The sequence below is a fragment of the Limosilactobacillus panis DSM 6035 genome, from assembly GCF_001435935.1.
Classification (GTDB): domain Bacteria; phylum Bacillota; class Bacilli; order Lactobacillales; family Lactobacillaceae; genus Limosilactobacillus; species Limosilactobacillus panis.
The window spans coordinates 1-57,671 of sequence record NZ_AZGM01000064.1 but is presented as its reverse complement, the minus strand read 5'-3'; the positions used below and the strand labels follow the sequence as shown (position 1 = coordinate 57,671).

The window sequence follows — 57,671 nt, the reverse complement described above, 5'->3', positions numbered from 1 at the left end:
ATAATCACAGCCGTCAAGAAGACCGTACTTAGCGAGGGCCGTTGGGGCGGCACACATTGCCGCGTCCCACTTGCCGGCAGCGTTACGCTTTTGCATCAGGTCAGCCAGCTGCTGGTTAGCACCGAGCTTCTCGGCACCACCACGGCCGCCAGGGAAGGCAACGATATCATAGTCCAGCAGGTGGTCATCAAGGGTCGTATCGCAGGTCAGCTCAATTCCGTGGGCTCCCGGAACTTGCTTGTTTTCCAGGCCCACCATCGTGGTATCAACACCCATCCGGCGTAAAACATCGACGACACTCAATCCTTCAACTTCTTCACAACCGGGTGCAAAGACAACTGCTACTCTACTCACAAAAATCACCTCATGAATTTATTGATTAACAACTTTAACAACTTTTGCCATTACTTCCTCCGCCTCAGGAACCTGGTACAGGGGGTAGATGTGAAACAGACGCCGACCAACGTGATAATCAACAGGGATCCGGGCGTTTCGTAGTTTTTTAACCAGGGTGTTGACATCTGGATACATGATCTCTCGGGTTCCTACAAAGACAGTTACGTCCCGGAGCTGATCAATATCACCATATATGGGACTTACCCGAAAGTCACGGTGGTCAACGTTACCGGCCCAGAGGTTCCCAATCTTTCTCAGGCCCCAGCAGGCAAGGGTAACGTCCTTGTCCTCATATTTCTTAATCAATGGATTTTTTAAATCAAGGTCAAGCCATGGTGAAAATAGGATCAGGTGCCCTGGCTGAGGAAGGCCACGTTGGCCTAAGTATTCGCTAAAGCCCAGGGCCAACCCTGCACCAGCGGAATCTCCCATTAAGGTGATATCACTGGCCGGGGCACTTCCGTACAAGCGGGCATAGAGTTGGCCAATCTGCTGGTAGGCACAACGGACGGTGTTGTTAGGGGCCAAGGAATAGAGGGGAACAACCACCTTGGCGCCCGTTCGTTGGGCAAGACGGTTCAGGTATTCCCAGTGGGTCTTGTCTGGCTGTTGGATGTAGGCACCCCCGCACAGGTAAACAATGACCCGCTGATTACTTCCTTGTTCATTCAGGACGTAAATCGGCATCTCCGTCTGCACAAACTGCTGTACCCTAACCCCCATTGCGACGTCCGGCATCACGTAAGGCTCTTCGTTTTCCTTGGCGGCCGTCGTAAGCAGCTTATCAAAGGCCTGGGTATCCGATAATGAGTGTTTAAAGCCGCTGAGCTGAATGCCCATCTCTACAAAGGTGGACTTATTGGAACGGCTCTGCCCGCAACGGTGCAACTCTTTAATGCTGGATTCAAAGTTGTCCGCTACCCGGGTCGCAATCCCAGTACGAAATAGTTTTAATCGATCCATGCCCAGTTCTCCTTTATTTGTAAATTCCACCTTTATCGTAACACGCTTATCGATTCAATTTTGTTAAGATTTAATTTAGAATAATAGAGAAGGAAGTGTTCACATGTATCAAGAATCACTCTTTGCCCAGGGAAACCCCCAGGCGACCCCGCTGGCGAACCGTGTTCGGCCGACCAGTCTCGATGAGTTCGTTGGCCAGCAGCACCTGATTGGTCCCGGCAAGGTCTTGCGTGAATTAATTGATAACGACCAGCTCTCATCTTTGATCTTTTGGGGACCACCCGGCGTGGGCAAAACCACCCTCGCCCGAATCATTGCCCACCGGACGAAGGCCCACTTTATTACCTTCTCCGCGGTAACAAGCAGCATTAAAGACATCCGCAAGATTATGCAGGAAGCCGAGCAAAACCGCGAATACGGGGAACGGACGATTTGCTTCATTGATGAGATCCACCGTTTTAATAAGGCTCAGCAAGACGCCTTCCTTCCCTTCGTTGAGCGGGGGAGCATTATCCTGATTGGGGCCACCACCGAAAACCCATCATTTGAGATCAACTCCGCCCTCCTTAGTCGCTGCCGGGTCTTCGTCCTAAAGTCGCTAACAACAGCGGACATTGAAGAGGTCCTTAAGCGGGCCATCCACCACCCTGCCGGCTTTCCAGGCCTGCAAGTTGACTGCCAGCCGGACGCCATCCACTTGATTGCTCAGTTTGCTAATGGCGATGCCCGGGTGGCGTTAAACACCCTCGAAATGGCGGTATTAAATGGTCAGCGGGACAGCCAGAAGGTTACCATCACCGAAGATGACCTTAGCCAACTGATCAACACCCGATCACTCCGCTACGACAAGCATGATGAAGAGCACTACAACATCATTTCGGCCCTCCACAAGTCAATGCGCAACAGTGACGTTGATGCGGCAGTTTATTGGTGCTCACGGATGCTGGACGGTGGTGAAGATCCCCTATACATTGCCCGTCGGCTCGTCCGCTTCGCCAGCGAGGATATTGGCCTGGCAGATACCAACGCCCTAAACGTGGCTATCAACACCTTCTCCGCCTGTCAATTTTTGGGGATGCCCGAATGTGACGTCCACCTCACAGAATGTGTTATTTACCTGGCCTGCGCGCCGAAATCAAACGCCGTCTACACCGCTCGTCAGCGGGCGAAGAAGGTAATTAAAAAGACCGGTAACTTACCGGTCCCAATGCAGATTCGTAACGCTCCTACTAAGTTGATGGACAAGCTCGGCTACGGCAAAGGCTACCAGTATGCCCACGATAGTAAAGATAAATTAACAACCATGAAGACAATTCCACCAGAGATTGCTGATGAACACTTCTACCTGCCAACCGACCAGGGGCGCGAACCTCGTTTTAAAGCCCGGCTTGAACAAATTAAGCATTGGCACGAAAACCACCCTAGCAAATAAAAAGGATATGGTGCCTCACCCTAGTTGTGAGCATCATACCCTTTTTTTACTGCTTAAGAACGGTGTCGCAACGACAGTGGCACCACAATAATTAGTGAAATGACAATTAAAACAATCGCCGCAATGACAATGTTTCTGTAACCCAGGTAGAGAATCCGCCGCATTTCGGGAATCAACTCGCGCGGCAAACGACTCGCGGTCTCAGCATTTGATAATTTGTTTAGCATCTGCATCGTAATGTCACCATGGGCCATCCTAACACCTCTAAACAGTTCCTGGTTCAAGATTACCCCGTAAACCGCCGCCATAATGGTCTGGCTGAGGATCCGCAATAGGTAACCCAGGGAAGTGGCAATCGGCACATCCCGCAACTCAGCATCCGTTTGCACGCTAATCTGCAGGATGTTGAAAACAAGGCCAACCCCGAAGCCTTCAAAAGCACCCATCAAAAGAAGCATCCAGAACGGGGCGCCTTGACCGCAAACGAGGATACCGACAAAGGCAATGAAGATAGCGGCAGCCCCACAGGTTACCAGCCAGTACTTCCCCCACCGATCCTGGAGAAACGGCACCAATTCGGAACCAATAAAGTTAGTTACTGCGCCCGGGATCTGGGTCATCCCCCCAAGAAGAGCACTTAGGCCAAGAATCCCTTGGGCCCACATTGGAATGTAGGTAACAAAAGCGATGAAGGATCCCCAAATGATGATGAAGAGGAGGAAGTCAATCACCAGTTCCCGGTTCTTAAACAAGCGACTCGGAATAATTGGGTCCACTGCCCGGCTGTCAACGCGGACCATCCAGAAGAGCAGGGCCAGGCCAACTACAAAGAGGGTGCCAATCAACCAACCAGCTGCGCTCCCAATCAACTGCACCGCAACCAAAATAGTCACCAGGCTAACCACCAAGAGGGAAGCGCCTAGGTAGTCGAACGGTTTACCGGCCGCCTGCTTTTTAGGGCTCTTATAAAAGGTCCCTACCAGGGTAATCGCAACCAGGGCAATTGGGACATTGACATAAAAGACCCAGTGCCAGCTGAGGACATCAACAATCCACCCACCAAGTAGGGGCCCGATAATTGAAGCTGTCCCGAAACAGGCACTGGAAATACCCAGAACTTCTGCCCGCTTACGCAGGTTTTGGTAAATCTCTGCATAAACGATGAAGGGGATGGTGTTCATTCCCCCGGCACCGATTCCCATGACCGTCCGGGCAATGATAAACCATAGAATGTTGGGCGCGATTCCCTGAAAGACGGCCCCCACGAGGAAGAGCAGCGTGGCGGTGATGTACGCCCGCTTGTTCCCCTTGTGCTCACCCATCTTGCTCCACAGTGGGGTCGCCACGGCCATTCCCAATAGGAAAGTAGCTACAATCCAGCCCATGTATTGTAGGCCGTGCAAGTCGCTAGTGATGGCCGGCAGGGCAGTGTTGACGATTGTTGCATCCATCCCCGCCATGATATTGGAGAGGAGAAGCGCCCCCGTAACGAGTGTTCGTCGCTGATTTGCTTCCAAACGATTACCTCCTTTTTAACCAAAACAAAGGCTGGAAAGCAGTTTTCCAGCCTTTTCATACTAATTTTTTATTATAAACAAGCTAACGATAAAAGTATAATATTCCGGCTTACTTAGTGATAAAGTCAAGCAGCTTGAACATTACCTGCTTGTTTTCGTCTGGAACCCCATGGGCAATAATCTCCGCCGGCGTCTGGTGGAGGCCGTTATGGTCTAAGGGGTAGCCATTATCATTGACGGCCATTTCACGGACATTGTCAATCAAAGGTTCAAAGTGGAATTGCAAGCCAATAACGTTGTCACCCAGTAAAAAGCCCTGATTCTTTACCAAGTCACTACTGAAGATAAGCTGGGCCTGGTCTGGGACCGTAAACATTTCCTCATGCCAGTGTAGGGCAACCACCTTTTCTGGGATACCAGGAATGGCGTCACTTTGCCGGTAGACGGGTGCCCAACCGACTTCTTTATGGGGAGCCTTAGTGATTGGATAGCCTAATGTCTTAACAATCTGTTGGGCCCCGTAACAGGCCCCAAAGATTGGCTTATGCTGGTCCAGCAACTTCTGGATCAAAACCCGCTCCTGCTTGATCCAAGGGAGATCATCGTTAGGGCTCATGGGTCCGCCGAGAATAATCAGCAGGTCCGTTTCATCAGCCGTCGGGAGGTTACCAAACTGGTAAGGGTGGTAAACATAGAAATCATGGTAGTTAACGTGTGCCCAGTCCTGGATTGATCCCGGCCCTTCGTTAGGCGTGTGTTGCAAAACATTAACGCGCATCTGTTTTCCTTTCCATCGACGGCAAAGTTTGGTGTAGGTTTCGCCTGCAAATACCTAAGATAGACGCATTATAACACCGTCCATCACCCATTGACAACCAATACAAAAAGCAACTGACCACCAAAAATAATCAGTTGCTTTTAATAATCTTTCCTAGCTTTTGCCAGTCTTCCTCTACCGTGGACATCAGCCGCCGGGCGTACAGGACCGCGGCAGGATGGTACATGGGAACAAGCAGGTACTTTTTCTTCGTCCACTGGTAGCCCGTGTGGTCCGGGGTGGCCTGCTGAATGGGCTGGACAATTTTTTGCCCATGGAGGTCGCCAATGTTTGCGTGCGGGCCCAGCAAACGTTTCAAGGCAGTATTACCGAGCGGGACGATGATTTGCGGCTGAACCGTTGCCAGTTCCCAATCAAACAGTGGGGCAAAGGCCAGCACCTCCGCCTTGGTCGGGGTCCGGTTGGGCGTTTTCTCAACTACCTTACCAGTTTTTTTATCCCGGACCCGTTTGATTGAATATGGCCGCCGACGGACAACACTGGTGATATAGGTATTCGCCCGCGAATATCCGATTGAGGCTAAGAAGCGCATTAACTCCTGCCCTGAAGCACCAGAAAACGGGATGTTAACCTGCTCTTCATGGCGACCTGGGGCCTCACCGACGAGCATCAGGTCCGGGTGCATTGGCCCCTGCCCTGGTGTAAAGCCAGTAAGTTTCCGACCGGTTATCCGTTTGTCCGCCTCATCTAATAGTTCTTGGGGGTACTTAATTATCATTAAACCACCCCTAACCGTTATGACGCCACTTAACGTCGGTAAGGATCCGGGCCGTGATCAGACCGAGTGGCAAGAAGATGATAATCATCAGGGCCTTACTGAACCACAAAGCCCCCACACTGATAGAAGTTAAGCCAATGTTGTACATTGCCCGGTACATGTACAGCCCCGGAACCATGATGACGATCGATGGGACAGTGATTGAAATTTGTGGGTAGCGGACCTTCTTTTTAACCACCCAGGCAAGCAATCCGGCAATCACGGCACCGATGAAGGCGGCCGCCCCGGCGGGAATAACGGTTAAGTCAACCAGTTCTAAACGGGTGGTGTTGGCCACCGCCCCAATCAATCCAGCCAAAGCTGCCATCTTCGGGGTACTATTAAACATGATTGAAAAGCCAAAGACCCCGCAAAAACTGGCCGGCAGGCGCAGGAGCAAGTAGGCCAGCGGTGACAGGGCAATTGTTGGGAAGTTCTCGGGCCGCAAGTTTACCGCCATGGCGACTACCCAGCCAACCACGGTGGCCACAACCACGATCAGGGCCGCATAGGCCAAGCGTTCAAGGCCCGACCGCATGTCCAACTTAGAGAGGTCCAGACCACTGGTGATGAACGGGAATCCGGGGATGACAAAGAGCATTGCCCCGATGTAACCCGCTTCGTGGCGGGAGCTGACGTCAAAGCCCATCTGCAGGATGGTCAGTGAAAGCAGGTAGGACAAGCAGGCAACCGCCACGGCGACTCCAATCCCAGCAAACATTGTAATGTGACGATCACTCATCTTCCGCCGGACATAGTTACCTAGTCCCGCGCCAATGAAGCTGCAAAGCATTTCAACCGGGCCCCCACCGAGGAGGAAAACGAAGGCACTGCAGGCAAGCGCCGCTGCTAAACCGACTTGCCATGGAGCGTAGTTGCCCTTGGAGTGGGCAATGTTTTCCAAGCGGGCGTGAATGTCGCCGATTGTCATCGAATCCCCGTGAGTATCAAAGTCCCGAATAAACTGTTCCATGTGGGAGAGCTTCGTCGTATTGACCCCCGTTGTCGGTAGTGAAAGGGCCTGGGTGTAACTGTGGTGGGCATCCATACAGGTATACTCAAGGGAAACCAGACCAATATCAACCGAACAGGTCATCTTTAACTTCCGCGCAACAATGTTCATCGAGTCACGAACTCGCCACGCTCCGGTCCCGTAAGAGAGCATCATCAAGCCAATTCGGCCCACAATAGCTGCCCGCTCGATCAGGTTTGCTTCACTGGCCGGCGTAAAGTTATCATTCGTAAAGAAGTCATGCCACGGAATAGCCATGTGGTGCTTATTCGATAGATGAGGCGTTGGCTGAAATTTACCTGACAGCAATTCGTCGTCATTACTCATTACAATTTTCCTCCGCAAAATGTCACGTAATAATGTCAATCTAATTTCACAATTACCATTATACGTCCCCTGTCAACATTGCTTAGAAAATCACTTAATCCCCTTCAATTCCTCTACAAAAGCGGCCTCGTCGGGGGTCAAAACATAGCCCTCACGGGTGGCAACCGAGATTGTGAATTTTTCCGGAAGCGGGTCCTTAATCGCAATGGAGACAATCCCGGGTTCGTTTTGCAGGGCATCCTTGGCCATCAGGCTGATTCCGAGGTCCTGGCGGACAAGTTCCTTTACCCAGGAGATGTCGGGAACCTGGTAGTCACCCATCTGGGGATTGATTCCAGCATATGCGCAGTATGCTTGCAAGGCAGCATGGTGGACATACTGCTGATCATAATTGATGAAGTACTCGTTGGCCAGCTCCTTAAAGAAGACCGCCTTACGCTTAGCGAGGGGGTTCTGGTCACTGACAATGATGTTATAGGGCCGGGTCGTGATCAGGCTGGCAAAGATTCCTGGCTGGTTGATCAGGTGGTTGGACCCTAAAACAGCAATGTCAATCTTCCCCTCTTGCAGGCGGTTCAGTAGTTCGTGGGACCCGACTGATACAATTTTCAACCGCTGCATGATGTTTCCCGGAGTCTGCTGGACAATCTTTGAGATGTACATTTTACCGATGATGGGCGGGAGGCCGAAGCGAATCTGCCGCTGGTTGGCCCGGCTGATTTCCTGGTGCATTAACGAAATCTTCTTATTGATTACCTTGGCGTTTTCAAACAGCATCATCCCACTCCGGGTAACCATCTCATCCCGGTGGACTTTGTCTTTGCGAATGAGTTTCGTGTTAAATTCACGCTCCAGCCGCTGGATTGACTGGGTGATCGTCGGTTGTGACACCTTAAAGTGCTTTGCTACCTGGGTGTAATTCTTGTATTTCACCAGGGCCACAAAATATTGGAGGTCACGGGTATTCATGGTTCTCATCCCCTTTAAGTTAAATACTACGCTAAAACCGTCAAAAAGGAAAAGCTTATGATAAGACGAACTGGTACGATTCGCTATATAATAGTAGGTAAGGTAATAAAGGAGGAGAAGTGCTCATGGGTCTTTCAAAAGCAATCAGTTCTTATTTTGACCAACTTATTTACGCCATTGGTAACTACCACTACAACTGGCACCCCGCAATTGAGTTACTACTGGTGATTCAAGGACAGGTAATTGTCAACGTTGACGGCCACCAGTACCAGCTTGCCCCGGCTGACATGATCCTCATCAACGCCAACCAGGGCCACGCTACTCTGGCTGCCCACCCCAACACCTTAGCCATTCGGACCCACATCCAGCCCACCTTCTTTCAAGAACAAGGGATTCAACTGAACACCGGAAAATTCAATTTAAACGGTGCCCTGAACCGCCACCACCACAGCTACCCGGCCCTGCGCCGGGCGGTTGCCCAGCTCTACTTCGCAAAGAACCCCTTTGAAAAAAATAGTGCCTGCTTCCGCCTGACCAGCTTACTGTACGAGAACTTCTTTACTCCTACGGACCGCGCCCAGGCGCCCAAGCAACGTAACGTTTACTTTGCCCAGGTGGCTAAAGATATTCAAAGGGACTACCAACGCCCGCTCAGCCTGGACATGCTGGCAAAGAAGTACGGGTATTCAAAGCCCTACTTCTCAAAGCTGTTCAAGCAGCATTTTGGAATCGGCTTCTACGAGTTTCTGACCCGGGAACGGCTCCAGCACGCCTCCAGCGAACTCAATCAACGGCACGAAAAGATTAGTACCGTGGCCCTAAATAACGGCTTCACCGAGGTCAAGTCCTTCAACCTAGCCTTTAAGAAACACTTTGGCATTACCCCGTCCGCCTACCAGGAAAAGTATTCGCCCAAGGTGACCGCCGTGGACGCCCACTTCCAACAGGAAATCAGTCACCAGCAACTCGCGTGTGCCCGCCAGTGCCTCAAGAACTTCTGCTACCCCCAGAATGCGGCACGGCTTCTTGAAAACGACTGTCAAAACTGCGTCTATAAGAAAGATGGCCTCCGTTATCGCTTGCTCAAGAAAGAACTTGTTAAACTGCTCGATGATAAGAATTAGGATACCAACAATTTAACATTCTCCATCGCAATTTATAAATTAAAAGGACTGTCATGACGACCACTAGGCCAGTCTTGACAGTCCTTTTTTATATTCGGGAGGAATGCTAATGATAATTTTAACGGTTACGAGCAGCCCCTTTTTCGCAAAAAAGTGCTTAAAAATGACATAGAAAGTTTGCGTTTTAAATCACATAATAATTACAGAATCTAAAGGAGGAATGATCCGATGAAGTACGACTATACTGAACCAACCCTTAGTACTAAGGGTGCTAAACTGCGCGACCTGTTAGTCAAATACCTTGATATTTTTAGTCACCGTTTACCAGATGACGTTTCTAAGAAGTTAGTTGAATTCTCTAAAATTGAAGTTGACCCCCTGCAAAAGTTAGTTTACGACACAATGATGGAAAACCAGCGTTTAGCCGCTGAAGCCGACGTGCCAAGCTGTCAAGATACTGGGACATTACAATTCTTCGTTAAGATTGGGACCAATTTCCCATTGATCGATGAACTGAACGAAATCCTCGTTGACGCTACCTACCGGGCTACCCAAATTGCTCCACTGCGAACCAACGCGGTCCAAACCTTTGACGAATACAACACCAACATTAACATTGGTGACGGTATTCCAGGAATCTTTACCCAATTGATGCCGCACAGCTCCGACATTGAGATTTACCCTTACATGGCCGGTGGTGGCTGTACCCTGCCCGGTGTTGCCAAGGTCTTAATGCCTGGTGAAGGTTACGAAGGGGTTACCCGCTTCGTCATGGACCGGATGACCACATACGGTGTTAACGCCTGCCCACCACTCCTCGTCGGTGTTGGGATTGCAACCTCTGTTGAAACCGCGGCAATGAACTCCAAGCTCGCCCTGCTGCGGCGGGTTGACTCCTACAACTCAAACAAGCGGGCTGCTAAGATGGAGCACCTCCTTGAAGACGGGATCAACGCAATTGGCCTTGGCCCTCAAGGATTTGGTGGTAAGAAGTCTGTCATGGGTGTTAACATCATTAACACTGCCCGGCACCCATCAGTTATCGGGGTTGGGGTCAGCACCGGTTGCTGGTCTCACCGTCGGGGCCTGATTAAACTCGACCAAGATCTTAACTACGAATTACCAATGAACAAGGGGGTTGAATTATAAAATGAAGACTTATCATTTGACTACACCAATTTCCGCTGACGATATCAAGGACATCCGGATTGGGGACATTGTTTACCTGACCGGGACCATGGTAACCGCACGTGACGACGCCCACCGCCGGGTTGTAAAGGAAGGACTCAAACTGCCCGTTGACATCAAGGACAAGGCAATCCTTCACGCCGGCCCAATCATTAAGTACCTGCCAGACAACAAGTATAAGATGGTTGCCGTTGGCCCAACTACCAGTATGCGGATGGAAATGTTTGAAGAAGAATTTGTCCACAAAACCGGTGTCCGCTTGATTATTGGTAAGGGTAGCATGGGCCCTGGTACGGCTCGGGCCTGCAAGAATGACAAGGCTCTGCAATTAGTTTACCCTGCTGGGAACGCCGTTTACGCTGCCAAGCACGTGGAAAAGATCGTTGACGCCCAGTGGACTGACCTGGGGATGCCAGAAACCCTCTGGGTATGCAAGGTCAAGGACTTTGGCCCACTGGTTGTAACGATTGATACCAATGGTGACAACTTCTTCGACGCCAAGAAGGCCGAATTCAACAAGCGTAAGGAAGAACAAATTAAGAAGATCAGCGAACAGGTTCAATTTATCCAATAATTAAAACTTACTGTCAACATTTCACAAAAGGACGCAACCACGAAAATATGGTTGCGTCCTTTTGACACTAGTCTTAAGCGCTTCACTCGCTTAAGTTTCTTTTTTCATTCAGTGTGCGATCGAATAGAACGGTATCGACCGGGGCGTATCATCACTGAATTGAATCCCTGTAGGTTCATACCAGTCGTAGTGGCGGACCTGGTTGCCGTTCACCCATTCAGCCGGACAGTCGATTAGCTGCCAATCCTGGGGAGTAAAGTGACTGCTTTGTTGGGCATCCAGGGCAAGGCTTTTGTGGAGTTCTTGGCGCTGATCTGCGGTAAGGATTCCCGGAACAGCGGAGATGAACAGGACCGTTCCCGACTCGGCCACTAGCTGGGCCCACTGCCGGTTGTAGTGCCAGTCAATCTGTTCGGTAATTCCAACGCAGTCAGCATCAATGCTAAAGAATGCCTGATCCTGGGGCAACCGGAAGGCTAGTGAGTTGATTCCAATTTGCCGGGTTCGCTCCCAGACTTTACCGCTGGTATCGTCCCCTATCCGGGCCAATTGCATCAAACCGGCACCGAGGTGACCAATCGTGTTACAGCCCAGAATGACGGTGTGGTAATGAGCGGCCGTTGAGTAGATAGCCTGGTAAAGCTGTTTAACAACTTCCGCATTGGTTAGTGTTTTGTTAAAGAAGTGCCAACCACCTGTGGTTACAAAGGGCCGCATCTGAAAACCCCAGCGGCCAAAGAGGTCGAAGGTCGTAAAGTCATGCTTGATTAGCTGGTACCCCCACTTACATAGCTGGGCAACGTCACCCTTGACCCGGTCCAAGACTGCCGGCACGGTTGGGTCTAGGGCGCCATTCAAGGGGTTCCGCCAGCTATCTGGAATCCCTTCACGGTGGTCGAGCAGGGGGCGGAACCAGATTCCCGGCTTCACGTCCTGGTCAACAATTTTCTGCGCCAAAGCCCCCATGTCGGGAAAGGCAGCGTTGCCAGCCCGCCATGGTCCCCCGTTGTAGCCATCGATAACGTGGTCGACCTGCCAGCCGTCGTCGATCACCATGAAGGGCCGGTTGGCAATCCCGGCGGTCAGGCCCTTCAGGTAGGCAGTATCGCTAACAATCTCCTTTGCCGAACTGCGTCCATAGGCATAGTACCAGTTATTGCTCCCGTAAACCGGCTCCTTAGGCAGTACCGGGTGGGGACTCATCAGGTGGCAGAAACGCTGGGTGGCCACAAAGGAAGTCACGTGCACATACTTTTCACTGACCATCGTAGCCAACGTCAACTGGCGGTCACCAAGCTCAACACTGCTTCCCCCATTTCGGACATCCATGATCAGGGTGATCCCAGCCGGGTCGGCTTGCCAAAAACAGAAGGCGTTCGGCTGAGTCATCACTCCGTAGCCAGTGGTCGTGTCCCCATGATTTTCCATGAAGTACCAGGGCATGATTCGATTAGGCGTTAGCTTCTGCCAGCCCATTGTCCCATAGCCCCGCTCAACTTCATCAGCCAAAAATTGTGCCTGGGAATCAAAGTGGTGTTTCCAACGCAACCTTACAAAGCTAACTGGTACAACCGAACTGATCTTGACCGCCGCGCCCTGGGCCGTTAAATCATAGGCCACCTTTGTTTCGGCCACCGTAGTCTGTTGCCCCTGGCACCGTTTACTTGTCCGGCCATTGTCATTAACCACCGTCACTAATTGCGGTGTCTGAAGGAAAAATTGTTCGTTCATCATTATGCCCTCCTCGTTATTCGTTAGCCTTATTATAAAAGCGCTTTCACTATTTGGAATGATAAGCTAGCAATTATTAGAGAAAAAGGCGTGGTACAATCCTTGATAGAAAGGGAAACTAAACGTTTACTAACTTACCAAGGGAGGGACCATCATGGCCAGTATCAGGCAGATTGCTAAAGTCACGGGGTTTTCCCCGGCAACCGTCTCCCGGGTGCTCAACCACGACCCACAATTAGCCGTCAAGAATAGTACGCGACGGACCATCACCCAAGCAGCCCACCAACTGGGCTACCAGGCGGGGCACCTTTCACAGATTGCGGCAATGAACCTGCAGCAAAGTCAAATTCTCGTTCTCCAAGTACCACAGGATCCCACCCGCACCTACTTCTCTACCATCAACCAGGGGATTAAAGATGAGGCCGCATTGCACGGCCTGACCATCGGGAAGTGGCTAACCATCCCCGACCAGGCTTTCTCATACCGCAGCGCTCAAAAGTTCCAGGCCGTGGTCCTGATTGGCATCTTTGAACGGGCCTTTCTTGAGCAGCTTTACCAGTATAACCAGAATTTAATCATCATTGATGACTACCGTTACTTTGCCAGTTATGACCTGGTCCGTAATAACTACGAAGTCGCCACCGCGGTAGTCTTAAACCGGCTTTACCAGCTTGGCCACCGGCGAATTGCCTTTATTGGCGGCAGTGGGTACCCACTGAAGAAAGACGGCCACCACGGTGATAAAATTACTGATATCCGGACCAGTGCCTATCGAAGATGGATGCAGGCTCACCACCTAGCGGCCCATACTTATGAGACCGGTTGGCACGCTGAGGAAGCAGCCCGGGCCATGGATGAAATTCTGCAGAGTTCCCTCCGTTTCGACGCCGTCTTGACCGCTAGTGATATTTTAGCAACGGGCGTTTACCAGGCAGCCAAGCAGCACCAGGTTGTGATTCCAAAGTCTCTAACGGTGGCTAGCTTTGATGACAGCCAGCAGGCCACCCGCTTAACACCGGCACTTTCCTCTGTCCGTCCCCACAGCTATGAGATGGGGAAAATGGCGGTCCGGCTTGCCCTGGAACGCCTGCTCGAGCACCGAAATGTCCCTGTTCAGGCAATTCTACCGGCTAACTTTATTGAACGTCGCAGTATTTAAATAGCGTAGTATCCAAAGAGACCTTCAGCACGCGGAACACCCGAATGCTGAAGGCCTCTTTACTTAATTCGACTAATTTGGATTTGCTGCTTCTTCAAAAAGATATGGTCGACCTGGTAGCCATAGTCAAGCAGGTCCTTCTTATACCTCAGAAAAGAATGGTCGAGCGGAACACCCGCAATCTTTTCGACCGCACTAAATGGAATCATTAGGCGATTCTGGCCACAATCTGCAATGTATTTCCATAATTGATCGTACTTACTCATTTTTAACGCCTCTCAATTTCTGTAACTACCTGGCCAAATTCATGGCTGAAGGTCGCCTTCTGGAAGTGACTGCTAATGAAATACACGGTCGCGTGATCCTGGTCCACCGTAAACGCCAGCCGAGCAGAGCCAAGCTTCCCCAGGTTTAATCGAAACTCATAGATACTCTGACCAGCAACTCGCTTCTTGGTTGCCAGCTTGACCTTCGTCATCCCCGTCGCAACCTCCCTGGTGATGGCTGCCCTAATCATTGCCTCCACATCGTTTTGCTGACGACGGTGCTTCTTGAAGAAGGGTTTACAGCCACGCTCATAAAATTCAACCTGCATCCTAATCCTCCTTCGTCTGGCTCAAGTATACCTGGTGGCTCCGTGGGAATTCCCGCTTAAAGGCGGCCGTTACCGCATGCTTGGCTTCCCCACCAGCCAAACGGTAGGATTTTTTATCATCAATGTAGCCCTGCTCAATCAAGGCCAGGGCTTCATCTCCGATCGCCATTGTCAAAGAACGGTCCTTCTTCTTCGTCAACAGGCAGATTCGCTGGTTTGCGGTCCCCTTCAGTGCCCGTTTGAGAATCGCCTTGGCTTGTTTAATTGGTATTTCTCGCATCCAATCAGTCTTTTCCTACTCAATTCAATGATAATTTCCCGGGAAATCATTCTTAACCATTGCACTTTTATCCAATCCAGTATAGCACGGCCCGCTAACCCTGCTTATCTTTGTCAACCCGGCTGGCCGTTAGCGGAAACTTACGGTCAAGCTTGGGGTCAACCTTCTTGATTGTCAGCCACTTCTTCAGTGGCACCATTATGATCCAGGCACCAATCCAAAACACCCCCATTAAAGAAGAGTATATATCACTGTGGACCAGTGGAAATAATGCCCCCACGCCATCATCACGATGATGAAAATGGCATTATAGAGGTGCTTAAAGGTCCGGAACTCCTCATGGCGGGCCTGGAGCTGGTACTGTAATTGCTCATCGGCTGACTGAATCTTTTCCTCCTGCTCCTGGCTGGTGTCGGTGTGTAAGAAGAGGTCGCCTACTTCAACCCCCAGAGCACCAGCCACCAGGTTCAAAGTTGAGATACTGGCATCGTCCCCGGCCTCCAGTCGTTGAATTGTTCTCACTGACACCTGGGCCTTCTCTGCTAACTGCTCCTGAGACAAGTGGCAAGCAGTCCGCAACTCCTTAATCCTATTTTTTACCATCACTACCATCTCCTCCTTAATCTCCAGTCCTATGGTAACAGTTCAGGAGGTCGTTTAACACGACAATCACCCGCCAGTTAGCCGCCACTTACCTGACAGTTAACCGCCAAAGCTAAAAGGCCGCTAGCATACGGGATCAGGAATCCGTCCACTAGCGACCTTAAAGAAACGCCACCTACTTGTTTTCTTTTAAGAATTCGTCCATTACCTGGTTAAAGCTGCCTGCCTGCTCAGCCATCACCACGTGACCGGTCTGGTCAATTGCCTGGCGGGATACGTAATCAGGGTTGGCCGCCTGCATCACGTCCGCAAACCGCCCATCAAAGAACGGGCTCTGGTTAGCCGTGACCAGTAGTAATGGTATCCTTGCCCCTTCAATTGCCGACCGCCAGTCCTTTTTGGCGTGGTCATACAGTAGGGGAAGGTTTTCCGCCCGCACGAAGGGGAACATCGCCTTTTCCGGTGCCAGCTTATCCAGCACCTGTTTTGGTACCCCGTTCAAGGTTTCCCGGACATTGCCATGTTCCCTCAGTTTTAACCGGTAAGAGGCCCGGGTGATGTCCATGTAGCCATAGGGCCACTGCGGTGTGTTGAGCATCTTCGGTGACTGGTCGACCGCAATTGCCCCCCGGAGCGGACAATCAGGATACTGCTTTAGAAAGCCATAAATTTCTGCCGCCCCCATCGAGTGGCCAATTAGGAAGGGCCAATCAACCTTTAAGCCCACCAATAGTTCATGGAGGTCATCAATTAGCCGGTCAATTGAATCCAGGCCCGGCGTGTGCCCTGACGCCCCGTGGTTCCGCTGATCATAGCTAATCACCTGGTAGCCCTGCTTGACCAGTTCCGGGACCTGCAAGCACCAAATCTGTTGGTAGCCGCCAAAGCCGTGAATCAAGACCACTGGTTGCCCACTACCGGCAACTTGGTAGTTAAGTTGGACGCCATCACTCGTTTGATAGTCCATTAGCTAACTCCTCCTTTACTAGGGTTAGGAAGAACGTCAGAATGATCAGGTCGGCTGTCCCGCCCAGGCTCAGGTGGCGGCGACTGAACTCCTGCTCCAGGTCATTTAACAATGCCCGGCCCGCCGCGGTAGTAATTCCACCCGCGGCCAGGCATTCGTCAACCTGCTTATCCTTCCACTGCAAAATAGCGGGGTCACCGGCCCGCTTAATCAGGGTGGAGTCTTCGGTGTGGCGGGCAAGGGTCAGGAGGGTCTGCACAATCCGCGTATTCCAGCTTCCGACGGTCTCAAGCATCGTCGGCAAGCCATACTGAAAGACAGTTGGGTAACCAGCCTGGGCTTCCCCACGGATCCCCGTCAATCCGTACTTGCGGTATTGCAGCTCACCGGCGGTCTCGTCTGCCGCATTCGGCAGCTTCTTCAAATCATCCTTGACCAGGTCGACCAGCGCGGCCTTAACCACTACCTGAATATCGTCCAGGTCAACTCGGCCCAGCTTGCGCCAACTAGCTGCAGTCGCCATCACCAGGATGCCGAGGGAAAAGACGGCTCCTTTATGGGTATTGACCCCCCTAGTGGCCGCAAACATGTCCTGTTCGGCGACCTTGCCGAATTCGCGCAGTTCGTTAAACATCAGTGGGTAGTCGTCCGTATTGGCGCGCATCCCCACTTCCGCTGCCTGGTGGAGGTATCTACGGAGGGAAACGGCGCTATTGATGAAGGTAAAGGCGTCCATGTCGGGATGGGCACCGTGTTCGACCGGGTCAACTAATCCCGGTTTAGGCCAGGCCATCACCTCATACAAGAGGGCCCGCTGGGCAAACTGAACCAGGCGGTCACTGACCACGGACCGGTGCGCCGCCGTCAACGCCGCCACAATCAGCTTGTTAACTGCCTCCTGGAGTTCTGCCACTGAATGGCGACGGGACCGCCCACACTCCTTGGCCGGGCGCCCACAGACAAAACACCGCCGGGCCGACTGTCCGGAGTCTGCCCGAGAGAGGGGCCGGACCTGGCCGTTTTCCTTGACCAGTACGTCAAGGTCAAAGAGGCGGTTGCTGGCAGTCGCCTCCTCAAAGGCCGTCGTCGCTGCCTTAACAACGGGAGCAGCCGCCTTCACCAGATAAAAGCGCTCGGGCCCGGTTCCGGCATCAAGCCACTGGCCCTTCTGGTAAAAGAGGGTCCCAGCTTGTCGCCACTGGTGTTCGAGCTGGTTGAGCCCCACAATAAAGAACTCCTTGATGGCCGGGTTATTCTTGATGGGCCCAGGAATGTTAAGTTTTGCCGCCACCACGGTCATTTCTGGATAGTCAGCTACCAGGCGGCGTTGGACAGCTGCCCGGTGGTCCTTATTGGCCAAGACGGCCGGAATATCCTGTTTTTCACCGTTCGTAAAAATGTTCTTCATCATGGACTCCTTTGTTTCCTTTTGCTACCACTATTATTATATGTATAAAAAAGGTCGGGGAACACTTTCTCCAACCTCTTTTTTTATTTTATGTGTTGGCCTTAACTAGTCCTTGATTTGCTTTACTTCGTCAATCAAGGTCCCGTCACGGTATTCAACCAGGGCAACCGTCCGGTCAGTGTATTCGATTGGCTTTGGCTTACCAACGATGCCTTCAGCCCGCTTTTGCAGTTCTTCGATTGAAACCAGCGGAATGCTTGGGGCCTTCTTGAAGGCTTCAATTAAGTCCTTCCGGGCCGGGTTAACCGCAACCCCAACTTCCGTAACCAGGACATCAATGGATGAACCTGGGGTGGTGATGGAGTTAACAGCAGGAACAACTGTGGCAATCCGTCCACGGGTCAGTGGGGCAGAAATAATCGTCATCTTGGCAGTACCGGCGTCTTGGTGACCACCAACGGCACCCCGGATAACACCATTAGAACCGGTCAGCACGTTGACGTTAAAATCGGTATCGATTTCCAGTGCAGACAGGATGGCAATGTCCAGTTGGTCAACCATGGCACCCTTGTTGTCTGGATCTGCGTACCATGAACCGTCAATTTCGGTTTGACCAGGGTTGGACTTCATGCTGGAAGCAGCACCCTTGTCAAAGTCTTGTACATCCATAACCTTCTTGACCAGGCCTTCTTCAAGCAGCTTGACAATTGGTGAAGTCGTCCCACCACAAGTGAAGGAAGCTTTGATATCGTTGTCCAGCATGGATTGACGCAGAAAACGGGTAACGGCCAGCGAAGCACCACCAGTACCAGTCTGGAAGGAGAAGTTATTCTTGAAGTATGGTGAGTTGACGATGACGTCGTTAACCATCTTGGCAATCTTCAGTTCCTTCGGGTCCTTAGTGAACCGGGTAGCACCACTACCGATCCGGTCAGGGTCACCAACCTTGTCGACCTTAACAACGTAGTCGACTTGGGTCTGCTTGATGGAGGCCGGCGTGTTCGGGTAGTCAACGATGGTGTCAGTCAGCAGAACCACCTTGTTAGCGTATTGGGCGTCAACTAAGGCATAACCAAGGGAACCAAGGGCGGATTCACCGTTCATCCCGTTGGCGTTCCCCATCCGGTCAGAATTTGGCACACCGAGGAAGGCCACGTCAATCTTGATATTACCATTTTCAATTGAACGGGCACGGTTACCGTGAGAACGGAAGATAACCGGGTTCTTCAGTAAACCGTGAGAAACGGCTTCACCCAGGCTGCCCCGCATCCCGGAACTAGTGATGTTGGTGATGGTCCCGGCCTTGATGGCTTCGATTACCTTGTCGTTCATGACCCCGGTCAGAGAAGATGGAGCTAAGGTTAAGTCCTTGTAACCCATCTTGATGATCTTGTCCATCACCATGTTGAAGACATAGTCCCCGTTACGGAAGTGGTGGTGGAAGGAGATGGTCATGCCGTCCTTCAGGTTGTCCTTAATAACTTGGTCCAGGGAGTCAACCAGCTTATCGTCACCCTTTGTGACCCGAACATTGTGGCCCGTGTAGTGAACAGTTGGGTGGCCGATTTCAGTAGTTTCGAATGGCTTGTGGTTCGTTGAGTTTAAAATTTCGTCTGAGATTTCGCGACCGACATTATTTTTCAATGTATTCACCCTCCTCATTAATCAGGTTGGAAGCCTTGGCTAAGCGGATAACCCGTTGTGCACGCAATACAACTGGGCGGTCAACCATTTGACCGTTCATGGAAATAACACCAGAGCCCTTTTGGTGAGCTTCCTCAATGGCTGCTTCAACGTCCAGGGCGTTTTCAATTTCCTTCTTGGTTGGTTCGTAAACCTTGTTGACCCAGTCGATTTGCCTTGGGTTAACAAGGGACTTACCGTCAAAGCCAAGTTCGTGGATATGTTCAGTTTCCCGTTGGAAGCCTTCGATATCGTTCATATTGGTGAAGACAGTATCGAAAGCAGCAATCCCAGCGGCACGAGCAGCATGGAGGATCATGTTGCGGGCAAATTCAAGTTCAGCGCCATCTGGGTAACGGTGGGTCTTCATGTCGGTAGTGTAGTCTTCGGCAGAGAGGGCCAAACCAATCATCCGGTCGGTACTTGCGGCGATTTCAGGAGCGTTTAAAACCCCCTTGGCACTTTCAATAGCGGCCATAACGTGGGTGGAGCCTGGTTTACGGTCAAACTTCTTTTCAGCTTCTTCAACCACCTTAACCAGGTCGAGCATCATTTGGGCAGATTCAACCTTGGGCAGACGAACGACCTCGATGCCAGCCTTAACCATGGCATAAACATCGTTCTTGAAGTATGGGGTGTCGATCCCGTTAACCCGGACAACTAATTCAGAGTCACCATAATCTTGGGTTTGCAGAGCTTCGTAAACCAGCATCCGTGCAGCATCCTTTTCTGACATGGAAACAGAATCTTCCAGGTCAAACATAATGGAGTCAGCACCGTAGATACCAGCATCCTTAACCATTCCGGCGTTGTTCCCCGGAACAAACATCATGGTCCGACGTAAACGTTCTTCCATTATTAAAATACCTCCCAGTCTGGTTGATCAGTAGTTTCTAGGGCCCGTTGCGCAGCAGCCATGGTCCGTGCCTTAACGACACAGTCCAAGGCCCCCTTGTCAACGGCTTTTACATTGGCATTTTTAATCCCGTAGGCTGCCAAAGTATCAGTAATCACCTTGCGGATTTGATCGCCGTAGAGTTCTTCAACTGAGGAATCAAGGTCGATATTAACCCCATTATCACCCTTGCTCAGGGTGATTTGGATATCGGATGATTCCAGAGTTCCTGCTAATGCAGTCTTCTTAATATCCATTATTCTAAACTTCCTTCCTTAATGCGTGCTCTGAGATCAGACCAGTTATTTTGAACAAATGAGAGCGTAGATTGTGGAACGTATTTTTGCACCACCGCTAATTCATCATTAGCAATCGCTGCTCGTACCTTCGTTGCCGAAATTACATCATCGTTAGCGTTGCTAGCACGCTCGATGATCTTAACCTCAACATCAGGTGGTAGAACCCTAGTTAATTCTTGGTTATAAATATCGGTTGTTTTTGAGAAGGGCTCGCTGCCCACATAACGACGAGTAATATTTAGTGGACCGGCAACCTGCTGCTTGAACAGCTGGGCATCAAGGGCCGCCTGAAAGTGAGCGACGTCCTGGTTGTCCTTCAAGAAGTAGGCCGGGAAGGTAGTATAAGAAACCATGTAACTGTCCCCCGGTACCACCGTGACGTTTGCTAGGTCGCGACAACCTTCTTTGACCAGCTTAAAGCGCTCGGCAAAGGTAAAAAGTGACGCTTCCTGGCTAACCACGAAGACATAGACGTGATCGTTTTCTCGACTTGCCTGTTCCACCAGGTAACGGTGACCGTTAGTAAAGGGGTTAGCGTTCATGACCACTCCGGCAACCCGGCTGTTGTCCTGGTCAGCAAAGTGGGGCAAATTCTTGATGTAATCATGGACATCCGGGGTCCCTGCTTCTAAAATGGCTCCATCTTCCACCTGGGCCAGCACATGAAAGCCAACGTAGCCAAAGCTTTGCACGTACTGCGGCTTGGTGAAGACAAAAAGGTGGAAACGCCCCATCGTGGCGGCCTCGTTAACCAACTTGCTAACCAGTTGGTTGAAGGTCTCACCATGCCCCTTAACCTTGGAACAAACCGCAATGTACTTCAAGACGTTACCAGCAATTGAACCGGTCGCCATGATTTCACCGTCATCCTCCCAGACAAAGGTGCGTTCAACTTGGTCCGTTTCCTTTGGTGAGAAAGTGGTGATTCCCGTCTTCTTCAGAAACTTTTGCCACTTATTGAAATTTCGCTTGATATGGATGTTGATCTCGCGAATCTCCATCAACGTCCCTCCTCGTTTTAATTACTTACTTGCTGCGTAATCGCGAACGGCCTTGGCAACGGTGTCAACCACACCTTTGTCAAATACGCCCGGAACAAAGCGATCGGCGACTGGTTCGGGAACCAAACTGGCAATCCCCTCGGCAATCGCCGTTTCTAAGCCGTAGTCAACCTTGTGAAGGTCCGTTGCCAACAGGCCCTTGTAGAGGCCAGGGAAGGCCAGAATGTTGTTAACCTGGTTCGGGTACTGACTCGAACCGGTGGCCATGATTTTGACCCCGGCATCATAAGCCACTTGGGGGTCAATTTCCGGCTTCGGGTTAGCCAGGGCGAAGATAATTGGGTTATCTGCCATTGTCTTTACCTGGTCAGCGCTCAGGACGTCGGCGTCAGACAAGCCAATAAAGACGTCCCGATCCTTAACCGCTTCGTCCAGGCTTGCGTAAGCCGTTTGGTCGCTGCTTTGCTTTACCAGGTCCGTTTGGAAGTGGTTGTATTCCTTGCTGTCAGCGTGCACAGGACCATTGATATCAACAAAGGTGATGTCCTTAATGCCAGCAGCAAAGAGGAGGCGGGCAGTCGCAACCCCAGATGCCCCGACCCCGTTGATAACGACCTTTAAGTCGGTGAGCTTCTTACCAGCCACCTTTGCGGCATTGATCAAGCCGGCCAGAACAACGATTGCCGTTCCTTCTTGGTCGTCATGGTAAACCGGAATGTTGACCTCCTTGGCCAACTTCTCCTCAATTTCAAAGCAGCGCGGGGCGGCAATGTCTTCGAGGTGGAAGCCGGCAAAGGATTCCTGCATGTTCTTCAGGGTTGCCACAACTTCATCCGGCGAAACCTGTTCCACCGTCAGCGGAATGGCGTTCACACCAGAGAGGTCCTTGTAGAGCAAGGCCTTCCCTTCAACAATCGGTAATCCACCAGCAGGGCCGATGTTTCCTAGGCCCAGGACTGCAGAACCATCTGTCACCAGGGCCACTAATTTCCCGCTCATCGTGTACTTATCCTTTAATTCTGGATAACGCTCAATCAGCTTAGAAATTACGGCAACACCTGGTGTATAGGCTTCACCTAATTCTTTCTTGTTGTGAACCGCAAATCCTGGTGAAATAGCCAGGACACCGTGGTGTTTTGCGTGTAGTGACAGTAATTCTTCATCTTCCATTAGTAACATCCTCCAATCACTACTACCATCTTACAACGCTTTTTAAATATTGCAAATATCAAACTTAATTTTTAAATATTTAAAATATTTTAGACGGAGAAAATGATATAATCAAAGGCAAAGACTCTATAGTAAAGCGGGGAAAAACGATGGATGCAGAACACAACCAGCTCCTGGCCGACCTGGCTCAGGACTATTACCTGGGCAAGATGGCCATCAGTGACATTTCAAAGAAGTATCACCTCAGCCGCTACCTAATAATGAAATACCTTGATGAAGCATTGGCTTCCGGAATCGTTAGCATCAATATTCATACCAATTACGACCGTAACGATAAACTGGAGCGGACCTTAAAACGTCACTACCCGGTCAAGAACTTGGCCGTTATTAAGGACCCCAGCAACCCACTCGACCGGGACGAAATCATTGCGACCTTCGCTGCTAACCAGGTGCAATCGCTGATCAGAAACTGTCACATAGTCGGGCTCACCTGGGGGGAAACAATTTACACGATTCTTGACCACTTCAATAAACAGGCGGCCAAGCAGCTGACCTTCACCCAGTTCATGGGTGAGAATATGAAGTACCACTCCTCAGCGGCCTCCATGAGGATGGTCCAAAAGGCCGCCGCCCGTTATGACGCTCCCTATTGCACCATTCCGGGGCCCCTGTACGTGGTTAACGACCAGGCCCGGCAAGCCCTCTATCAAGAACCGGCCTTTACCGAAGCGTTTAACAAGGCCGCCCAAATGGACATGGTCGTCTGTGGACTTGGCACCCTCCAATCGGTAAGCAGTATCCCCGCCTGGCACGACCACATCAAGGAAATTTTCCCCGGGGTCAATACTAAGGGGGTTGCCGGGATGGCCTTTGGTCGCCCATTTGATATTGATGGCCACTTTTTGGTTGGGCCCGGCACCGACAAGACATTGTCAATTTCCTTAGCGGCGATTGAAAAGATTCCCCGCCGGATTGCCATTGTCCAGCGCAAGTCGAAGTATCAAGCGGCAATGGGCGCCCTGGCCGGGCAACTCTTCACCGATATGATTATGACTGAATCGGTCGCCATCAGAATTACCGAAGCACTAGATATTTAAGCAAAAGTGGCTCAGCATGATTTGCTAAGCCACTTTTCTTTTACTACTGGAAAGCAACTTACAAATTCAATCCTATTCAGTAGCAAACAAACTATTCAATTTCAAATTACCAGAGGCCGATAATCTTCATCCAGAGGGAACCAATGATTCCGTATACCAAGAGGTAGAAAATCCCCATTACGAAGTTCATCTTCCACCATTCGGACTGGGTAACGTAACCAGAGGACGAAAGGACGGAGGCTGGACCGTTGGCATAGTGAGTGGTTGAACTCATGAATGCAGATGTGAAGGCCAACAGCATGGCAGTCAGCATTGCTGGTGCACCCGCGGCAATCGCAACTGATACGAAGGCCGCGTACATTGCAGTAACGTGGGCCGTTGCACTGGCAAAGAAGTAGTGAGCGTAGAAGTAAACAATCATCAGTACTGCCAATACCCATACCCAGCTGATACCGTGTAAGGCGGACCCAATTGAGTTGGAGAACCACTTGATGAAGCCTAATTCAGCCAGTTGGTCAGCCATGTAAACCAGGATTGACAGCCAAATCAGAACGTTCCAAGCACCGGTTTCCTTCAAGATATCCTTGGTTTCCAGAACCCCGGTAATCAGTAAGAGGGCGATGGCCAAAAAGGCAACAAAGGTTGCATCAATAGCCGGAATGAAACTCGTCAGCATCCAAAGAATAAGGGTCAGGATGAAGATGGCAGCCATCAGCTTTTCAGAAAGCTTCATTGCTCCCATTTCCTTTAATTCCTTGTTTGCCCATTCCTTAGCGTTAGGGGTTTCCTTAACCTCAGGCGGGTACATCTTGTAGATGATGTACGGGGTCGCAATCAAACAGATAATACTTGGTACAACACCGGCAACGAACCAACCTAACCAGGTAATGTTGATGTGCAATGTCTTGGCCAAGGCAACGATAACCAGGTTAGGAGCCATGGCAGTCATGAACGTTGCAGAAGTAACCAGGTTACTGTGGAATTCAGAGAATACCAGGAAGGAACCAATCTTCTTCCGGGTCCCCTTCTTGGGATCAGACCCGTAAGTTTCTGCCAGTGACTTTACAATTGGGTAAACAACCCCACCGGCACGGGCGGTGTTACTTGGGATGGCTGGTGAAGTAACCAGGTCGATTCCCATGATTGAGTAGGCCAGGCCCAAGCTCCGGTGACCGAAGCTCCGCACAAAGACAAGGGCAATCCGCCGACCAAGGCCGGTCTTAATAAAGCCCCGTGAGAGCATGAAGGCCATTGCAATCAGCCAAGCAGATGAATTACTGAAGGCCGTTAATGCTTCCTTCATTGGTGCTAAGCCCACCAAAACCATGACCGTAAAACCAACTAAGGTTGTTCCGGCAATTGGCAGTGGTTGTGTGATACATCCAACAATTGTGGCAACGAAAATGGCAAACATATGCCAGGCAGCCATTGAAACGCCGGCAGGGCGAATTGGGCCACAGAACCACAGAATTAATCCAATAACAAGTGGCCAGGCCCACGCCTTAGCCTTGAATTTAGCTAATCCCATTATTATTTCTCTCCTTACTTACTTACCTAAAATCTAATCAATTACAGCTCTACCCCGTCCAAGACTTCCTTCATCTTAGCGGCAGAGTTGATCATCTTTTTGCTTTCTTCAGCAGAAAGGTCATGTTCAAGCACCTTGACAATTCCACTGGTGTTGATAACAGCTGGTACCCCTAAGTAGAGGTCCTTGACGCCATATTCACCATTAAGCGGTGCGGAAATTGGCAGGGTCACGTTACGGTTTTCCAAGATAGCCTTAACAATGTAAGCCAGGCACTTGGCAACCCCGTAGAAGGTTGCTCCCTTATGCGCAATGATTTCGCCACCACGCTTCTTAACGGCTTCTTCGAGGGCGGCGTAATCATCAGCGGTCAAGTCGGTAGCCGTCTTGAGTGGTTCACCATTAACGGTGGCTTCATCAAAGGCGGCAAACGAGGTATCACCGTGTTCGCCCATAATGTGGGCATCAATTTCACTTACGGGGACATCTAACTTTTCGGCCAGCAATACGTTCAATCGGGCACTATCAAGCGAAGTCCCGGTCCCAATAACCCGTTCCTTAGGGAAGCCCGACAGCTTTTGCGTCAAAGTGGTCAGGATATCAACCGGGTTGCTAGAAACGACGAAGATACCGTGGAAACCACTGTCAACGATTGGTTGAACGATGGTCTTCAATATCTTAACGTTCTTGTTAACCAGGTCCAAGCGGGTTTCGCCAGGTTTCCGGGGAACACCAGCGGTGATGACAGCAACGTCAGCATCACTAGCGTCGCTGTATTCACCGGAGCGAATGGTAGTTGGTGATTCTAATGGGGTAATGTCTTGTAAGTCTAAGGCATCACCGTATGACTTGTCCTTGTTGAGATCAACGATTACCACTTCATCGACTTCGGGGGTCGTTTGTAAAAGCGAGTATGCGAATGATGAACCAACCGCACCATCACCAACTAAGAGAACCTTGTGGCGACGTTTAATCATAAAGAATTCCTCCCATAATTGAGAATTAAATAATTGCTCGGGGCCAATTAAGCCCCAAATAAGGTCTTACTTCAGACCACGTGCGTACAGTGTAACCTGTTGACCCGCTTGGCGACCGAAGACAATCGTCTCGGCAATTGAGTTACCACCGACCCGGTTGTTACCATGCAGGCCACCCGCAACTTCACCAGCGGCATAGAGGCCCTTGATAATGTCACCATTACCGTCGAGTACCTGGGTCTTTGGTGTAATGTGGATACCACCCATCGTGTAGTGGATAGCGGGTGCAATGTGGATTGCAAAGAAGCCCGGCTTAGTGATGCCCCGGTCCATCCCGGTTGTCCGGTGGAACTGTTCATCGTCATGGCTTGAAACAGCCTGGTTCCAGGTGTTAACCGTTGCCTTCAGCGTTGTTGGATCCATGTTTAAGTTCTGGGCAAGGTCTTCAATGGTGTCCCCATGAACGACTAAGCCAGTCTTATCATAGAATTCAATGGCTTTGGCCCGGTCCCGGATTCCCTGGTCAAAAATCAGGTAGGCACTGTGTTCTGGTAATGCCGTGATGGCGTTAGAAACAATCTTCCGGGTATTCAGTTCGTTAACAAACCGTTCCCCCTGGGCATTAACCAGGATGGCCCCTTCACCACGAACCGCTTCACCAATTAGGTAAACGTGCGGGTGGTCCTGTTGAACTGTTGGGTGAACCTGAACCAGGTTCATCTGCATCAGCTCTGCGCCAACGTTTTCTGCCAGCTTTAATCCATCACCAGTTGCTCCCGGTTGGTTAGTGGTCTTGTAGTCCTTCAGGTCAGGACGGAAGCGTTCGATGTATTCCTTAGAGGCACCGAAGCCACCAGTTGCCAGGATTACCGCCTTGGCATCGACCTTCTTGGTAAGGTCACCTGACTTAACTTCAACCCCTTTGATCCGGCCATCAGCAGCTTGAAGGAGCTTCGTAACCTTGGTGTTGTTGAATACTGGGATGTTTTCCTTTGCAACCACACCCAGGAGGCTCTTTACCAAAAAGCCACCAATTGGGGCCATGCTTGCGGGACGGTGGGTCCGCTTCTTCGACATCCCCCCGGTGACGGTGATGTCATCCAGTTTGATGTCGTGGTCAGCTAACCAGTCAACGGCCGGGGCGGTGTGGTAAACAAAGTAACCGAGCATGTCCTTGTCGTTCAGCCGACCACCATCCTTGTAGGTTTCGTGGTAGAAGTCGGCAACGTTATCAATTACCCCGTGCTTCAGTTGGACGTTGGTTTCCGCCGCGTTCATTCCGGAAGAGGCTCGGTTAGTATTACCACCGAGTTCTTCTTCCTTTTCTAATACGGCCACCTTCATCCCCAATTCGTTAGCCTGAATTGCGGCCGCTAATCCGGTCCCACCGGAACCGATGATGACAACATCATAGCTGTCGTTTAACTTGCTAACTGATAATGGTTGAAAATTTTCTGCCATTATTAAGATCTTCCTTTCTCAATGACTAGTCCTTACGGTCTGCGTTAGTCATCTTGAGCATATCCATCCATTCGTCGTACTGTTCTTCAGTAACCTTGCCAGACTTCAATGCTGCTTCCTTCAGGGTACTACCGGCCTTATCAGCAGCTTGGGCAATCTTGGCACTGTCGTGGTAACCAATGTGTGGTGACAAAGCAGTGACGGTCATCAGTGAGTTGTCAACCAGTTCAGCCATCCGCTTTTCGTTGACGGTCAGGCCCTTGACACAACGGTCAGTAAACCCGGTGATTGTACCAGCCAGCAGGTCAGCGGATTCAAGGAAGGCGTCAATCATAACTGGCTTGTAAACGTTCATTTCGAAGTTCCCTTGTGAGGAAGCCATGGTAACAACGGTATCATTACCGAAGACCCGCAGTGCAGCCATCGTAACGGCTTCTGCTTGGGTTGGGTTAACCTTACCTGGCATGATTGAGGAGCCCGGTTCGTTAGCCGGAATGTTTAATTCGTCGTAACCAGCCCGGGGACCAGAAGCCAAGAAACGAATATCTTGGGCAATCTTGAACATGTCAGCGGCCAGGGTCTTCAAGGCGCCGTGGACAACGTCTAAACCGGAGTGGTTTGCCAGGCCGTAGAACTTGTTACTCTTGGCAGTCAGGTTCAGGCTGTAAACGGCAGAAAGCTTTTCCGCAATCTTTTCTGGCATACCCTCAGCAGCGTTCAGGCCAGTACCAACGGCCGTCCCACCGATAGCCAGTTCGTTTAAGGTTGGTTCCAAGGTCTTGATGTAGTCTAAGTCGTGTTCCAAAGCAGCCACGTAGCCGGAAACTTCTTGACCAAACGTCAACGGAACGGCATCTTGCAGGTGGGTCCGGCCGACCTTTACAGTCTTCCAGTACTTGTCTTGCTTAACCTTTAATTCGTCAATCAAGTGTTGAACAGCCGGCTTCAGCTTGTCGAGGGCTTCCAGGGCAACCACGTTCATGGCCGTTGGGAAGGTGTCATTGGAACTTTGCCCCTTGTTAACGTCGTCGTTAGGCAGGATTTCAATGTCCGGGTTAAGTTGATGGGCCTTGTGGGCAACAACTTCATTGGTGTTCATATTGGTTTGCGTACCAGACCCGGTTTGGTAAACCTTCAATGGGAAGTCCTTCCGCAAATCTTCATCACTTAATGCGAGCAATTCATCAATTGCCTTAACAATCAAGTTACCCTTCTCATCAGAGATGGCCTTGGTTTCCATGTTTGCTTGAGCAGCAGCCTTCTTAATGTTCAGTAGTGCATGGATAATTGCTAATGGCATGTACTGACCAGTAGGGAAATTGTTACGACTCCGTTCAGTCTGTGGTCCCCATAATGCGTCTGCAGGGATTTTTACTGGACCGAGAGTGTCTTCTTCTGTTCGGTAATCTGACATAATAAATACCTCCAATGTATTATCATGCAATAACAACTTGTGAAATGTTACACATCATTACGCCATTATCGTAACGCATTATAAATATGATAGTCAAATCTTTAAGATTCTATAAATTTCACTTATGGTCTTGACGAAGATCGGCGAAATGATAGCCTTTTCAGCCGGTGCAAGAATTTGTTTCACAAGTGCTTTTAAAATAAAAAATCGCTTGCAATTTTGAAAATAAATCACAAGCAATTATCATTTCACGGTTAATATCACAAGGCAATTATACATTTCTAATGTATAAAGTCTGATAAGTCGTTATCCGCTAATAAATTTCTCTCAACAGCCAAATTAATTTTGTCTTTTAGTATTTGGCCTCCCAGGTCATTTCCTCAACGGCTTTTTTGGCATCGTTAATACCTTCACCGGCCAGGCCCTGGTTAATTGCGGACTGGGCAACCGTGATGGCAACCTTCTTGGAGAACTCTGTCAGCTTATTAACTGGTGGCAAGACCGCTGCCCCCGGCTGGTCAGGGTCAACAATGCCACTCAGGGCGTGGGCTGCCGCCGCAATCATGTCGTTGTTCAATACCTTGGCTTGGGCAGCAAGAGCCCCGAAGCCAACGCCAGGATAGATTAACGCATTGTTGGCCTGACCAATGTCATAGGAAACACCGTTGTAGTCGATCGTGCCGGCAGGAATCCCGGTTGCTACCAGTGCCCGACCATCTGTCCACTTCAACAGGTCCGCGGCCTTGGCCTCAGCCAGCTTGGTTGGGTTGGAGAGTGGGAAGATCACCGGCCGCTTCGTGTGGCTGGCCATCTCCTTGACAACGGCTTCGTTGAATGCCCCCGGCTGGGTCGATGTCCCAATCATTACCGTTGGGTGCACTGCCTTTACCACGGCGAGCAAGTCGGTCAACTCATCGGGGTTATCGAATTCCACCCGCTGGCGGGTAAACGGCTTCTGCTTTGGCGTCAAGCCTTCCGTATCATCGAAGAGTAGCCCCTGCTTATCTACCAGGTAGAAACGCTTCTTGGCTTCTTCTGGGGAGAGGCCTTGCCGGACCAACTCTTCAAAGAGCATCTTGGCAATTCCCATTCCAGCGGTACCGGCACCAAAGGTCAGGAAGGTCTGGTCGGTGATCTTTTCCTTGGAGATGTTCATCGCACCGAGGACCCCGGCCAGGGATATGATTCCGGTTCCCTGAATATCATCGTTGAAGGTCAGAATCTTATCCTGGTACTTATCGAGGATCTTAGCGGCGGTTCCCCGTCCGAAGTCCTCAAAGTGGAGCAGGCTCCTAGGGAAGAGGCCTTCAACTTCGGTAACGAAGCGGTCAATGAAGGCAAAGTATTGGTCACCCCGGACCCGTTTCTCTCGGTTACCTAGGTAGTTAGGATCGTTAAGTAACTTTTCGTTGTCGGTCCCGACATCAATAGAAACTGGCAGGACCTGGGCCGGATTAATTCCGGCAGCTGCGGTATAAACCATCAGCTTGCCGACTGAAATGTCAACACCGTTAACCCCCCAGTCACCAATACCGAGGATTCCTTCCGCATCAGTAACCACAATCAGGCGGATATCCCGGCCGTCAGCAGCATCCGCTAATTCTTCTTTAATATCTTCGGGGTGGTTGATGTCCAAGTAGGCAGCATCCTGGGGCCGGAGGTAGCGTTCGTCATACTGTTCGATTGATTCGGCAATTACCGGGTCGTAAACCACCGGCATGAATTCCGTGATGTGCTCCTTCATCAGGTAGAAGAAGAGGGTCCGGTTGGTATTAAAGATCTCCATTAAAAGGTGGCGCTTCTCAATCCCACTATCCTTTGATTCGTAGAGGGCGTAGGTTTCTGCCGCCTGCTCTTCAATCGTCCGGACATGGTTAGGAAGTAAGCCCAATAGGCCGAGTTCTTTTCGTTCCGCCATCGTAAAGGCCGTTCCCTTATTCTTAAATGGATCGTTTAAAATTTGCATTCCCTTGCGCATCACTTAGTCACTTTCCTTTGCTTAATGATTGTCCCTATCATAGTCGGCCCGTAAAATTATAGTCAAATTTATGCTATGCTATAAATATAATTAATATACCCGATTGCTATCACTGATACAGAAGGAATCAATTATGAAGATCAAAGATTTAGAATATTATCAAAAATTAATTCAGGAGAAAAATTTTTCGAAAGTTGCGGCTGATTTTAAAGTCAGCCAGCCCACAATCACGATGTCGATTAAACGCCTGGAAAGTGACTTTGCGACGACCTTCTTTATCCGGGACCATGCCCACAAGGAACTCCACGTTACCCCGGCGGGCCAGCAGTTTGCCAACCATGTCAATGTCATCCTGAACGAGCTCACCATTGCCCGCCAGGAAATTGACCGGACTAAGTCCACCCGGATTCGCTTTGGCTTGCCGCCAATCATTGGTAACTATTACTTTCCACCGCTGACGCCCATGCTGATGCGGGCCAATTTGATGCCCCTTCTCGACACCTTCGAGCACGGGTCACGGGAGCTGCTAAAGATGCTTTAGCATGGCCAACTCGACATTGCCCTCCTCGGTTCACTCGAGTCACTTGACCAGCCCTGCCTAAAAACGGAGGAGTTTGCCCACTACCCCTTCAAGGTGATCGTTAGTAAGGACCATCCCCTGGCGAACAAGACAGCGGTAACCTTCCGCGAGCTTAAAGACGAACAGTTCATTATCCCTGGTAGTGAGTTTTTCCATGAGCAGGCCTTCAAGCAGATGTGCCACGGCGCCCACTTCCGTCCCCACGTCCTGTTCCGGACCCCCGACATCCACGTCATTAAGGCAATGGTGGCAGAAAACCTCGGTATTTCCTTTTTGACCAGCCTGGCAATTTCACCGGCCGATCAGGTGACCACCTTAGATATTACTGATGATGACCAGCCCCACTTTCGCTTATCCCTGGCCCGGCGGGAAACCACGCTTTTATCAAGTAATGAAGAGAAGCTCTGGCAGCTGCTGGTGAAGCAGGGTAAGTAAATATTTAAAAAGCCGCTGACGTTCAAGATTGAGCGCCAACGGCTTTTTTGTTCTGGTTGCTTTTTATATTACTTTTCAATCGTAACCTTTTCCATTACCACGTCGTCTTTTGGCTTGTCCATCTGATCACGGGCAACCTTACTGATCTTTTGGACAACATCCATCCCGGAAATCACCTGGCCAAAGACGGTGTGACGGTGGTCAAGCCACGGTGTTCCACCGTTCTCCTTGTAATTGTCAATCACCTCTTGGGGGTAACCGACCGCCTTCATTTCATCCAGCATGTTTTTTGGCACCCGGGTTGCCGAAACGATAAAGAACTGGCTGCCATTCGTGTTGGGACCCGCATTAGCCATCGAAAGGGCCCCGTTAAAGTTAAAGAGTTCCGTTGAGAACTCATCTTCAAACGCCCGGCCGTAAATGCTTTCGCCACCCCGGCCAGTTCCAGTCGGGTCACCGCCCTGGATCATGAAGTCGGGGATAACCCGGTGGAAGATGACCCCGTCGTAGTAGCCCTTTTCAGCCAGCTTAGTGAAGTTTTCAACTGTCTTGGGAGCTTGCTTTGGGAAAAGTTGGACCTTGATCTCACCCTGGTTAATCTTGATGGTTGCCTTTGGACCAGTTATCTGGTCTAAGTTTAACTGTGGATAGTTCATAACATTTCCTCATTTCTTATTGCCTTTATCAGTCCTTATTAATCCGCAGGACACACGCACCCTTAATATTACCACCCTTGACGTGACGGAGGGCCATATCCGCCTTTTCAAACGGGTATTCAGTAACGGCCGGTTCAATCTTGAGCCGGTCTGCAAGGGTCAAAAACTCTTCACCATCACGACGGGTATTACTCTCAACGCTGGTTAGGACCTTTTCGTGGAAAATATCGTCCTGGTAGTTCATGGTTGGGATATCCGACATGTGAATTCCGGCCAGGGCCAGAGTTCCCCCTGGAGTCAGGCTCTTTAAGGCTGGCAGGACCATGTCACCAACCGGGGCGAACATAATAGAAGAGTCCAACGGTACGGGCGATGGGTCGTAAGCGCCCTGAGCAGAAGCGCACCCCAACTGGAGGGCAAATTTCTGAGCATCCTTTCCCCGAGTAAAGACGTGTACTTCAATCCCTTGGGCTAAGGCAATTTGGGCGGTAATGTGAGCTGAACCACCAAAGCCGTACAGACCGAGACGACCACCGGCGGGGACATTAGCTCGCTCAAATGCCCGGTAACCGATAATGCCGGCACACAGCAGGGGTGCCGCCGTCAGATCGTCAAAGCGGTCGGGAATCCGGTATGCAAATCCTTCAGGGACAGTAACATATTCGGCGTAGCCACCATCGTGGTCCCAACCCGTATAGATTGAGTGGGGACAGAGGTTTTCATGACCGGATCGGCAGAATTTGCATACCCCACAGGCGTGACGGAACCACGGAATTCCAATCCGTTCACCCAGCTTGAAGCGCTGTGTTTCGGGGCCCTGGGCAAACACCTTACCGACAATTTCGTGACCGGGGGTAACATGTTCGTGGTGGACTGGCAGGTCACCCTCCGTTACGTGCAGGTCAGTGTGACAAACTCCACAGGTCAGAACCTTGACAAGTACTTCGCCCCGCTGCGGCTGGGGTACTGGCTTTTCGACCAGTTTAATGGGTGCCTTTTCCCCATCAATTGGTCCTGGAGTAGTAACCGCCCATGCTCGCATTGTTTCTGGAATGTTTTCACTTTCACCTGACATCTTAAGTCCTCGCTTTCCTGATTTTATTTCCTATTGTAACGCTAAGCCGGAATTTGTGAATAACATCACCTTATTCATAGCGGTGCTGGAGACAGGCAATCTGCCCGCCCCACTGGTTCTGCTTTGCCTTGAGATCAATCTCATGATTGATTGTTGGGTCATCCTCAGCCGCCTGCATTAAGCCCGCTGTTCCTCCAATGTTCTCAATAATGCCGCTACCATAGCCATCTAATAGGTAAGCGTGACGGGTATTCTGCAGAGGACGTGTGGTAGTCACCTTTTCAATTGTAATGGTAAATACCCACGAATCCCCAAAATCATATTCCAGGAGAAATTCATCCCCCGGGTTAAATTCTCCTAACCAGTGGGCCGTCAATGCTTCCCCGGTTTGCTTGCCCCGGTTAAGGACTGGCAGTTGATAAACGTTTTTCCCAACATGAAGTTCGAAGAGGTGGTCTCCGGTGGCCCCAAAGCTGGCAAGAACTTGAAAGCAGAGTTTATCAAGCCGGGTGTCCCCACCGACCTCAAATTCCCGCCACATGGTTGGTCGGTAACCTTTCAAAACTGCCCGTACTTTTAACCGCTTTTTGACCATCGACCGTGAGCGCCCCAGGTTCTGCCGTTGCCGGGTCAATTCCTCCTGCATATTATGTAAAAGCTGCTGGAGGCGGAACAGGTACTGTGGTGAGTGCCGATCCTCCAGACCCTGGCCGGCCGCCTGGATAAAGTTATCAAAGTCCTCATCAGTAAAAAAGTACTGGTAGTGCATAAAGTGACCAAAATCATTGAGGGCCGCTACAATTGCCTTGGCTTCCGCATCAGAGATGTTTCCCTCCGTGATTTCCTCATAGTGGAGGAGGTAGTAATACGGTAGGGTCAGATCATCCAACGGTGAAAGGCCCCGGGCCTCACAGTAGGAACAGTATTCCGTTGCGATGTCCTTGTCCCGGTCGATCACCTGGTCATTTTTTTGCCGTTCTCCCAGGTACTTTTGGTAATCCGTCAGGAAAAGCTGGCTCACGGCGACAGCACTGGTAATGTCAACTAGTGATTCATCATGGTAAAGATAGCGACGATTTTGTTCATTAAAGGTCGGGTGGGCCGGTAGGTGAAAACTATCGAGGGAATACTTCTCAAACATGTCCATAACGGGAATTGTATCCTCCAGCTCGGGATCTATTACCCGGAGTTTATCCGCCAGTTGGAGTGCAATCTCCGTATTGTTAGGTTGTTCATCCCAGTCGATCAAGGCCCCCGTTCCCGTGAGCATTTCCTCACACTTCTTGAGCTGTCGCGCGATGGCGGGCGTCTTTAAATATGTAAACCGGACCGTGGGCAACTGACCATCACGAATCAAACGAATCTTGGCGTGGGGCAGGCTGGCAGCCTCCATCAGACGTAGAAATTCACGTTTGAAGGCGGTGATAAACGACCGGGAGTCGTTAAAGCGCTGCGGGTGGCGGACAATTACTGGCACGGCGAGCTGGTTATTCATTATGACCATAAAGTCATCAATGAAGTGTACCGACCAGGCTTGGGCATCATTTAAATCCTGTTCAGCAACTTCATGCGGGTTAACATGCAGGTGTTGAGCAAAAGAGCTATCAACTGCGATAATCACTTAAACCCCTCCTTCACTATATTCACTTTCATTGTGACAGATTGACCTTTTGATGACAAACATTGTTCCCTAAACTTAAAGAAAATACTAAAATAGGTTTATTAAAACTGTGACCGGAAAGGAAGCTCACCATGATCAATTCACAGCTTGATATTTTTGACTTGAAGCGATTACAAATTCCCCAAAGCAAACACGAACTGGTGGAAGGGGGGAAAGCAACAGCAAGCAGCAATTCCGAGTTCACAACTGGCAACTTTCACACCGGTTGACCGTGATCCCGTTGCCGCCATCGGACTAACCGAGTCCAAGATGATTCCCGAACTTCTCCCCCTGCGCCACAAGCGGATGTTGGCCAGCCGCTTCTCATTTTTCCGGGGAACAGCCGAACTGATGGAGCAGGACCTCAAAAAGCAGGCCCAAAGCAATATCCCCATCGTCATCAGTGGGGACGCGCACGTCAATAACTTTGGCTTCTACGCTTCCCCCGAACGGCAACTGTTATTTGGGCTTAACGACTTTGATGAAGCCCGGATTGGTAACTGGGAAAGTGACCTAAAGCGGCTGCTAGTCAGCGCTGAGCTAGCGGGCGAGGAGAACGGCTTTGCCAAAGAGAACTTGTACGACCTGCTCCAACTAACCACCAAAACCTACCGCCACGCCATCAAGCGCGCTAACCGGATGACGCTTTCTGACGTCTTCTACTTTTCCTTTGAGATCAATGACATGATTCGGACAATCGATTCGTTGGGGATGGTAATGTCCAGATGAACTACCACCTGCAAAAAATCATGAAGAAGAGCCAGCACAGTAACTCCGAGGAAATCATCCAAAAGATGGGGACAGCGGATGAGCGGGGTAACCTGGTCTTTAAGGACAACCCACCCCACGCTAAACACCTGGGGCCCATCCTCTACCAGCAGGTTGTTGCTGGATATAAATTCTACCGGCAAAACGCCAGAGAGGACGTCCGTGTCCTCCTCGCCAACTTCCACATTTCGGACATTATCCGCTACAGCGTCGGTGTCGGTAGCTTTGGGACCCGGTGTTACTTGATCCTACTGACGGGAATTGATGGTAGCCACCTTGTCCTCCAAGTCAAGGAAACCCTACCTTTACGTTACAACCTGCTTAATCTCCAGGTCCAACAGGCCATCCAAAATGGGATTCAGGCGGGGCGCCGGATTGTGACCGCCCAGCGGGTTCTTCAGTCAAGCTCCGACCCTTTCTTGGCCAGCACACGCTTTGGCGGACGGAGCTACTACGTCCGTCAGTTCCGTGACATGAAGGGATCCATCAAGGTTAACAAGCTCGACTTTGACAGCTTCCAACTGTACTGTCAGGTATGTGCCCTTCTCTTGGCAATGGCCCACACTGAGAGCCCGACTTCACCAATGATCCGGGGTTACCTCAAACATCAAAAGGTCTTGGATAAGGGTCTCGCCGACTGGTCACTACGCTATGTCGACCAGGTGACTGCCGACTATACCGCCTTCAAAAAGGCTGTTGAAAAAGGGTAAAGCTGGAAAAAAGCATCAGAGTGCGCCTCCTGCTAGTATTGGCCGATCGTTAGCGCGCGGCCGTAATCAATGACTTGCTTCGTGGCGCTAGACATTAGGAGCACGCTTCGACGCGAAGCTAGTCTATAGTTTTCCGCGATTACTGTGTAATATTCGAAGACAGAAAAAAGAGGTGGGGGAATGCAATTTTCCCCGGCCTCTATTTACCCTTTCCATTCTCACCGTAACGTTTCTGTTCCGCAATCATACTGCTCTTGCGTTTGTGTTTATGAATAAACTCGTCTTCGGCCGCAAAAATCATCAAGAAGTCGATGAAATTGCGTTGAAAGCTCTTATTGAAACGTGGCCACCAATCCTGCCGCATTTTGCCATCTCCTTTATGACTATTTTATCCCCTTCACCATTAAACAAACAATCTTTCCTTCATTTGTTCATCACTTTGTAAACTGTGGTAGAATATTATGTATACATAAAGCGCTTACTTTCAAGGAGGAATTTAATTTATGGATATCGTTAAAGTGCCATTTGGCAAATTTAATGGCCAAGCTGTAACTAAGTATGTATTGACTAATGACAACGGCGTTCAAGCCGGAATCTTGGACTTTGCCGGTTTACTGCAATCTTTCAAGGTCCCGACCAAGGATGGCGGTAAAGCCGATATGGTTTTGACTTCCGAAAACTTAGATGAATTCACCGGGAATGGCTTCTGCACCAACCGTCTGATTGGTCGGGTTGCCGGCCGGATTGGCGACGGTGAATTTAAAATTGATGGTAAAGAATACCACGTTGAGCAAAACGAAGGAAAGAACACCCTCCACGGTGGGAAGAACGGGTTCTACAACCACGTTTGGCACGTTGACGGTACCAAGTTGACGGACAATGCCGTTTCATTGACCCTCAGCTTAACCTTAACACCAGAAATGGATACTTTCCCGGGTAAGATGCACGTTGTCGCTACCTATACGCTTGACAATAACGATAACCTGAGCCTGAAGTTCAGCGCTACCACTGATGCCGACACCCTCTTCAACCCAACCAACCACACTTACTGGAACCTATCAAACGCTGCTGCAAAGACGATTGATAATTTAAAACTCTACGTTAACTCCAAGAACCACTTGGCCGTTGACGATGGTAAGATTCCAACGGGTGAAAAGGTTGCCAATGCCGGAACCCCGTTTGACTTTAGTACACCTACTAAGCTATCTGATGCCTTAAAGCCAATGGCCGCAACGAAGGAAAATGGTTTTGACGACATTTGGGAAGTTGAACCAAGCCTGGACAAGCCTGTTGCTAGCCTTGAAGATCCAGAAAGCGGCCGGAAGATGACCTTGTACTCTGACCGGAACGGTTTGGTTATGTACACCATGAACTCTGACGACCCAACAGTTTACAACCACGGCAAGGTCCAGCCACACATGGGGATTGCCATGGAAGCCCAAACCCTTTCTGACACGCCACACCATCCTGAATTTGGTAACGTCGACCTTCACCCTGGTGAGGAAAAGGCCTACACTATTAAGTGGCACGTTGAATACTAAATTAATGTTTCGTAAATACTTAAAAGAGGGTGAGAAAAAGCTACAATTTTTCTCACCCTCTTTGTATTTTTCGAATATTACATAGTAATCGCGGAAAACCATAAGCCAGTGTCTAGCGTTGCGTAGCAAGTCCATTGATTATGGACGATCATCGGCGCCTATGCCGTGCCGACTATCGTCCTGTACTAGCCAAAGGCGCACCCTGATGCTTTTTTCCTAGCTCTTGTTTTTTAAAAGAACGTCTTTAGAATTGCGTGGGTACTCTTAACCGGAACCTTCATGGTTGGCAAGCCGGCCGGGTGAAGTTTAACTGTCCCCACCTTTTCGCCCTTCTTCAAAGGTGCTTGAAGCTTACCGGTCACTGAACGGTGCTGCTTATCAATTTGAAGGGACGGCTTTGCCTGAGCCCAAGTTGTGTTCTTAGGCAGCCAAACCGTCACTGGCTTAATAAGGGCTAGCTTCGTGGAATGACGTTTCTTAGCGTGGACCACCCGCTGTGTCCGCAGGGTCTTAGGTAATCCCTTGATACTCGTTAGCGTTTGGGGCTGGTAACTGGCGGCCAGCTGTTCATAAAAGGCCTTTTGGTTCTTAGATTGGTCATTCCAGCCGCCCTTAGTATGGAGGGCAACGACGATGACCCGCCGGCCAGCATACGTTCCGGTACTAACAATACACTTACCGGCCACATCCGTGTTCCCCGTCTTCAAGCCGTCAATCTGCCAATCCTTTGGCGCCGCCCCATTCTGCGGTAGTAAGGAATTGATGTTTACCATGTGCTCTTTGTGGTCGGCACTAACATCAAAGTCGGCAAATTTTTCCTTGGTAATGTTGAGCGTTTCTGGATACTTTTCAATCACGTACTTGGAAATCAGGGCCATGTCACGGGCAGAAAAGAGGTTCTCCGCATTTTTATCGACTCCCTTAATAGCATTTTTCCCCAAGTCACCATTAGGCAGGCCAATCATGTTATAAATCTTGGCATCGTAGACACCGGCGGCATGAGCAACGCGCTGCATCTTCTTATTGAAGGCGGCCGTGCTCCCGGCACTCGCTAACGCTAAGGCTTCCGTACTCCCATCGGCGGAAACCAGCATCATCGAATCAACCAACTGCTTAACACTGTACTTTTCCCCGGCGTTCAGCTGAACATTTGAGAAGTGCCAGTCGTTAGCGACCTTAGCAACCTCTGGCGTAATGGTGATCTTCTGCTTCCAGCTCATCTTGTGGTCACGAATATCCTGTTCGATTACCGCCAGTGTCAAAATCTTGGTGACCGAAGCGATCGGGTACCGCTTGGTGGCGTTCTTTTGGTATAGGACCTGGCCACTTTCGGCGTCAATTGCGTAAGCGGACCGGGCCTTCATATCAAAGAAGGCCCGGTTCTTACTGCTAGCCGTCACACCGGTAATCCCACTAACTATGCTGATGTTTAAGCTGATTATGACCAGCAACACCCTTATAACTAACTTTTTAATTGCTATCACTCCCGCTGGTTTCTTTTACATACCTTCATATCATAGCCGAAAAACAAGTAATTTAATATGACGTTTTGTTAACAAATCAGTTCCGAAAACCTAAAAGTTAAAAAGTATCCTTAAGATTATTCCCCTGACTTTATTTTTTCATTATTATCGGTATCATTGTATTTATGTGGATTTCATGATTAAGGGGACAAGTGATATGCAGCAAAGAACGCACCACCGCAAGAGAAGAATTTGGCTAGTTATTATCCTGATTATTTTGGGAATATGGGGAATCCACCGCTATGGTTCACTTAATAATCGCCTCACTAGCGCCTGGAATAAGATTATCTACACCTCAAATGGGAACGTGAGCATCGCGGTCTATTCACCCAAGACACACCGGGTGTATTCCGCTGCTAACAAGCCCAACCATAAGTTTCACGCCGCTAGTACTGTCAAGGTTGCGATCTTAGCAGGAATCCTGCTCAAACAGCCCAGCGGTCTAACTGCCCACCAAGAAAGCCTGGCCAATGCCATGATCGAACAAAGTGATAATACCGCAACGACTGAACTCTTTGAAAACTACCTAGGTAAGCAAGCGGGGCTCCAGCAAACCTTTGATAAGTTTGGGATGACCGATTCTACCGCCCGGGAAAACTGGGGCTTGTCAACGACCACACCGCGTGACCAGATCAAGTTGCTCAATAATATTTTCTATAAGTCCGACATCCTCTCTAGTCAGCAACAACAGACGATTCGTTCCTTAATGAGTAACGTTGACGCCGATCAAACCTGGGGAATCTCTGCGGACAGTAACAACTTTGCCATTAAAAACGGCTGGTTAAGCTACGAAGGTTCTGGCTGGATTGTCAACAGTATTGGTTACGTAAAGAACAACAACGGTACGGACTACACGATTGCCGTGTACACGGATAATAACTCCTCAATGGCGGGGGGCCAACAAACTATCGAGCAGCTCGCCCGGGTAACCAAGAACGCAATGAAGTAAACATTTATTTTTTGATGTGTTACTATCGATTTGTAAGGAAGTGTATTCAATGGATATCAAAAGTAACCTTTTAACCCTTGCTGATGGTAATAAGATGCCCCAAGAGGGCTTTGGCTTGTACAAGGTCGATGGCCAAGAAACGATGACAGAATCGATCCAAAACGCCTACCAGGACGGCTACCGGCTCTTTGATACCGCCCAACTATACGGCAACGAAGCTGAGGTCGGAATGGCCCTGCAAAAGTTAGCCATCCCCCGTAAGGATATTTTCGTAACCACCAAGGTCAGCGAAGACAACCAGGGCTATGACCGGGCAATTGCCTCCGTCAAGGAATCCTTAAAGAAGCTCCAGATGGATTACATAGACCTCTTGCTGGTCCACTGGCCAATTCAGCGCGCCTTCTTTGATACCTGGCGGGCATTTGAAGACCTCAAGAAGGCCGGGCTCGCCAAGTCAATCGGGGTCAGCAACTTTGAGATGATTCACCTCCAATACCTTGCCACCCAAGCACACGAAATGCCGGTTGTGGACCAAATTGAACTCCACCCCTTGCTTACCCAAAAGCCGCTTTTCAAGTTTAATCACGACCACCACATCGTCACCCAGGCGTGGAGCCCACTTGGGCGGGGCGCGGTTCTTAACGAAGCGGTCCTCAAGGAAATTGGTGACCGTCACCACAAGTCACCTGCCCAGGTAATCCTGCGCTGGCACCTGCAAAGCGGCGTTTCCTTTATTCCAAAGTCCGTCCATGAGGCCCGAATTGCCCAAAACGCAGATATCTATGACTTTGAATTGACAAACGATGAAATGCAGCAAATCAATGCCCTAAACGAATACAAGCGTACTGGTCGCGAACCCGAACTGGTTTACGAATATAACAAGCAGTACTAGTTGCTAGGTAGAAAAGCTCCGGCACCGCCCCTTCATTATGAAGGACGGCTGCCGGGGCTTTTTTCTTTTGCGTCCCACTGAACAATCACCTCTCGTTAACCGTCTTTCTCAGTATCGATAAGCTTTCAGAGGCATTTTCAATTATTGCCGGTCCACCAGCAATGAAAGTGATTGCAAAATATTTTTGATAAACGTTTGACAATATTAATTTTACATTGTATATTATAGTCACAAATTAAATTGATAAACGTTTATCAAGAAATTATCTTTTAGAAAGCAATACGAGGTATGAATAACAAAAGTTCGATTATTACAAAGCTTGCGTTTCTATCCGTTTCCTTCGTGGTAACCAGTGCCTACGCCATTCAAGGTTCCCTTCCACAACTAAAGGCCGCCTTGAACGTCACCCAGACCCAGTCTGAGTACCTGGTCACCACCCCTTCCTTTGCCGTCATGATTTTCGTGGTCCTCTCACCACTGCTTCAGGAATGGTTCCACATTTCCGATAAAAAGATCATCATGATCGGGGTCATGATTGTCGGCTTTGCGGGAATTGTCCCGATGTTTGTCGATAACTACACCACGATTTTAATTTCGCGGTTAATCTTAGGGGCTGGTTACGGTTTATATAATTCGCAAGCAATCTCAATGATTTCGGTTTGGTACGAAGGCACTGAGCGGGCCCAGATGCTTGGCTGGCGGGCCGCCGCGGAACAGATTGGTCAGGCATGTACGTTAACGATTGCCGGCTTGTTCCTCAGTTTTGTTGGCTGGCACTTCTCATTTGCGGTTTACTTTCTGGCCTTTTTGGTCCTAATCTTCTTCGCACTGCGGGTTCCTAACGATAGCCAATCACAGGACGAAGACATTGACGAGGACAACTTAGCTGGTAACCTAACAAAGAGTCAGCCGACTATTAAGATCAGCCCGGTGGTTTACCTGCTCGTTCTCTTCGCCTTCCTGCTTGTCACTGATTATGTGGGAATGGAGAACCGCTTCCCCGGATTAGCTGTTATGATTAAAGGGAGCCACTATGCAGGCTCATCGATGTTCTTGTCATTGATGCTGATTGGGGCCACTTTGGGTGGAATCTCTTACGGGACCATCCAAAAGCGGCTCGGTTTCGGGACGGTCTACTTGGGACTCGGCCTGATGGCCCTTGCCAACTTCTTGTTTGGCTTTGCCGGTCGTAACTTTGTCATGATGGTCGTCGGCTTGTTGTTAATCGGCTTCCCACTTCAGTTGGTTTCACCACTGATTTTCAACCTGCTGCCGGACTTGGCACCAGCTAACCGGCAACCACTGGTTACATCCCTCTGCCTGATTGGCTTCAACTTTGGCTCATTTTTCTCCCCATCAATTGCGGAATGGACCAACCACCTGCTGGGGAAGCCAACAAGTGGGATGGGGCTGGCGGCGCCATTCCCCGTTTACGGGGTCGTCCTGATCCTGATTGCGATCATTATTTTTGTTGCTACTCGTCACACTGCAAAACAAGCTCAATAATTTTTGGAGGTCTTTTATTATGCCAATTCAAAACAAAGCAATGCTGATCACCTATTCTGATTCCATGGCCAAGAACATTAAGGAAACTCACGAAGTCCTTAAGGAATACATCGGTGACGCTATTGGTGGTGTCCACCTCTTACCATTCTTCCCATCAACCGGTGACCGTGGTTTTGCCCCTTACCGTTACGATGTTGTTGACTCTGCCTTTGGTAACTGGGACGACGTCGAAGCACTGGGTGAAGACTACTACCTGATGTTTGACTTCATGATCAACCACATCTCCAAGAAGTCAGTGATGTACCAAGACTTCAAGAAGAACCATGACGCTTCCAAGTACAGCGACTTCTTCATCCGTTGGGAAAAGTTCTGGGAAGCTGCTGGTAAGGGTCGCCCTACGCAAAAGGATATCGACCTGATCTACAAGCGGAAGGATAAGGCGCCAGAACAGGAAATCGACTTTGACGACGGTAGCAAGGAACACCTCTGGAACACGTTTGGTGAAGAACAAATCGACATCAACGTTAAGAGCAAGGTTGCCCAAGAATTCTTCAAGCAAACATTAACTGACATGGTTAAGCACGGTGCCGACTTAATCCGGTTAGACGCCTTTGCTTACGCTGTTAAGAAGGTTGACACCAACGACTTCTTTGTTGAACCAGAAATTTGGGACCTGTTAAATGAAGTTCGTGACATTCTGGCACCTTACAAGGCCGAAATTCTTCCAGAAATTCACGAACACTACACCATTCCACAAAAGATTTCCAAGCACGGTTACTTCATCTATGACTTTGCCCTCCCAATGACCACCCTGTACACCCTGTACTCTGGCAAGACAGAACGGCTAGCTAACTGGCTGAAGATGTGCCCAATGAAGCAATTCACTACCCTGGACACCCACGATGGAATCGGGGTTGTGGATGCTAAGGACATCTTGACCGACGATGAAATCAAGTACGCTTCCAACGAACTGTACAAGGTTGGGGCTAACGTTAAGCGGAAGTACTCCAGTGCTGAATACCACAACCTGGACATTTACCAAATCAACTCCACTTACTACTCCGCCCTGGGTGACGATGACAAGGCTTACCTGTTAGCCCGGGCATTCCAAGTATTTGCCCCTGGTATCCCAATGATCTACTACGTTGGTTTACTGGCTGGTTCAAACGACCTCGCCCTGCTCGAAAAGACGAAGGAAGGGCGGAACATCAACCGTCACTACTACACCAAGGAAGAAGTTGCTAAGGAAGTTCAACGGCCAGTTGTTGCTAACCTGTTGAAGCTGTTGTCATGGCGGAACAAGTTTGCCGCCTTTGACCTTGACGGTTCCATCAAGGTGGAAACGCCATCCGAAACGACCATCAAGATTACTCGTCAGGACAAGGATGGGGCTAACGTGGCCGTCTTGGATGCCGATGCTGCTAAGAAGGCCTTCACCATCACTGCAAACGGCGAAACTGTTATGGGACAAAAATAATTTCTCTTCAGAATCTCTCTTAAATCTTCTACAAAAAAGGATTGGCGAAATTTTCGCCAATCCTTTTTAGTTATTATTCTGATTAACCAGAACGTCGCCGATTGTTTGCTTGACGTCCTTGTTTTCGACCCATTGCTTGGTGTTATCTTTGTATGCCTGATAAGCAGGGTCAGCAATGTGTTGACGGTAATTTTCCTCTGACTGGAAGACCTCGTAGATTACCCATTCATTTGGTTTTCCCTCTTCAGTACCCACGTAGACCGCTAACATCCCCGGGTCGTTACTCAGCGCCCCTTGTAACTCAGCTGTCACCGCCTTTTTATATTCAGCCTGGTGGTCGGTGGCAACCGTCATCCGTACGATATTGACCCATAAGTCGTTCGGGGTGCTAATGTTTAGCGCAACATTTTGGTGGCCCATAAACTGGGGAACCAGGTCAATTTCATCATGGTTAGTGACCACGCCATCCATTTCCTGCGCAAACTGCTGGTACTGGTCAGAACTAACGTGTTCCTTGTACGCTTCCTGGTTGTCAAAGGCCTCAAACAGGTAGTTGCTCGTGAGGTCATCTGGCTGGTGTGAAGCATACATTCCAAAGGTACCGTCCTCAATCGCCACCGCCGTAATCAGGTTACCGCGGTTAGCATTTAAGTATTGCTCATACGTATCTGGAGCAATTTTAATCAGGTGCATCTTAAACACGACAGAATTATCGGCATTCATCATAGTTATTTGATCCTCTTGAATTTAATAATGCTTATATCATAAGCCAAAACGCTATCCAAAGTAAACCGAAAACTTTTTGGCACCCACAACAGCAGGCCACGGCACCGTTAAAATGGTATAATGAAAAGTGGAATTGGAACTAATGTGAAGGGAGATTTTTCCAATGACTATGAATCCAAGTAAAGCACAAGATGTTTGGAAAGATGCAGGCGAACACGTTCAATTCACTGTCCTCGAGCTTAATCGACAGGACCAAGCCAAGGAACAAGCAGCAATCCAAGAATTTGTGGACCGCTACCAGGCAATTGTTCGTTCCCTCAGAATTCGTGATAACAAGGGGGATTTAAGAGCCTCACTCGGTTTCAGCAGTGCGGCATGGGACTACCTCTTCCCTGACGCACCAAAGCCGAAGGAACTGGAACCTTACGAGACGCTGGCAACCGAAAAGTACTCAATGCCAGCCACGAAGGGTGATATTTTCCTCCACATTCGGGCTAATGACGAAGCCGTGGTCTACGAACTGATCAGTCAATGTCGCCTCTTCTTGAAAGACATTACTACCGTTGTTGATGAGACGAAGGGCTTCCGTTACTTCGAAGGCCGGGCCATCATTGGCTTCATCGACGGCACCGAGGCACCACAAGTTGAAGATGCCGCTGACTACGCCATTGTCGGCGATGAAGACCCCTTCTTTGAAAACGGGTCCTACGCCTTCGCCCAAAAGTGGCGCCACCACATGGATATTTGGGACAAGTTGACCACTGAAGACCAAGAAAAAGCCGTGGGACGGAAGAAGTTCTCCGATCTGGAACTGCCGGATGGTGAAAAGTTCAAGAACGCCCACAACGTTGCCTCCCAAGCCAAGATTAATGGGGTTGAACAAAAGATTGTCCGGATGAACGTTCCATACTCTGACCCTGCTTCTGGTATCACCGGGACCTACTTCATCGGCTACTCCCGTTACTGGAAGGTCACGAAGACGATGCTTGAAAACATGCTGAAGAACGAGGACTACCTGCTTTCATTCTCCGACATCCTTACCGGCCAGCTCTTCTTCATCCCATCCCGGCCACTGCTTGACAAGATTGCCGATGGTGAATTAAACAAGTAGTTGACAAGCAAAAGAAAAGTTATTACACTGACACCATCATTTACACGGAGGAATCAACCATTGAAGTTTTAATTCTACACATTTTAAGATTGTTAATTCAGCATCCAGCGCGAATTAGCTTTCCCGGGTAGAATTATAATTTCATTTAGTTGGTTCCATTAGTGACGGTAAAGTCCGTCAAAAATAAGGGCCTATCCTACGCGGGTAGGCCTTTTTTTGCGTTCCAGAAAGGAACGTGATTATCTAATGGAACCGATTATTATTAAAAAACTTACCTTCGCATACCCCGGCCAGTCCCCCCTCTTTTCCAACTGTCACTTAAACATTAATAGTGACTGGAAGATGGGCCTACTAGGGCGCAATGGACGGGGCAAAACGACCCTAATGAAGATTCTCTTACACCAGCTGGACTATACGGGGACGGTGACCAGCAACCTTAATTTTGCCTACTTTCCACTGGTTACCAACGAAAGTGGGGACCTGACGATTAATACCCTGCTAGGAGCACCCGGCCTCGCCAACCTGGCCCAATGGCAAATCGAACGTGAGCTAAACACCATGGGGGTCGACCCGACAATCCTCTGGCAACCATACAACACCCTCAGTGGGGGCGAACAAACTAAGGTCCAACTTGCCGCCCCCTTTGCCTTGCCGGGGGCCTTTCTCCTGCTCGATGAGCCAACCAATCACTTGGACCAGGTCGGGCGCAAACAAGTGGCCGCCTACCTACAGACCAAGCAGCAAGGCTTTATCCTTACGAGCCACGACCAGGCATTTCTCGATACCGTCATCGACCATACATTGGTAATTGAACGGCACCAGCTGGTCCTGGAACAGGGCAATTACGCCACCTACTTTGCCCAGAAGAAGCGGCGGGACCAGGAGGCCGCCGCCAAGAACCACCAGCTTAAGGCCGAAATCAAGGAGCTCAAGAAGACCCGGCAGCAACGGGCGAAGTGGGCCCAGCGAGCAGAAAACGAAAAGAAGAATAATGCGCATGCCGACAAGGGCTTCATTGGTGCCAAGGCCGCGAAAATGATGAAGAAAACTGTGACCACCACGAACCGGTTAACCTCCGCCATTGAGGACCGACAAGGGCTAATGGCGGAGGTCGAGGAGATTGTCCCCCTGCCCCTTAACCTGGTAAGGACCCACCACGAAACCCTCCTTAGTGTTGACAAAGTTGCCCTGAGCGGGCCCCCACGTCCCTCTTCCAACCCGTCAGCTTTGCGGTCAAGACCGGACAGCAAGTGGCGCTAATTGGTCCTAACGGAATTGGGAAGTCAAGCCTCATCAAGACCCTCTTTGGGCAGTTTACGGGGAAGATCACGGGAAACATTTCCCTTGCTCACGGGATAAAGATAAGCTGTGTTCGCCAGGACTATGCCACCAACCACGGCACCTTGCGGGAATTTGCCCGGCAGAACCAACTAGAATATGACCAATTTCTTAAAATCTTGCGCAAATTAGGAATGGAAAGAGCCAGCTTCACCGTCCCAATCGAGCAAATGAGCATGGGCCAGCAAAAGAAGGTTGAACTGGCCCGGTCACTAGCTACCCCCGCCAACCTCTACGTCTGGGATGAGCCCCTGAATTACCTCGACACCTACAACCAGGACCAATTGATCAAACTCATTCACGACTACCGACCACCCCTCCTCTTTGTCGAACATGACCAGCGTTTCATCAACGCTGTTGCCAGTGAGAAGGTTGAATTATTGCCCGGGAAATGAAGGCGAAGCTGAAAGGGGGTGTGACATAAGTCTCATATATATTTGAAAATGCTACAGCGCAATACACAAAGGGGCTCTAGCGTTCGAATTCTCCGAACGCTAGAGCCCTCTTTGTGCTTGCGGGGGTTCGAAAACGAAATAGCAAGCTAGTTCTGTCTCACTCCCTCAGCTTCGCTTTTTATTTAAGATTCAGTTCCTGAAACCATTCCAAAAAGAGTGGGAACCACTTGGCCATGTGCTGGTCCTGACGATTGTAGTTGACAATTCCGGTATAGTGGTTGGCAAGGGCAATCCCGTGCCCGCCAGTACTAAACTCGTGAAGTTCAAACAAGACACCATGACCCGCCAACGCATTCGCGTAGTGGGCAACATGTTCCAAATAGGGGGTAAGGCCATCCTTAATCGACCCCCAGATAAACGTTGGCGGCGTCTGGGCCGTCACCAGCTTGGCAACGTCTTCCGTCTGGACACCCATCCGCTGGTCAATTGCCGGCTGGATAACCGGGTAACCAAGGCCGACAAACTTGGCCCGGGTTGCCGGTTGGTTACTGTATGCAGCAGCCAGCTGGCCACCCGCCGAGAATCCCAGGACCCCTAGCCGCTGGGGGTCAAGATCAAGAGCAGTAGCATGATCCACCAGGTAGTCGAAAGCCTGAGCCAGGGCCCGCTTAGCCGCCTGGTAGTCCTTGTGCTCTACTACCGGGTAACGAATGACGAAGGCCTGGAAGGCGTGCGTGGCCATCGTTACCGCCACCCGCTCGGAATCACGTTCCATAATTTTGTTATAGCTTCCCCCGGGGACAATCACGACCCCTGGCAATGGTTCATCCGCGTTGCTATGGTAAATATCAATTGACGAAAATGGTTCATTTAGTTTTACATTCCGAATATCCATCAAATCACCTTATTATGTTTAAGTTGGCCCCCGTGAAGGTTAACATCCTTTAACGGAATCAAGTGGGTATGGTAGCGCAGCCGGTAGTACAGCCACAGGACAAGCAGGAGGGGAACACTGAGGTAGGTTAGAATAATCTGTTGCCACTGCCCCTCCAAAATTGCTGTCGGGTTTTGGCCAATCACGACCACCGCACAAAGGATAACCGCTAAAATTGGTCCAACCGGGTAGAACGAGGCCCGGTAACGGAGGTCATTAATGTCGTACCCCTGTGCTTGATACGCCCGCCGGAAGCGAAGATGGGCAACCGCCATCCCCATCCAGGTCAGGAAGCCGGCCAGACCACTGGAATCAATCAGGAATTCATAGATGCCCGGGCCAAAGATTCCCGTCAAGAAGGTCAAGGAGGCAACCAAAGTGGAAGCCATCAGGCCGTAAATGGGGATCCCCCGTTTATCGGTCCGGCCAAAGATTTTCCACGCCTGACCTTCATGGGCCATCGAATAGATCATCCGGGTGGAAGCATACATCCCGGAATTGGCAGCGGAAATAACTGCCGTTAGGATAACCGCGTTCATCGCACTTGCCGCGAATGCCAAACCAGCCCGCCGGAAAACCAGCGTGAATGGGCTGATGGTAATATCCTTAACCGAAGAGCCCAGGAGGTTCTTACTGGTGTACGGCAGGACACAAGCAATGACAAAGATTGCCAGGATGTAAAAGAGCAGGATCCGCCAGAAGGTCGAATGGATGGCCTTGGGGATACTCTTTGACGGGGTTGCCGATTCACCAGCGGTAATACCCACAAGCTCAGTTCCCTGAAAGGAAAATCCCGCAACCAGAAAGACACTTAAAATTGTCGGGGCCCCACCAACAAATGGTGCCTGCTTGTAAGTTAGATTGTGGAAGCCGATTGCCTGGCCCCCCATGATACCAACAATTACGCATAGACCGACGATTAAGAAGAGGACCACGGTCAGGACCTTAATAATGGCCAGCCAGTATTCTGCCTCACCAAAGGCACTGACAGCCAGGGCATTGACCGTGATGATGTAGATTAGCACGACCAGGCTAAATATCCAGCTCGGCACGTGGGGAAACCAGAAGTTCATGACAATCCCGGCGGTCGTACTATCCACCGCAACGGTCAATGCCCAGTTGAACCAGTAGATCCACCCCATTGAAAAGCCCAAGGCGGGGTCGACGAAGCGGGTACAGTAGGTCGCAAAGGAACCGCTGACCGGCAAAAAGGTCGCCATTTCCCCGAGACTCGTCATCAAGAAGTAGACCATGATTCCCATGATCGTATATCCCACGATTGCGCCACCCGGTCCAGCGGTATGGATTGCTGAACCACTGGCGATAAACAGCCCGGTTCCAATCGAGCCACCTAACGCAATCATCTCTAGGTGCCGGGTTTTCAGTAACCGGCGCACATGATTACTCTGTTCACTCATTATGCCACTCCCTTAAAATAAGCTAGAATCATTCTACACTTCTCAAGCCGCACTTTCAAAAAAGAAGCTGCGAAAAAACACAAAAAGGACGCTAACATTCGGATTTTCCGAATACTAGCGTCCTCTTTATTTTTAACATTATTCTTTTCCCGCCAGGTACTCACCAATGACGTCCATCATGGTCGCCCCGTACTGTTCAAGCTTCCGCTGGCCGACCCCATTGACCAGGAGAAATTCCCGCTGTGTCTGCGGTTTAGACTGGGCCATCTCATGCAGGGTCCGGTCAGAGAAGACCATAAACGGGGGTACCCCCTGCTCATCAGCCAGCTCCCGCCGCTTTTGCCGGAGCTTCTCAAAGAGGGCCGCGACATCTGGTGACTCTACCAGCTGGGTGTGGGCCCGCGATGGTGCCTCTTCTTGACGGCGGGTTACCTTTTTTGCGCCGTCCAGGACCTGCCACCCGGCCTGGGCAATCCGGAGAACCGGGTACTGGGCGCCCGCAGTTTCTAAGATACCAGTTGCGACCAGGTAGTCAATCAGGCTTGCTGCCGCCTGCTTGCTCATCTTTTTAAGGGCCCCAAAGTATTCAAGACTTTGGGCGTCGATTTCACGCATCCGTTGGCTTTGTGAGCCGGTTACCGCCTGGGCAACAACACCCTTACCGAAGCGGCCGCCCAGTTCCTTGACCAGGGCAATCACCTGCTGACTTTCCGGCGTAATATCCTGGACCGTCCGTTGGTCCGTGCAGTTGCTGCAGTGACCACATGGCGGCCAATCCTGGCCAAAGTAACGGACAATGAACTGCTGAAGACATTCCGGCGTGCTAGCGTAATTCGCCACAGCCTGGAGCTTCTGGTACTGGCGGTCACGATAATCATCGTCCGCCGTTGACTGGTCGATAAACCAGCGGTACTGGCGAATATCATTGGGGTGGTAAATCAAGATTGCCTCACTCGGTAGGCCATCCCGGCCGGCACGCCCTGCCTCCTGGTAGTAGGACTCAATGTTCTGCGCACTGGTGGCGTGAATGACGAAGCGAACGTTACTCTTATCGATTCCCATTCCGAAGGCGCTCGTGGCTACGATCGTGTTGACCCGGTCAAACTGAAAATCATCCTGAACCTGGGCCCGGTCAGCCGGATCCATGCCAGCACGGTAACCCGCAACGGAGAAGTGCTGCCCAGCCAGGTAATCGGTAAGCTCATCAACCCCTCGCCGGGTATTAACGTAGATTATCCCCGCCTCATCCTGGTGCTCCTTTAGGTAGTCACGGATGTAACGGCGGGTGGTCGTCTCCGGGTGAGCCACCTGAAAGCTGATGTTAGGCCGGGCAAAACTCGTGATAATAAAATTATCCTTGCTAATTCCTAATTGGTCACCAATATCTTCCTGAACTGCCGGGGTAGCCGTCGCCGTTAGGGCAAGAATATTGGGGTGCGACTTCAGATGGTCAACCGCATCCTTTAATTGCCGGTAAGCCGGCCGAAAGTCATGACCCCACTGTGATATACAGTGAGCCTCATCGATTGCAACAAGGTCAATTGGAAGAAAATTTAACTGGTAGCGAAAGTAGTCCATGTTAAGCCGCTCGGGAGTAACATAAATTAGCTTGATCCGGCCCTCATAGGCGCCCCGCAGGATCGGGTTGACCTCCTCCTGGGGAATCGTCGAATTGATGGCCGCCGCGTTAATCCCGTTTTGCCGCAGGGAATCTACTTGGTCCTTCATTAAGGAAATCAGTGGGGACACAACGACCGTAATCCCGTCATTGACCAGGGCCGGAATCTGGTAGCAAAGCGACTTACCGCCACCAGTTGGCATGACGGCAAGAACATTTTGCTTAGCAAGGACCCGGGAAATCACCTCTGATTGGCCCTTGCGAAACTTCGTAAAGCCAAAATTATCTTTAAGAACCTGCTCCGGTGACATACCAACATTCCCTTCTCTATTATCTATCTTATAAGTACGGCTGCTCGAGCCCCATGCACTAAATTTTAGGAACGCTTGGCAATCAAGACCTTAGTTGTAATCCAGGGACCTCCCCACCAGCCATCAAAGCCGGTATTAATGACTTGAATGTCGTCAAAGCCAACGTTGCTAAGGACTTGACGATATTCCTTCATTGCCCGCGTATCCACAATTACGAGGGTCCCGTGGGCCTTCAGTACCCGGGCAGTTTCCTGAAGCGCCCGGCCTCGTTGAATGGCGGGTGTGATGTTATGCAGGGCTGAGTCAATCACCACGTAGTCAAATAGCTGGTTAGCAAACGGTAAGTTCGTCATTGACCCATCAACTAGTTTTACCCGGTCCGCCAACTTAGCGGCAGCAACCCGCCGCTTGGCGATTTCCAAACTCTGCTGCCAGTCGGCAATTCCCGTTACCTTTCCGGAGGCCTGGAGCTGGCCGGCAATCATCATTAAGTCTGTCAACCGTCCAGCACTTAAGTCCAGTACCTGGGAATTCTTAGGGATTGCCAACTGCTGTAGAAGGCGTTGCCAGATCTTCTCGTGTCCCCGGGAAACGGTATGGCAAAAGATTCCGGCCCAAATAATAATCAAGGCCACCCATATCAGGTTCCAGTATTCATGACTGGCAAAGGCACCAATGAGACCGGTAAATACGGCAATTAGCGCAATAATAGCAATGGTAACAACACTGATAGCACTCTTTCTCACTCTTCTCCTCCTTAATCTTGGATAAGTTCATTTAACCGCTGAATATCCTTGGTACTGCCCACAACTGTAATCTTGTCGTGGGGCTGGATAACGTCATCCGCCTGCGGCATTTGGTTAATCTCGTCGTTTTCGCTCACAATGATGATCACGTTAACCCGGTAACGGTTCCGGAAGTCAATTTCCCCAATGGTTCTTCCATAGAACTTCGGGTTATTAACGTTGATCTCCGCCAGGGTCGTTTCCTTGCTGAGGTTTACATAGTCAACTAGGGTCGGATTCAGTTGCTGGAAGATCAGCCGCTTTGCCAAATCATGCTCGGGCCGCACCACCATATCCGCCCCCACCCGTTCCAGGACACGGGCATGGTTAACATTTTCTGCTCGGCAGACAACGTCAGGAGCCCCTAGGTCCTTGGTAATCAAGGTAGCCATGATGCTGGCCTCGATGTTTTTTCCGATTGAAATGTAAACATGGTCAAAATGGCCAATGTCGACCTCCCGCAATGCGTCCTCATCCTGGGCATCGGCAACAATTGCCCGCATCACGGTGTTTGCCAGCTCATTAACGACTTCAGGGTTGGCGTCAATTGCTAATACCTCCTGACCGGCAGCAACCAGTGACTCACAAATTGCGGCCCCAAACTGGCCGATGCCAATTACGGCATAGCTTTCTTTTTTAGCCAATTAAAACACTCTCCTCTGGATAACGGTAACTCTTCACGTTCGGCTGGGCATTGAAGATTGAGAACATTACGGTGTAGATGCCCACCCGGCCGATAAACATTAATGACATAATCACGAGCTGGCCAAAGAGGTTCAAACTCTGGGTGATTCCCAAAGAAATCCCGGTAGTCCCGAAGGCCGCTAGCACCTCGAAAGTCACGTAGCTCAGGGAATCATGCTTGGGAAGGTCCTGGGTTTCCACCAGCAACAGGATAGCCAGCATAACGATACAAAGGGCAACAAAGAATAGGGTCAGGGCCCGGTTGATGTTGCTCTGGGTAAAGCGCCGGTGGGCAAAGTTCGTGTCACGTTGACCACGCAGGGTCGCAATACTCTGGGTAGCCAGTAGACCAATTGTGGTCGTCTTGACCCCACCAGCCGTGGACCCCGGCGTACCACCAATAAACATCAATATGATTGTCAGGCTGATTCCCGCGGCACTCAACTTGGTATAGGGGAAGGTAACTAGACCGGCCGTCCGCGGGGTAATTGCCATGAAGAGGGTATTTAGTAACCGCTGGGGGTAACTAATTTGGTTGCTCAACTGGGCCAAATTGTGTTCCGTCACAAAGTAAACAATAAAGGAAAGGACAAAAATCACGGCCCCGGTCCGCAAGGCTAACTGGGTATGGAGGAAAAGGTGGTGGTACTTATGATAGTTGAGGAGGTCCTTCCAAACTAAGAAACCAAGTGAACCAGCAACAATTAACACAGCCAGGACACAAATCATGTAAGGGTCATTCAGGTAGTTTTCCATGCTGTTACCAAAGAGGTCAAAACCGGCATTACAAAAGGCCGAAATGGAATGGAAAATGCTGAACCAGATTCCCTTCCCCAACCCGTAACGGGGATAGAAGTCGAAGAACAAGAAGGCCGCCCCGCAGACTTGAATCAACAGCGATAGTTTAATAATCAGGTAAACAACGTTCAGCTGTGACAAGTTATCCAGGTTAAGGGCCTCTTGAGTCAGCAGACGGGTCGACATCCGCACCCGGCGGCGAATCATCAACGACATCATGACGGCGAAGGTCATAAACCCTAGGCCCCCCACCTCCATCAAGAGGGCAATCACCGTCTGCCCAAAGAGGGTCCAGTGGGTGGCCGTGCTAACTAGGGTCAACCCCGTCACGCAGGTCGCACTCGTCGACGTAAAAAAGACCGTCATAAAACTGGTACGGAGGCCACTGGCGGTCGAACACGGCAGTAACAATAAAACTGTCCCGATGGCAATCACCACTAAGAATCCCAAAGTCAGTAATTTGGGAAATGAATAGCGGTGCTTATTGATCTCTATCAAGCTACTTCCCCCTATTGTCTTATCAATTAATTATAAGCATTTTTATGGGGGCCTGTACAACTATTTCCCGGGAAATAGAAAAGGGAGAAGCTGAAAAAAAGCATTAGAGTGTGCCTTAATATAGGACGATTATTGGTACGGTACGGGACAGCGATCGTCCGTAATCAATGGACTTGCCTTGCGACGCTAGATACTAGGAACATGCTTTGACGCGGAGCAATCCTATTTGGTTTCCACGCGATTACCGTGTAATATTCGTAAAGCAAAAGTGGCTGGTGAGAAAACATAGTTTTCTCTCAGCCACTTGTCTTAATCATTGCTACCCGGTAATACGACTTATATATGATGTTTGGATGTTAATTGGATGAAAGGAAAATAATTCGATATTATCGTAGCAACGTCATTTTCATTATGTAGTAGCAAATATCAAATTTGCTTTTTTTATTATAGCAAAAAATATTGTGAAGTAAAGTACTATTTAAAAATGTTAACGTTTGGCAACTATTTTTTAACATTGAAACTGCCCTGTAACGATAGAGTTTTCATTAAAACTATAATCATTGTGAAAGTTCACACAGTCAGTGCTCAATCCGTCCACCACTCCGGCGTATTTACGACCACTTGCTGGGCACCGCCGGCCGTTTGCAAAAAGGCCTGACCAGTTGGTAAACCTGCTACCGTAGAAAACGGTACCGTCGTTGACAGGGCGGTTAATTCGTCGACACTTAGGAGACGGTGAATGAGGACCGTATTAAACTGTGACCGCATTTTAGCGGGCAGGTCTAGCGGGGACTGGGTTGTCAAAATCATCCGAAGATGAACCTTGCGTCCCTCCCGGAGGACCTGAAAAATTCCGTTGTGACTAAGGGACTGGTCGTTAGCGGACAGGTAACGGTGGGCCTCGTCAAGAACGATGTTCACCGGAAAAGCGGTCCGTTTCTGGAGACGGTTATTTAAGATAATCTTGAGAAGGTAGGAAATAATGGTCCCTTGACGGCTTTCAAACTGTTTTAGCATGGAGAGGTCAATGACTAGGGTCCGGTGACTGCTGCGGTGGGCCAGGAACATCTTCAGGACAAACGAAAGCTCTGTTTTTGCCCTTCCCGGGTGGGGGACCATATCAAAAATCCGGCGAAAGTAAGGGGTGCTCAGGCACTCACGAAGGTTCATCATCGCCGTCCATGCCCGACTAATGGTGGCGTAATCATACACCTGACCCAGCAAGTGGTAGTCGGCCCGGCTATCTGGAAAGGGAATGACCATTTCTTCAACTAGTTGGTCTGGCAATTGGGCAATTTGATATTCACTCGTCCAAGTGCTCAACTGGTTGAGTAATTGTTGGTACTGGTCGATCGCCTGGCCCAGTTTTTGGTAGCAGCCCGGCCGCTGAACCAGGTTATGCTGAACCTTCAGTGCGTCGATTGCCTGAACCAATTTCTCCGTTAATAAGGGTGACAGTTGGGTCCCCAGTACCTCCTGCAATTCACTAGCACTGAGTTTCCCCGCTTCCAGGTATGCATTTTCTCCCAGAGTATAGGTCACAGCGTTAGGTAATTGGGCATACTCGCCTGTTGGATCAAGGACGATTGCGGTCTGGTTCTCATGCTGAAACTGGTCGAGCAAAGACAAGGTCGTAGTAGTTTTCCCACTTCCCGTCTGTCCGACGATCAGTAAGTGGTGGGCCTTAAGAAAATCCACGGCGACCCTTTTGCCGTCAACCAAATTAAGTGCGTTTGCTACCATTATTGTTCCTCCTCATTTCCGCTCTGTTGAATTATCCTAGTTGGTATCTTACCGCCGCTTCTGGAAGAATGGTAACTATATAAGGAGTGATATTTTTTAATCTTTTAATCGAACATACGTTTCAGGATATGATATAATATTCTTAACAGAGAATAGTGTTCAGGTATTAATTAGCTTTGTCGACTGGCCAATGATGA

The 57,671-nt window shown here is 50.0% G+C and carries 50 protein-coding genes and 3 pseudogenes (1 of these 53 running past the window's edge); 15 read left to right on the top strand and 38 right to left on the bottom strand.

All coding sequences use genetic code 11. The features are described from left to right. Together FD32_RS04620 and FD32_RS04615 are read right to left on the bottom strand one after the other, a co-directional pair. Positions 1-354: the 5' portion of a DJ-1 family glyoxalase III gene (locus tag FD32_RS04620; RefSeq protein WP_047768182.1), read on the bottom strand. 219 nt of this gene lie to the left of the window's left edge; the window shows 354 of its 573 coding nt (coding positions 1-354); it begins with the start codon at positions 352-354; its stop codon lies beyond the left edge, outside the window. 18 nt (positions 355-372) lie between these two features. Continuing rightward, positions 373-1,359 (bottom strand): alpha/beta hydrolase, encoded by a 987-nt coding sequence (locus FD32_RS04615; protein WP_047768184.1) that lies wholly within the window; start codon positions 1,357-1,359, stop codon positions 373-375. A gap of 103 nt (positions 1,360-1,462) precedes the next feature. Here FD32_RS04615 and FD32_RS04610 point away from each other — a divergent pair, with 103 nt between their 5' ends. Next, a complete protein-coding gene (locus tag FD32_RS04610) occupies positions 1,463-2,791 on the top strand; it encodes a replication-associated recombination protein A (protein WP_047768186.1) in 1,329 nt (442 codons plus the stop codon). Positions 2,792-2,844: 53 nt separating this feature from the next. Here the strand turns inward: FD32_RS04610 and FD32_RS04605 are convergent, their stop codons facing one another. The 5 genes from FD32_RS04605 to FD32_RS04585 all read right to left on the bottom strand — a co-directional run bounded on the left by FD32_RS04605 (position 2,845) and on the right by FD32_RS04585 (position 8,211). Continuing rightward, on the bottom strand, positions 2,845-4,308 hold the full coding sequence (locus tag FD32_RS04605; RefSeq protein WP_047768188.1) for an MFS transporter: 1,464 nt from the start codon (positions 4,306-4,308) through the stop codon (positions 2,845-2,847). Between the two features lie 109 nt (positions 4,309-4,417). Then, positions 4,418-5,086 (bottom strand): type 1 glutamine amidotransferase, encoded by a 669-nt coding sequence (locus tag FD32_RS04600; RefSeq protein ID WP_047768190.1) that lies wholly within the window; start codon positions 5,084-5,086, stop codon positions 4,418-4,420. A 130-nt stretch (positions 5,087-5,216) separates the two neighbouring features. Then, the gene (locus FD32_RS04595; protein WP_082611619.1) at positions 5,217-5,864 is read right to left on the bottom strand and encodes a uracil-DNA glycosylase; all 648 of its coding nucleotides are present in this window, start codon (positions 5,862-5,864) and stop codon (positions 5,217-5,219) included. A 10-nt stretch (positions 5,865-5,874) separates the two neighbouring features. Further along, the gene (locus tag FD32_RS04590) at positions 5,875-7,242 is read right to left on the bottom strand and encodes a threonine/serine exporter family protein (RefSeq protein WP_047768192.1); all 1,368 of its coding nucleotides are present in this window, start codon (positions 7,240-7,242) and stop codon (positions 5,875-5,877) included. A 90-nt stretch (positions 7,243-7,332) separates the two neighbouring features. Further along, positions 7,333-8,211, bottom strand: coding sequence for a LysR family transcriptional regulator (locus FD32_RS04585; protein WP_047768194.1), 879 nt, complete (start codon positions 8,209-8,211; stop codon positions 7,333-7,335). A 125-nt stretch (positions 8,212-8,336) separates the two neighbouring features. On the opposite strand from FD32_RS04585, the gene FD32_RS04580 reads away from it, so the two are divergent. The 3 genes from FD32_RS04580 to ttdB all read left to right on the top strand — a co-directional run bounded on the left by FD32_RS04580 (position 8,337) and on the right by ttdB (position 11,097). Beyond that, positions 8,337-9,335 carry an AraC family transcriptional regulator gene (locus FD32_RS04580; protein ID WP_047768196.1) on the top strand — a complete coding sequence of 333 codons (999 nt, stop codon included), beginning with the start codon at positions 8,337-8,339 and terminating at the stop codon, positions 9,333-9,335. A 228-nt stretch (positions 9,336-9,563) separates the two neighbouring features. Next, complete coding sequence (gene ttdA, locus FD32_RS04575) at positions 9,564-10,484, top strand: L(+)-tartrate dehydratase subunit alpha (RefSeq protein ID WP_047768198.1); 921 nt, start codon at positions 9,564-9,566, stop codon at positions 10,482-10,484. Position 10,485: 1 nt separating this feature from the next. After that, positions 10,486-11,097, top strand: a complete 612-nt coding sequence (gene ttdB, locus FD32_RS04570; protein WP_047768200.1) for a L(+)-tartrate dehydratase subunit beta — start codon at positions 10,486-10,488, stop codon at positions 11,095-11,097. A gap of 108 nt (positions 11,098-11,205) precedes the next feature. On the opposite strand, the gene FD32_RS04565 is transcribed toward ttdB, so the two are convergent. Next, positions 11,206-12,828, bottom strand: coding sequence for an alpha-amylase family protein (locus FD32_RS04565; protein WP_056962122.1), 1,623 nt, complete (start codon positions 12,826-12,828; stop codon positions 11,206-11,208). A 154-nt stretch (positions 12,829-12,982) separates the two neighbouring features. Between FD32_RS04565 and FD32_RS04560 the strand changes: the two genes are divergently transcribed. Beyond that, positions 12,983-13,987, top strand: a complete 1,005-nt coding sequence (locus FD32_RS04560; RefSeq protein ID WP_047768202.1) for a LacI family DNA-binding transcriptional regulator — start codon at positions 12,983-12,985, stop codon at positions 13,985-13,987. A 59-nt stretch (positions 13,988-14,046) separates the two neighbouring features. On the opposite strand, the gene FD32_RS04555 is transcribed toward FD32_RS04560, so the two are convergent. The 12 genes from FD32_RS04555 to FD32_RS04505 all read right to left on the bottom strand — a co-directional run bounded on the left by FD32_RS04555 (position 14,047) and on the right by FD32_RS04505 (position 22,888). Continuing rightward, entirely contained in the window at positions 14,047-14,253 is a 207-nt protein-coding gene (locus tag FD32_RS04555) for a hypothetical protein (protein WP_047768204.1), read from the bottom strand. 2 nt (positions 14,254-14,255) lie between these two features. Beyond that, positions 14,256-14,582, bottom strand: coding sequence for a hypothetical protein (locus FD32_RS04550; protein WP_047768206.1), 327 nt, complete (start codon positions 14,580-14,582; stop codon positions 14,256-14,258). A 1-nt stretch (position 14,583) separates the two neighbouring features. Beyond that, on the bottom strand, positions 14,584-14,862 hold the full coding sequence (locus tag FD32_RS04545; protein ID WP_047768208.1) for a hypothetical protein: 279 nt from the start codon (positions 14,860-14,862) through the stop codon (positions 14,584-14,586). Positions 14,863-14,956: 94 nt separating this feature from the next. Then, positions 14,957-15,094, bottom strand: coding sequence for a hypothetical protein (locus FD32_RS10230; protein ID WP_235803759.1), 138 nt, complete (start codon positions 15,092-15,094; stop codon positions 14,957-14,959). After that, positions 15,094-15,465, bottom strand: coding sequence for a helix-turn-helix transcriptional regulator (locus FD32_RS04540; RefSeq protein ID WP_235803762.1), 372 nt, complete (start codon positions 15,463-15,465; stop codon positions 15,094-15,096). Before FD32_RS04540 ends, FD32_RS10230 begins: the two co-directional genes overlap by 1 nt. A gap of 175 nt (positions 15,466-15,640) precedes the next feature. Further along, positions 15,641-16,432 (bottom strand): alpha/beta fold hydrolase, encoded by a 792-nt coding sequence (locus tag FD32_RS04535; RefSeq protein WP_047768209.1) that lies wholly within the window; start codon positions 16,430-16,432, stop codon positions 15,641-15,643. Beyond that, the gene (citG, locus tag FD32_RS04530; protein ID WP_056962121.1) at positions 16,413-17,840 is read right to left on the bottom strand and encodes a triphosphoribosyl-dephospho-CoA synthase CitG; all 1,428 of its coding nucleotides are present in this window, start codon (positions 17,838-17,840) and stop codon (positions 16,413-16,415) included. The genes FD32_RS04535 and citG overlap by 20 nt, the downstream gene beginning before the upstream one ends. A gap of 105 nt (positions 17,841-17,945) precedes the next feature. Further along, a complete protein-coding gene (citF, locus tag FD32_RS04525; RefSeq protein WP_047768213.1) occupies positions 17,946-19,484 on the bottom strand; it encodes a citrate lyase subunit alpha in 1,539 nt (512 codons plus the stop codon). After that, positions 19,474-20,379: a citrate (pro-3S)-lyase subunit beta gene (gene citE, locus FD32_RS04520; protein ID WP_047768215.1), complete on the bottom strand. Its 906-nt coding sequence runs from the start codon at positions 20,377-20,379 to the stop codon at positions 19,474-19,476. The genes citF and citE overlap by 11 nt, the downstream gene beginning before the upstream one ends. A 2-nt stretch (positions 20,380-20,381) precedes the next feature. Next, on the bottom strand, positions 20,382-20,675 hold the full coding sequence (gene citD, locus FD32_RS04515) for a citrate lyase acyl carrier protein (RefSeq protein WP_047768218.1): 294 nt from the start codon (positions 20,673-20,675) through the stop codon (positions 20,382-20,384). Then, a complete protein-coding gene (gene citC / locus FD32_RS04510; RefSeq protein ID WP_047768220.1) occupies positions 20,675-21,718 on the bottom strand; it encodes a [citrate (pro-3S)-lyase] ligase in 1,044 nt (347 codons plus the stop codon). Before citC ends, citD begins: the two co-directional genes overlap by 1 nt. A 21-nt stretch (positions 21,719-21,739) precedes the next feature. After that, positions 21,740-22,888 (bottom strand): NAD(P)-dependent malic enzyme, encoded by a 1,149-nt coding sequence (locus FD32_RS04505; protein WP_082126047.1) that lies wholly within the window; start codon positions 22,886-22,888, stop codon positions 21,740-21,742. A gap of 149 nt (positions 22,889-23,037) precedes the next feature. On the opposite strand from FD32_RS04505, the gene FD32_RS04500 reads away from it, so the two are divergent. Then, on the top strand, positions 23,038-23,985 hold the full coding sequence (locus tag FD32_RS04500; protein ID WP_047768224.1) for a sugar-binding transcriptional regulator: 948 nt from the start codon (positions 23,038-23,040) through the stop codon (positions 23,983-23,985). 106 nt (positions 23,986-24,091) lie between these two features. Here FD32_RS04500 and FD32_RS04495 read toward each other — a convergent pair whose 3' ends face one another. The 5 genes from FD32_RS04495 to FD32_RS04475 form a co-directional block, all read right to left on the bottom strand. Further along, positions 24,092-25,513, bottom strand: a complete 1,422-nt coding sequence (locus FD32_RS04495) for an anion permease (RefSeq protein ID WP_047768225.1) — start codon at positions 25,511-25,513, stop codon at positions 24,092-24,094. Between the two features lie 41 nt (positions 25,514-25,554). Then, a complete protein-coding gene (locus FD32_RS04490; RefSeq protein WP_047768227.1) occupies positions 25,555-26,490 on the bottom strand; it encodes an L-lactate dehydrogenase in 936 nt (311 codons plus the stop codon). A 66-nt stretch (positions 26,491-26,556) separates the two neighbouring features. Then, positions 26,557-27,951 (bottom strand): flavocytochrome c, encoded by a 1,395-nt coding sequence (locus FD32_RS04485; protein ID WP_047768229.1) that lies wholly within the window; start codon positions 27,949-27,951, stop codon positions 26,557-26,559. 25 nt (positions 27,952-27,976) lie between these two features. Next, positions 27,977-29,365 (bottom strand): class II fumarate hydratase, encoded by a 1,389-nt coding sequence (locus FD32_RS04480; RefSeq protein WP_047768231.1) that lies wholly within the window; start codon positions 29,363-29,365, stop codon positions 27,977-27,979. 352 nt (positions 29,366-29,717) lie between these two features. Then, complete coding sequence (locus FD32_RS04475; protein ID WP_082126048.1) at positions 29,718-31,346, bottom strand: malolactic enzyme; 1,629 nt, start codon at positions 31,344-31,346, stop codon at positions 29,718-29,720. 130 nt (positions 31,347-31,476) lie between these two features. Here FD32_RS04475 and FD32_RS04470 point away from each other — a divergent pair. After that, positions 31,477-32,358 (top strand): annotated as a pseudogene (locus FD32_RS04470) (LysR substrate-binding domain-containing protein). 68 nt (positions 32,359-32,426) lie between these two features. Here the strand turns inward: FD32_RS04470 and FD32_RS04465 are convergent. The 3 genes from FD32_RS04465 to FD32_RS04455 form a co-directional block, all read right to left on the bottom strand. Then, positions 32,427-33,014: a peptidylprolyl isomerase gene (locus tag FD32_RS04465; protein ID WP_047768244.1), complete on the bottom strand. Its 588-nt coding sequence runs from the start codon at positions 33,012-33,014 to the stop codon at positions 32,427-32,429. Between the two features lie 28 nt (positions 33,015-33,042). Then, entirely contained in the window at positions 33,043-34,089 is a 1,047-nt protein-coding gene (locus FD32_RS04460; protein WP_047768246.1) for a zinc-dependent alcohol dehydrogenase family protein, read from the bottom strand. Positions 34,090-34,159: 70 nt separating this feature from the next. After that, positions 34,160-35,710 carry a plasmid pRiA4b ORF-3 family protein gene (locus tag FD32_RS04455; protein WP_047768247.1) on the bottom strand — a complete coding sequence of 517 codons (1,551 nt, stop codon included), beginning with the start codon at positions 35,708-35,710 and terminating at the stop codon, positions 34,160-34,162. A gap of 131 nt (positions 35,711-35,841) precedes the next feature. Here FD32_RS04455 and FD32_RS04450 point away from each other — a divergent pair. Then, a pseudogene (locus tag FD32_RS04450) lies at positions 35,842-37,227 on the top strand (DUF2252 domain-containing protein). Between the two features lie 199 nt (positions 37,228-37,426). Here FD32_RS04450 and FD32_RS10085 read toward each other — a convergent pair. Then, positions 37,427-37,591, bottom strand: coding sequence for a hypothetical protein (locus FD32_RS10085; protein ID WP_169746077.1), 165 nt, complete (start codon positions 37,589-37,591; stop codon positions 37,427-37,429). 139 nt (positions 37,592-37,730) lie between these two features. Between FD32_RS10085 and FD32_RS04445 the strand changes: the two genes are divergently transcribed. Next, complete coding sequence (locus FD32_RS04445; protein ID WP_047768249.1) at positions 37,731-38,768, top strand: aldose epimerase family protein; 1,038 nt, start codon at positions 37,731-37,733, stop codon at positions 38,766-38,768. 230 nt (positions 38,769-38,998) lie between these two features. Here FD32_RS04445 and FD32_RS04440 read toward each other — a convergent pair whose 3' ends face one another. Continuing rightward, positions 38,999-40,252, bottom strand: a complete 1,254-nt coding sequence (locus FD32_RS04440) for a D-alanyl-D-alanine carboxypeptidase family protein (protein ID WP_047768251.1) — start codon at positions 40,250-40,252, stop codon at positions 38,999-39,001. Positions 40,253-40,448: 196 nt separating this feature from the next. Between FD32_RS04440 and FD32_RS04435 the strand changes: the two genes are divergently transcribed. From FD32_RS04435 to gtfA, 4 genes are all read left to right on the top strand, one after another. Next, positions 40,449-41,240 carry a serine hydrolase gene (locus FD32_RS04435; protein ID WP_047768253.1) on the top strand — a complete coding sequence of 264 codons (792 nt, stop codon included), beginning with the start codon at positions 40,449-40,451 and terminating at the stop codon, positions 41,238-41,240. A 49-nt stretch (positions 41,241-41,289) separates the two neighbouring features. Further along, positions 41,290-42,132 (top strand): aldo/keto reductase, encoded by an 843-nt coding sequence (locus FD32_RS04430; protein WP_047768255.1) that lies wholly within the window; start codon positions 41,290-41,292, stop codon positions 42,130-42,132. Positions 42,133-42,420: 288 nt separating this feature from the next. Next, positions 42,421-43,638, top strand: coding sequence for an MFS transporter (locus FD32_RS04425; protein ID WP_047768257.1), 1,218 nt, complete (start codon positions 42,421-42,423; stop codon positions 43,636-43,638). 19 nt (positions 43,639-43,657) lie between these two features. Then, entirely contained in the window at positions 43,658-45,115 is a 1,458-nt protein-coding gene (gene gtfA / locus FD32_RS04420) for a sucrose phosphorylase (protein WP_047768260.1), read from the top strand. Between the two features lie 66 nt (positions 45,116-45,181). On the opposite strand, the gene FD32_RS04415 is transcribed toward gtfA, so the two are convergent. Further along, positions 45,182-45,841 (bottom strand): putative quinol monooxygenase, encoded by a 660-nt coding sequence (locus tag FD32_RS04415; RefSeq protein WP_047768262.1) that lies wholly within the window; start codon positions 45,839-45,841, stop codon positions 45,182-45,184. 163 nt (positions 45,842-46,004) lie between these two features. On the opposite strand from FD32_RS04415, the gene FD32_RS04410 reads away from it, so the two are divergent. Both FD32_RS04410 and abc-f read left to right on the top strand, forming a co-directional pair. Further along, positions 46,005-46,952, top strand: coding sequence for a Dyp-type peroxidase (locus FD32_RS04410; protein WP_047768264.1), 948 nt, complete (start codon positions 46,005-46,007; stop codon positions 46,950-46,952). 246 nt (positions 46,953-47,198) lie between these two features. Beyond that, positions 47,199-48,685 (top strand): annotated as a pseudogene (gene abc-f, locus FD32_RS04405) (ribosomal protection-like ABC-F family protein). A 178-nt stretch (positions 48,686-48,863) separates the two neighbouring features. Here abc-f and FD32_RS04400 read toward each other — a convergent pair. The 7 genes from FD32_RS04400 to FD32_RS04370 form a co-directional block, all read right to left on the bottom strand. Then, positions 48,864-49,580 carry an alpha/beta hydrolase gene (locus tag FD32_RS04400; RefSeq protein ID WP_047768266.1) on the bottom strand — a complete coding sequence of 239 codons (717 nt, stop codon included), beginning with the start codon at positions 49,578-49,580 and terminating at the stop codon, positions 48,864-48,866. Beyond that, positions 49,580-51,037: an amino acid permease gene (locus tag FD32_RS04395; RefSeq protein WP_047768268.1), complete on the bottom strand. Its 1,458-nt coding sequence runs from the start codon at positions 51,035-51,037 to the stop codon at positions 49,580-49,582. Before FD32_RS04395 ends, FD32_RS04400 begins: the two co-directional genes overlap by 1 nt. A gap of 138 nt (positions 51,038-51,175) precedes the next feature. Beyond that, complete coding sequence (gene recQ, locus FD32_RS04390) at positions 51,176-52,966, bottom strand: DNA helicase RecQ (protein ID WP_047768270.1); 1,791 nt, start codon at positions 52,964-52,966, stop codon at positions 51,176-51,178. 65 nt (positions 52,967-53,031) lie between these two features. After that, positions 53,032-53,712: a class I SAM-dependent methyltransferase gene (locus tag FD32_RS04385; RefSeq protein ID WP_047768272.1), complete on the bottom strand. Its 681-nt coding sequence runs from the start codon at positions 53,710-53,712 to the stop codon at positions 53,032-53,034. Positions 53,713-53,723: 11 nt separating this feature from the next. After that, complete coding sequence (locus FD32_RS04380) at positions 53,724-54,395, bottom strand: potassium channel family protein (RefSeq protein ID WP_047768273.1); 672 nt, start codon at positions 54,393-54,395, stop codon at positions 53,724-53,726. Beyond that, on the bottom strand, positions 54,388-55,731 hold the full coding sequence (locus tag FD32_RS04375; RefSeq protein ID WP_047768275.1) for a TrkH family potassium uptake protein: 1,344 nt from the start codon (positions 55,729-55,731) through the stop codon (positions 54,388-54,390). Before FD32_RS04375 ends, FD32_RS04380 begins: the two co-directional genes overlap by 8 nt. A gap of 585 nt (positions 55,732-56,316) precedes the next feature. Then, positions 56,317-57,474, bottom strand: a complete 1,158-nt coding sequence (locus FD32_RS04370) for an ATP-binding protein (RefSeq protein WP_047768277.1) — start codon at positions 57,472-57,474, stop codon at positions 56,317-56,319. Positions 57,475-57,671 lie beyond the last annotated feature (197 nt).

Bases quoted from the DNA above. Each gene is read 5' to 3' on its own strand.
- FD32_RS04615 (WP_047768184.1), bottom strand. From the start codon at position 1,359: ATGGATCGATTAAAACTATTTCGTACTGGGATTGCGACCCGGGTAGCG.
- FD32_RS04610 (WP_047768186.1), top strand. From the start codon at position 1,463: ATGTATCAAGAATCACTCTTTGCCCAGGGAAACCCCCAGGCGACCCCG.
- FD32_RS04600 (WP_047768190.1), bottom strand. From the start codon at position 5,086: ATGCGCGTTAATGTTTTGCAACACACGCCTAACGAAGGGCCGGGATCA.
- FD32_RS04595 (WP_082611619.1), bottom strand. From the start codon at position 5,864: ATGATAATTAAGTACCCCCAAGAACTATTAGATGAGGCGGACAAACGG.
- FD32_RS04590 (WP_047768192.1), bottom strand. From the start codon at position 7,242: ATGAGTAATGACGACGAATTGCTGTCAGGTAAATTTCAGCCAACGCCT.
- FD32_RS04585 (WP_047768194.1), bottom strand. From the start codon at position 8,211: ATGAATACCCGTGACCTCCAATATTTTGTGGCCCTGGTGAAATACAAG.
- FD32_RS04580 (WP_047768196.1), top strand. From the start codon at position 8,337: ATGGGTCTTTCAAAAGCAATCAGTTCTTATTTTGACCAACTTATTTAC.
- ttdA (WP_047768198.1), top strand. From the start codon at position 9,564: ATGAAGTACGACTATACTGAACCAACCCTTAGTACTAAGGGTGCTAAA.
- ttdB (WP_047768200.1), top strand. From the start codon at position 10,486: ATGAAGACTTATCATTTGACTACACCAATTTCCGCTGACGATATCAAG.
- FD32_RS04565 (WP_056962122.1), bottom strand. From the start codon at position 12,828: ATGAACGAACAATTTTTCCTTCAGACACCGCAATTAGTGACGGTGGTT.
- FD32_RS04560 (WP_047768202.1), top strand. From the start codon at position 12,983: ATGGCCAGTATCAGGCAGATTGCTAAAGTCACGGGGTTTTCCCCGGCA.
- FD32_RS04555 (WP_047768204.1), bottom strand. From the start codon at position 14,253: ATGAGTAAGTACGATCAATTATGGAAATACATTGCAGATTGTGGCCAG.
- FD32_RS04550 (WP_047768206.1), bottom strand. From the start codon at position 14,582: ATGCAGGTTGAATTTTATGAGCGTGGCTGTAAACCCTTCTTCAAGAAG.
- FD32_RS04545 (WP_047768208.1), bottom strand. From the start codon at position 14,862: ATGCGAGAAATACCAATTAAACAAGCCAAGGCGATTCTCAAACGGGCA.
- FD32_RS10230 (WP_235803759.1), bottom strand. From the start codon at position 15,094: ATGGGGGTGTTTTGGATTGGTGCCTGGATCATAATGGTGCCACTGAAG.
- FD32_RS04540 (WP_235803762.1), bottom strand. From the start codon at position 15,465: ATGGTAAAAAATAGGATTAAGGAGTTGCGGACTGCTTGCCACTTGTCT.
- FD32_RS04535 (WP_047768209.1), bottom strand. From the start codon at position 16,432: ATGGACTATCAAACGAGTGATGGCGTCCAACTTAACTACCAAGTTGCC.
- citG (WP_056962121.1), bottom strand. From the start codon at position 17,840: ATGAAGAACATTTTTACGAACGGTGAAAAACAGGATATTCCGGCCGTC.
- citE (WP_047768215.1), bottom strand. From the start codon at position 20,379: ATGGAAGAACGTTTACGTCGGACCATGATGTTTGTTCCGGGGAACAAC.
- citD (WP_047768218.1), bottom strand. From the start codon at position 20,675: ATGGATATTAAGAAGACTGCATTAGCAGGAACTCTGGAATCATCCGAT.
- citC (WP_047768220.1), bottom strand. From the start codon at position 21,718: ATGGAGATTCGCGAGATCAACATCCATATCAAGCGAAATTTCAATAAG.
- FD32_RS04505 (WP_082126047.1), bottom strand. From the start codon at position 22,888: ATGGAAGATGAAGAATTACTGTCACTACACGCAAAACACCACGGTGTC.
- FD32_RS04500 (WP_047768224.1), top strand. From the start codon at position 23,038: ATGGATGCAGAACACAACCAGCTCCTGGCCGACCTGGCTCAGGACTAT.
- FD32_RS04495 (WP_047768225.1), bottom strand. From the start codon at position 25,513: ATGGGATTAGCTAAATTCAAGGCTAAGGCGTGGGCCTGGCCACTTGTT.
- FD32_RS04490 (WP_047768227.1), bottom strand. From the start codon at position 26,490: ATGATTAAACGTCGCCACAAGGTTCTCTTAGTTGGTGATGGTGCGGTT.
- FD32_RS04485 (WP_047768229.1), bottom strand. From the start codon at position 27,951: ATGGCAGAAAATTTTCAACCATTATCAGTTAGCAAGTTAAACGACAGC.
- FD32_RS04480 (WP_047768231.1), bottom strand. From the start codon at position 29,365: ATGTCAGATTACCGAACAGAAGAAGACACTCTCGGTCCAGTAAAAATC.
- FD32_RS04465 (WP_047768244.1), bottom strand. From the start codon at position 33,014: ATGAACTATCCACAGTTAAACTTAGACCAGATAACTGGTCCAAAGGCA.
- FD32_RS04460 (WP_047768246.1), bottom strand. From the start codon at position 34,089: ATGTCAGGTGAAAGTGAAAACATTCCAGAAACAATGCGAGCATGGGCG.
- FD32_RS10085 (WP_169746077.1), bottom strand. From the start codon at position 37,591: ATGCGGCAGGATTGGTGGCCACGTTTCAATAAGAGCTTTCAACGCAAT.
- FD32_RS04445 (WP_047768249.1), top strand. From the start codon at position 37,731: ATGGATATCGTTAAAGTGCCATTTGGCAAATTTAATGGCCAAGCTGTA.
- FD32_RS04435 (WP_047768253.1), top strand. From the start codon at position 40,449: ATGCAGCAAAGAACGCACCACCGCAAGAGAAGAATTTGGCTAGTTATT.
- FD32_RS04430 (WP_047768255.1), top strand. From the start codon at position 41,290: ATGGATATCAAAAGTAACCTTTTAACCCTTGCTGATGGTAATAAGATG.
- FD32_RS04425 (WP_047768257.1), top strand. From the start codon at position 42,421: ATGAATAACAAAAGTTCGATTATTACAAAGCTTGCGTTTCTATCCGTT.
- gtfA (WP_047768260.1), top strand. From the start codon at position 43,658: ATGCCAATTCAAAACAAAGCAATGCTGATCACCTATTCTGATTCCATG.
- FD32_RS04415 (WP_047768262.1), bottom strand. From the start codon at position 45,841: ATGATGAATGCCGATAATTCTGTCGTGTTTAAGATGCACCTGATTAAA.
- FD32_RS04410 (WP_047768264.1), top strand. From the start codon at position 46,005: ATGACTATGAATCCAAGTAAAGCACAAGATGTTTGGAAAGATGCAGGC.
- FD32_RS04400 (WP_047768266.1), bottom strand. From the start codon at position 49,580: ATGGATATTCGGAATGTAAAACTAAATGAACCATTTTCGTCAATTGAT.
- FD32_RS04395 (WP_047768268.1), bottom strand. From the start codon at position 51,037: ATGAGTGAACAGAGTAATCATGTGCGCCGGTTACTGAAAACCCGGCAC.
- recQ (WP_047768270.1), bottom strand. From the start codon at position 52,966: ATGTCACCGGAGCAGGTTCTTAAAGATAATTTTGGCTTTACGAAGTTT.
- FD32_RS04370 (WP_047768277.1), bottom strand. From the start codon at position 57,474: ATGGTAGCAAACGCACTTAATTTGGTTGACGGCAAAAGGGTCGCCGTG.